At 66.0% G+C, this 54,251-nt stretch carries 56 protein-coding genes and 2 tRNA genes (2 of these 58 only partly in view); 33 read left to right on the forward strand and 25 right to left on the reverse strand.

Features of this window, described 5'->3' with window-relative positions:
* Positions 1 to 2,188 carry the 5' portion of a type I DNA topoisomerase gene (topA, locus tag ACTTAI_RS04335; protein WP_444454585.1) on the reverse strand. It extends 443 nt beyond the left edge of the window, so 2,188 of the gene's 2,631 nt are visible here — the first part of the coding sequence; it begins with the start codon at positions 2,186 to 2,188; its stop codon lies off the left edge, out of view.
* Between the two features lie 113 nt (positions 2,189 to 2,301).
* On the opposite strand from topA, the gene ACTTAI_RS04340 reads away from it, so the two are divergent.
* Positions 2,302 to 2,745, forward strand: a complete 444-nt coding sequence (locus tag ACTTAI_RS04340) for a hypothetical protein (protein WP_444454586.1) — start codon at positions 2,302 to 2,304, stop codon at positions 2,743 to 2,745.
* Here ACTTAI_RS04340 and dprA read toward each other — a convergent pair whose 3' ends face one another.
* Positions 2,746 to 3,879 (reverse strand): DNA-processing protein DprA, encoded by a 1,134-nt coding sequence (gene dprA / locus ACTTAI_RS04345; protein WP_444454587.1) that lies wholly within the window; start codon positions 3,877 to 3,879, stop codon positions 2,746 to 2,748.
* Positions 3,880 to 4,061: 182 nt separating this feature from the next.
* Positions 4,062 to 5,483, reverse strand: a complete 1,422-nt coding sequence (tldD, locus tag ACTTAI_RS04350; RefSeq protein WP_444454588.1) for a metalloprotease TldD — start codon at positions 5,481 to 5,483, stop codon at positions 4,062 to 4,064.
* Positions 5,484 to 5,645: 162 nt separating this feature from the next.
* Here tldD and thrC point away from each other — a divergent pair, with 162 nt between their 5' ends.
* From thrC to ACTTAI_RS04370, 4 genes are all read left to right on the forward strand, one after another.
* Positions 5,646 to 7,052, forward strand: coding sequence for a threonine synthase (gene thrC / locus ACTTAI_RS04355; protein WP_444455694.1), 1,407 nt, complete (start codon positions 5,646 to 5,648; stop codon positions 7,050 to 7,052).
* On the forward strand, positions 7,049 to 8,308 hold the full coding sequence (locus ACTTAI_RS04360; protein ID WP_444454589.1) for a M16 family metallopeptidase: 1,260 nt from the start codon (positions 7,049 to 7,051) through the stop codon (positions 8,306 to 8,308). Before thrC ends, ACTTAI_RS04360 begins: the two co-directional genes overlap by 4 nt.
* Positions 8,308 to 8,892 (forward strand): GNAT family N-acetyltransferase, encoded by a 585-nt coding sequence (locus tag ACTTAI_RS04365; RefSeq protein WP_444454590.1) that lies wholly within the window; start codon positions 8,308 to 8,310, stop codon positions 8,890 to 8,892. The genes ACTTAI_RS04360 and ACTTAI_RS04365 overlap by 1 nt, the downstream gene beginning before the upstream one ends.
* Positions 8,893 to 8,993: 101 nt before the next feature.
* A complete protein-coding gene (locus ACTTAI_RS04370; RefSeq protein WP_444454591.1) occupies positions 8,994 to 10,403 on the forward strand; it encodes an FAD-binding oxidoreductase in 1,410 nt (469 codons plus the stop codon).
* 153 nt (positions 10,404 to 10,556) lie between these two features.
* On the opposite strand, the gene ACTTAI_RS04375 is transcribed toward ACTTAI_RS04370, so the two are convergent.
* From ACTTAI_RS04375 to ACTTAI_RS04385, 3 genes are all read right to left on the reverse strand, one after another.
* Complete coding sequence (locus tag ACTTAI_RS04375; protein ID WP_444454592.1) at positions 10,557 to 10,718, reverse strand: hypothetical protein; 162 nt, start codon at positions 10,716 to 10,718, stop codon at positions 10,557 to 10,559.
* Positions 10,719 to 10,902: 184 nt separating this feature from the next.
* Positions 10,903 to 11,433 (reverse strand): adenine phosphoribosyltransferase, encoded by a 531-nt coding sequence (locus tag ACTTAI_RS04380; protein WP_444454593.1) that lies wholly within the window; start codon positions 11,431 to 11,433, stop codon positions 10,903 to 10,905.
* Between the two features lie 3 nt (positions 11,434 to 11,436).
* On the reverse strand, positions 11,437 to 12,315 hold the full coding sequence (locus ACTTAI_RS04385; protein ID WP_444454594.1) for an S-methyl-5'-thioadenosine phosphorylase: 879 nt from the start codon (positions 12,313 to 12,315) through the stop codon (positions 11,437 to 11,439).
* 122 nt (positions 12,316 to 12,437) lie between these two features.
* On the opposite strand from ACTTAI_RS04385, the gene ACTTAI_RS04390 reads away from it, so the two are divergent.
* Complete coding sequence (locus ACTTAI_RS04390) at positions 12,438 to 13,325, forward strand: DMT family transporter (protein WP_444454595.1); 888 nt, start codon at positions 12,438 to 12,440, stop codon at positions 13,323 to 13,325.
* A 60-nt stretch (positions 13,326 to 13,385) separates the two neighbouring features.
* Here ACTTAI_RS04390 and ACTTAI_RS04395 read toward each other — a convergent pair whose 3' ends face one another.
* Positions 13,386 to 13,976, reverse strand: a complete 591-nt coding sequence (locus ACTTAI_RS04395; protein WP_444454596.1) for a flavin reductase family protein — start codon at positions 13,974 to 13,976, stop codon at positions 13,386 to 13,388.
* Between the two features lie 77 nt (positions 13,977 to 14,053).
* Here ACTTAI_RS04395 and ACTTAI_RS04400 point away from each other — a divergent pair, with 77 nt between their 5' ends.
* The 5 genes from ACTTAI_RS04400 (at position 14,054) to cydX (ending at position 18,438) form a co-directional block, all read left to right on the forward strand.
* Positions 14,054 to 14,539, forward strand: a complete 486-nt coding sequence (locus tag ACTTAI_RS04400) for a GNAT family N-acetyltransferase (protein ID WP_110806712.1) — start codon at positions 14,054 to 14,056, stop codon at positions 14,537 to 14,539.
* Positions 14,540 to 14,590: 51 nt separating this feature from the next.
* Positions 14,591 to 15,349, forward strand: coding sequence for an EcsC family protein (locus tag ACTTAI_RS04405; RefSeq protein WP_444454597.1), 759 nt, complete (start codon positions 14,591 to 14,593; stop codon positions 15,347 to 15,349).
* Positions 15,350 to 15,572: 223 nt separating this feature from the next.
* Positions 15,573 to 17,153 carry a cytochrome ubiquinol oxidase subunit I gene (locus ACTTAI_RS04410; RefSeq protein WP_444454598.1) on the forward strand — a complete coding sequence of 527 codons (1,581 nt, stop codon included), beginning with the start codon at positions 15,573 to 15,575 and terminating at the stop codon, positions 17,151 to 17,153.
* 4 nt (positions 17,154 to 17,157) lie between these two features.
* On the forward strand, positions 17,158 to 18,315 hold the full coding sequence (gene cydB, locus ACTTAI_RS04415) for a cytochrome d ubiquinol oxidase subunit II (protein WP_444454599.1): 1,158 nt from the start codon (positions 17,158 to 17,160) through the stop codon (positions 18,313 to 18,315).
* A gap of 12 nt (positions 18,316 to 18,327) precedes the next feature.
* Entirely contained in the window at positions 18,328 to 18,438 is a 111-nt protein-coding gene (gene cydX, locus ACTTAI_RS04420; RefSeq protein ID WP_444454600.1) for a cytochrome bd-I oxidase subunit CydX, read from the forward strand.
* Positions 18,439 to 18,610: 172 nt separating this feature from the next.
* Here the strand turns inward: cydX and ACTTAI_RS04425 are convergent, their stop codons facing one another.
* Genes ACTTAI_RS04425 through ACTTAI_RS04435 form a run of 3 tightly spaced genes read right to left on the reverse strand, consistent with a single transcriptional unit; the run spans position 18,611 to position 20,434 of the window.
* Positions 18,611 to 19,183 carry a response regulator transcription factor gene (locus ACTTAI_RS04425; protein ID WP_444454601.1) on the reverse strand — a complete coding sequence of 191 codons (573 nt, stop codon included), beginning with the start codon at positions 19,181 to 19,183 and terminating at the stop codon, positions 18,611 to 18,613.
* On the reverse strand, positions 19,170 to 20,039 hold the full coding sequence (locus tag ACTTAI_RS04430; RefSeq protein WP_444454602.1) for a sensor histidine kinase: 870 nt from the start codon (positions 20,037 to 20,039) through the stop codon (positions 19,170 to 19,172). Before ACTTAI_RS04430 ends, ACTTAI_RS04425 begins: the two co-directional genes overlap by 14 nt.
* Positions 19,949 to 20,434: a hypothetical protein gene (locus ACTTAI_RS04435; RefSeq protein ID WP_444454603.1), complete on the reverse strand. Its 486-nt coding sequence runs from the start codon at positions 20,432 to 20,434 to the stop codon at positions 19,949 to 19,951. Before ACTTAI_RS04435 ends, ACTTAI_RS04430 begins: the two co-directional genes overlap by 91 nt.
* Before the next feature lie 130 nt (positions 20,435 to 20,564).
* Between ACTTAI_RS04435 and ACTTAI_RS04440 the strand changes: the two genes are divergently transcribed.
* The 3 genes from ACTTAI_RS04440 to ribD all read left to right on the forward strand — a co-directional run bounded on the left by ACTTAI_RS04440 (position 20,565) and on the right by ribD (position 22,660).
* Positions 20,565 to 20,936, forward strand: coding sequence for a hypothetical protein (locus tag ACTTAI_RS04440; RefSeq protein ID WP_444454604.1), 372 nt, complete (start codon positions 20,565 to 20,567; stop codon positions 20,934 to 20,936).
* Positions 20,937 to 21,104: 168 nt separating this feature from the next.
* Positions 21,105 to 21,572: a transcriptional regulator NrdR gene (gene nrdR / locus ACTTAI_RS04445; RefSeq protein ID WP_110806704.1), complete on the forward strand. Its 468-nt coding sequence runs from the start codon at positions 21,105 to 21,107 to the stop codon at positions 21,570 to 21,572.
* The gene (gene ribD, locus ACTTAI_RS04450) at positions 21,569 to 22,660 is read left to right on the forward strand and encodes a bifunctional diaminohydroxyphosphoribosylaminopyrimidine deaminase/5-amino-6-(5-phosphoribosylamino)uracil reductase RibD (RefSeq protein WP_444454605.1); all 1,092 of its coding nucleotides are present in this window, start codon (positions 21,569 to 21,571) and stop codon (positions 22,658 to 22,660) included. Before nrdR ends, ribD begins: the two co-directional genes overlap by 4 nt.
* On the opposite strand, the gene ACTTAI_RS04455 is transcribed toward ribD, so the two are convergent.
* The 3 genes from ACTTAI_RS04455 to ACTTAI_RS04465 all read right to left on the reverse strand — a co-directional run bounded on the left by ACTTAI_RS04455 (position 22,657) and on the right by ACTTAI_RS04465 (position 27,195).
* On the reverse strand, positions 22,657 to 24,696 hold the full coding sequence (locus ACTTAI_RS04455; RefSeq protein WP_444454606.1) for a capsular polysaccharide biosynthesis protein: 2,040 nt from the start codon (positions 24,694 to 24,696) through the stop codon (positions 22,657 to 22,659). The genes ribD and ACTTAI_RS04455 overlap by 4 nt on opposite strands.
* Positions 24,696 to 25,832, reverse strand: a complete 1,137-nt coding sequence (locus ACTTAI_RS04460; RefSeq protein WP_444454607.1) for a polysaccharide biosynthesis/export family protein — start codon at positions 25,830 to 25,832, stop codon at positions 24,696 to 24,698. The genes ACTTAI_RS04455 and ACTTAI_RS04460 overlap by 1 nt, the downstream gene beginning before the upstream one ends.
* 76 nt (positions 25,833 to 25,908) lie before the next feature.
* Positions 25,909 to 27,195 carry a capsule biosynthesis protein gene (locus ACTTAI_RS04465; protein ID WP_444454608.1) on the reverse strand — a complete coding sequence of 429 codons (1,287 nt, stop codon included), beginning with the start codon at positions 27,193 to 27,195 and terminating at the stop codon, positions 25,909 to 25,911.
* Positions 27,196 to 27,407: 212 nt separating this feature from the next.
* Between ACTTAI_RS04465 and ACTTAI_RS04470 the strand changes: the two genes are divergently transcribed.
* The 5 genes from ACTTAI_RS04470 (at position 27,408) to ACTTAI_RS04490 (ending at position 30,651) form a co-directional block, all read left to right on the forward strand.
* On the forward strand, positions 27,408 to 27,998 hold the full coding sequence (locus tag ACTTAI_RS04470; protein ID WP_444454609.1) for a riboflavin synthase: 591 nt from the start codon (positions 27,408 to 27,410) through the stop codon (positions 27,996 to 27,998).
* On the forward strand, positions 27,995 to 29,128 hold the full coding sequence (gene ribB / locus ACTTAI_RS04475) for a 3,4-dihydroxy-2-butanone-4-phosphate synthase (protein WP_444454610.1): 1,134 nt from the start codon (positions 27,995 to 27,997) through the stop codon (positions 29,126 to 29,128). Before ACTTAI_RS04470 ends, ribB begins: the two co-directional genes overlap by 4 nt.
* A 1-nt stretch (position 29,129) precedes the next feature.
* The gene (locus ACTTAI_RS04480; protein ID WP_444454611.1) at positions 29,130 to 29,645 is read left to right on the forward strand and encodes a 6,7-dimethyl-8-ribityllumazine synthase; all 516 of its coding nucleotides are present in this window, start codon (positions 29,130 to 29,132) and stop codon (positions 29,643 to 29,645) included.
* Between the two features lie 26 nt (positions 29,646 to 29,671).
* Positions 29,672 to 30,169: a transcription antitermination factor NusB gene (nusB, locus tag ACTTAI_RS04485; protein WP_110806697.1), complete on the forward strand. Its 498-nt coding sequence runs from the start codon at positions 29,672 to 29,674 to the stop codon at positions 30,167 to 30,169.
* 128 nt (positions 30,170 to 30,297) lie between these two features.
* Positions 30,298 to 30,651 (forward strand): hypothetical protein, encoded by a 354-nt coding sequence (locus ACTTAI_RS04490; protein WP_444454612.1) that lies wholly within the window; start codon positions 30,298 to 30,300, stop codon positions 30,649 to 30,651.
* A 280-nt stretch (positions 30,652 to 30,931) separates the two neighbouring features.
* Here the strand turns inward: ACTTAI_RS04490 and ACTTAI_RS04495 are convergent, their stop codons facing one another.
* Positions 30,932 to 31,279 (reverse strand): DUF6404 family protein, encoded by a 348-nt coding sequence (locus ACTTAI_RS04495; protein WP_444454613.1) that lies wholly within the window; start codon positions 31,277 to 31,279, stop codon positions 30,932 to 30,934.
* Between the two features lie 97 nt (positions 31,280 to 31,376).
* Here ACTTAI_RS04495 and ACTTAI_RS04500 point away from each other — a divergent pair, with 97 nt between their 5' ends.
* On the forward strand, positions 31,377 to 31,820 hold the full coding sequence (locus ACTTAI_RS04500; RefSeq protein WP_444454614.1) for an MmcB family DNA repair protein: 444 nt from the start codon (positions 31,377 to 31,379) through the stop codon (positions 31,818 to 31,820).
* On the opposite strand, the gene ACTTAI_RS04505 is transcribed toward ACTTAI_RS04500, so the two are convergent.
* Positions 31,817 to 32,041: a DUF6324 family protein gene (locus ACTTAI_RS04505; protein ID WP_444454615.1), complete on the reverse strand. Its 225-nt coding sequence runs from the start codon at positions 32,039 to 32,041 to the stop codon at positions 31,817 to 31,819. The genes ACTTAI_RS04500 and ACTTAI_RS04505 overlap by 4 nt on opposite strands.
* A gap of 120 nt (positions 32,042 to 32,161) precedes the next feature.
* On the opposite strand from ACTTAI_RS04505, the gene ACTTAI_RS04510 reads away from it, so the two are divergent.
* Positions 32,162 to 32,238, forward strand: a tRNA-His gene (locus tag ACTTAI_RS04510).
* Positions 32,239 to 32,273: 35 nt separating this feature from the next.
* On the opposite strand, the gene ACTTAI_RS04515 is transcribed toward ACTTAI_RS04510, so the two are convergent.
* The gene (locus tag ACTTAI_RS04515) at positions 32,274 to 33,494 is read right to left on the reverse strand and encodes an NnrS family protein (RefSeq protein ID WP_444454616.1); all 1,221 of its coding nucleotides are present in this window, start codon (positions 33,492 to 33,494) and stop codon (positions 32,274 to 32,276) included.
* 193 nt (positions 33,495 to 33,687) lie between these two features.
* On the opposite strand from ACTTAI_RS04515, the gene ACTTAI_RS04520 reads away from it, so the two are divergent.
* A complete protein-coding gene (locus tag ACTTAI_RS04520) occupies positions 33,688 to 36,066 on the forward strand; it encodes a methyl-accepting chemotaxis protein (RefSeq protein ID WP_444454617.1) in 2,379 nt (792 codons plus the stop codon).
* Positions 36,067 to 36,173: 107 nt separating this feature from the next.
* Here the strand turns inward: ACTTAI_RS04520 and ACTTAI_RS04525 are convergent, their stop codons facing one another.
* Positions 36,174 to 36,872, reverse strand: a complete 699-nt coding sequence (locus ACTTAI_RS04525; RefSeq protein ID WP_444454618.1) for a Crp/Fnr family transcriptional regulator — start codon at positions 36,870 to 36,872, stop codon at positions 36,174 to 36,176.
* A 147-nt stretch (positions 36,873 to 37,019) separates the two neighbouring features.
* Between ACTTAI_RS04525 and napF the strand changes: the two genes are divergently transcribed.
* Genes napF through moaA form a run of 9 tightly spaced genes read left to right on the forward strand, consistent with a single transcriptional unit; the run spans position 37,020 to position 44,741 of the window.
* A complete protein-coding gene (gene napF, locus ACTTAI_RS04530; protein ID WP_444455695.1) occupies positions 37,020 to 37,571 on the forward strand; it encodes a ferredoxin-type protein NapF in 552 nt (183 codons plus the stop codon).
* Positions 37,547 to 37,810, forward strand: a complete 264-nt coding sequence (locus ACTTAI_RS04535) for a chaperone NapD (protein WP_444454619.1) — start codon at positions 37,547 to 37,549, stop codon at positions 37,808 to 37,810. The genes napF and ACTTAI_RS04535 overlap by 25 nt, the downstream gene beginning before the upstream one ends.
* 15 nt (positions 37,811 to 37,825) lie before the next feature.
* Positions 37,826 to 40,309: a nitrate reductase catalytic subunit NapA gene (gene napA / locus ACTTAI_RS04540; RefSeq protein ID WP_444454620.1), complete on the forward strand. Its 2,484-nt coding sequence runs from the start codon at positions 37,826 to 37,828 to the stop codon at positions 40,307 to 40,309.
* Between the two features lie 30 nt (positions 40,310 to 40,339).
* Positions 40,340 to 41,179, forward strand: a complete 840-nt coding sequence (napG, locus tag ACTTAI_RS04545) for a ferredoxin-type protein NapG (RefSeq protein WP_444454621.1) — start codon at positions 40,340 to 40,342, stop codon at positions 41,177 to 41,179.
* Entirely contained in the window at positions 41,176 to 42,051 is an 876-nt protein-coding gene (napH, locus tag ACTTAI_RS04550; protein ID WP_444454622.1) for a quinol dehydrogenase ferredoxin subunit NapH, read from the forward strand. Before napG ends, napH begins: the two co-directional genes overlap by 4 nt.
* A complete protein-coding gene (locus tag ACTTAI_RS04555) occupies positions 42,048 to 42,506 on the forward strand; it encodes a nitrate reductase cytochrome c-type subunit (protein WP_444454623.1) in 459 nt (152 codons plus the stop codon). Before napH ends, ACTTAI_RS04555 begins: the two co-directional genes overlap by 4 nt.
* A 20-nt stretch (positions 42,507 to 42,526) precedes the next feature.
* Positions 42,527 to 43,228, forward strand: coding sequence for a NapC/NirT family cytochrome c (locus ACTTAI_RS04560; protein ID WP_444454624.1), 702 nt, complete (start codon positions 42,527 to 42,529; stop codon positions 43,226 to 43,228).
* A gap of 9 nt (positions 43,229 to 43,237) precedes the next feature.
* Positions 43,238 to 43,756 carry a DUF2478 domain-containing protein gene (locus ACTTAI_RS04565; protein WP_444454625.1) on the forward strand — a complete coding sequence of 173 codons (519 nt, stop codon included), beginning with the start codon at positions 43,238 to 43,240 and terminating at the stop codon, positions 43,754 to 43,756.
* The gene (gene moaA, locus ACTTAI_RS04570) at positions 43,737 to 44,741 is read left to right on the forward strand and encodes a GTP 3',8-cyclase MoaA (RefSeq protein WP_444454626.1); all 1,005 of its coding nucleotides are present in this window, start codon (positions 43,737 to 43,739) and stop codon (positions 44,739 to 44,741) included. The genes ACTTAI_RS04565 and moaA overlap by 20 nt, the downstream gene beginning before the upstream one ends.
* Before the next feature lie 16 nt (positions 44,742 to 44,757).
* Here moaA and ACTTAI_RS04575 read toward each other — a convergent pair whose 3' ends face one another.
* From ACTTAI_RS04575 to efeU, 5 genes are all read right to left on the reverse strand, one after another.
* Positions 44,758 to 46,860: a sensor histidine kinase gene (locus tag ACTTAI_RS04575; RefSeq protein ID WP_444454627.1), complete on the reverse strand. Its 2,103-nt coding sequence runs from the start codon at positions 46,858 to 46,860 to the stop codon at positions 44,758 to 44,760.
* 146 nt (positions 46,861 to 47,006) lie between these two features.
* Complete coding sequence (gene efeO, locus ACTTAI_RS04580; RefSeq protein ID WP_444454628.1) at positions 47,007 to 47,810, reverse strand: iron uptake system protein EfeO; 804 nt, start codon at positions 47,808 to 47,810, stop codon at positions 47,007 to 47,009.
* Between the two features lie 15 nt (positions 47,811 to 47,825).
* The gene (efeB, locus tag ACTTAI_RS04585) at positions 47,826 to 49,124 is read right to left on the reverse strand and encodes an iron uptake transporter deferrochelatase/peroxidase subunit (protein WP_444454629.1); all 1,299 of its coding nucleotides are present in this window, start codon (positions 49,122 to 49,124) and stop codon (positions 47,826 to 47,828) included.
* 1 nt (position 49,125) lies between these two features.
* Positions 49,126 to 50,262, reverse strand: a complete 1,137-nt coding sequence (locus tag ACTTAI_RS04590) for a cupredoxin domain-containing protein (RefSeq protein WP_444454630.1) — start codon at positions 50,260 to 50,262, stop codon at positions 49,126 to 49,128.
* 4 nt (positions 50,263 to 50,266) lie between these two features.
* The gene (gene efeU, locus ACTTAI_RS04595; protein ID WP_444454631.1) at positions 50,267 to 51,097 is read right to left on the reverse strand and encodes an iron uptake transporter permease EfeU; all 831 of its coding nucleotides are present in this window, start codon (positions 51,095 to 51,097) and stop codon (positions 50,267 to 50,269) included.
* A 158-nt stretch (positions 51,098 to 51,255) separates the two neighbouring features.
* On the opposite strand from efeU, the gene ACTTAI_RS04600 reads away from it, so the two are divergent.
* A complete protein-coding gene (locus ACTTAI_RS04600; RefSeq protein ID WP_444454632.1) occupies positions 51,256 to 51,609 on the forward strand; it encodes a hypothetical protein in 354 nt (117 codons plus the stop codon).
* Between the two features lie 111 nt (positions 51,610 to 51,720).
* Here the strand turns inward: ACTTAI_RS04600 and ACTTAI_RS04605 are convergent, their stop codons facing one another.
* On the reverse strand, positions 51,721 to 52,083 hold the full coding sequence (locus ACTTAI_RS04605; protein ID WP_444454633.1) for a hypothetical protein: 363 nt from the start codon (positions 52,081 to 52,083) through the stop codon (positions 51,721 to 51,723).
* A 77-nt stretch (positions 52,084 to 52,160) separates the two neighbouring features.
* Here ACTTAI_RS04605 and ACTTAI_RS04610 point away from each other — a divergent pair, with 77 nt between their 5' ends.
* On the forward strand, positions 52,161 to 52,280 hold the full coding sequence (locus tag ACTTAI_RS04610) for a CBS domain-containing protein (RefSeq protein WP_444454634.1): 120 nt from the start codon (positions 52,161 to 52,163) through the stop codon (positions 52,278 to 52,280).
* A 67-nt stretch (positions 52,281 to 52,347) separates the two neighbouring features.
* Here ACTTAI_RS04610 and ACTTAI_RS04615 read toward each other — a convergent pair.
* Positions 52,348 to 52,422 (reverse strand) — tRNA-Glu (locus tag ACTTAI_RS04615).
* Positions 52,423 to 52,580: 158 nt separating this feature from the next.
* On the reverse strand, positions 52,581 to 54,251 hold the 3' portion of the coding sequence (recJ, locus tag ACTTAI_RS04620) for a single-stranded-DNA-specific exonuclease RecJ (protein ID WP_444454635.1). Its footprint extends 72 nt past the window's final position; only the last 1,671 of its 1,743 coding nucleotides appear in the window; its start codon lies off the right edge, out of view — the gene reads right to left on this strand; its stop codon occupies positions 52,581 to 52,583.

A 54,251-nucleotide genomic window follows, 5' to 3' on the forward strand; every position in this document is an offset into this window, starting at 1 on the left:
GGTTCGCATAGGTGCTGTTGTGCTTCACATAGGGGCCAAAGCGGCCGATGCCTGCCTCGACCAGCGCGCCATCCTCGGGGTGGTTGCCCACTGGCCGCGGCAGGTTCAGCAGCTGCAGCGCGCGCTCCAGATCGATGCTTTCGGGCGACCAGCCCTTGGGCAGGCTGGCGCGCGGCGGTTTCGGAACCTCCTCGCTCGCCTCGCCCTTCTGGATGTAGGGGCCGAAGCGACCGACGCGCAGCGTGATCTGCTGGCCTTCGTCCTCGCCCAGCACCTTGCCGTCGAGCACGCCCACCTCGCCATCGGCGGGGGCGGAAAGCGGCCGGGTGTAGCGGCATTCCGGGTAATTGCCGCAGCCGATGAAAGCCCCGCCCGAGCGCGCGGTCTTCAGATGCAGCCGACCGGCCGAGCAGACCGGGCAGGAGCGCGGGTCCGAGCCATCGGCACGGGCCGGGTAAAGATGCGGGCCCAGAACCTCGTCGATCTTGTCGAGCACTTCGCCGATGCGCAGATCCGAGGTTTCCCCCAAAGCGGCCGAGAAATCGCGCCAGAACCGGGCCAGAACGTCCTTGTAGGGACGGTCGCCCGCGGAAATGTCGTCGAGTTCCGTTTCCAGATCGGCAGTGAAATCATATTCCACATAGCGGCGGAAGTAGTTCGACAGGAACGCGGTGACGAGCCGCCCGGTGTCCTCGGGGATCAGCCGGTTCTTGTCTTTCCGCACATAGCCGCGGTCGACGATCGTCGTCAGGATCGAGGCATAGGTGGACGGCCGCCCGATGCCGAGTTCCTCCATCCGCTTCACCAGGGTCGCCTCGGTGTAGCGCGGCGGCGGCTGGGTGAAATGCTGCTCGGGGGTGATCGCGCCCTTTTTCGCGGGCTCGCCCTGCATGATCTGCGGCAGACGGGCGCCATCGTCGCCCTCGTCATCGTCGCGGCCCTGATCGTAGATCTTCAGGAAGCCGTCAAAGGTCACCACCTGCCCGGTGGCGCGCAGCTCGACCTCGTTGTCCTTCGAGCCGACATCGACCGTCGTGCGCTCCATCACCGCGGCCGACATCTGGCTGGCGAGCGTGCGCTTCCAGATCAGGTCGTAAAGCTTCCACTGGTCATCGGCGAGCTTCAGCTTCTCGGGCGAGGCCGCCATGTCGGTGGGGCGAATGCATTCATGCGCTTCCTGCGCGTTCTTCGCCTTGTTCTTGTACATCCGCGGCGAGGAGGGAACGTAATTGTCGCCAAACCGGCGCTTGATCTCGTCGCGCGCGGCCATCACCGCCTCGGGCGCCATGTCGATGCCGTCGGTCCGCATGTAGGTGATGTGACCGGCTTCATAAAGCCGCTGCGCCGCCGACATGCAGGCCTTCGCCCCCATGCCGAACTTGCGGCTGGCTTCCTGCTGCAAGGTCGAGGTCATGAAGGGCGGATAGGGGTTGCGCGAGGCTGGCTTCGCCTCGACCGATTTCACGGTGAGATCGCGGCTGGTGACAGCTTGCACCGCCAGTTCGGCATCGGTCGCGGTGGTCAGATCGAACTTGTCGAGCTTCTTGCCGCCCAGCACCGTCAGCCGCGCGGTGAAGGTCTGGCCGCGCGGGGTGGTCAGCTCCGCCGTCACCGTCCAGTATTCGCGGGCGCGGAAGGCCTCGATCTCCATCTCGCGCTCGACGATGAGGCGCAGGCAGACCGACTGCACCCGACCGGCCGATTTCGCGCCCGGCAGCTTGCGCCACAGAACGGGGGACAGGTTGAACCCCACGAGGTAATCGAGCGCGCGACGGGCCAGGTAGGCATCGACCAAGGCTTGGTCGACCTCGCGCGGGGCTTTCATTGCCTCGGTGATCGCGGATTTGGTGATCGCGTTGAAGGTGACGCGGCTGACCTTCTTCTTCTTCAGCTTCGGCGCGAGCGCCTGCTGCAGGTGCCACGAAATCGCCTCGCCCTCGCGATCAGGGTCGGTTGCAAGGATCAGTTCGTCATCATTGGCCAAGGCCTCGGTGATGGCGCGGATATGCTTCTTGCTGTCCGCGGCCACTTCCCATTTCATCTCGAAATCGGCGTCGGGATCGACCGAACCATCCTTCGGCGGCAGATCGCGGACGTGACCGAAAGAGGCCAAAACGGTATAGTCGGAGCCGAGATACTTGTTGATCGTCTTGGCCTTGGCAGGGGATTCGACAACGACGACGGCCATGACTTCCTCTCGATCACTCTCGCAAACCGGTTCAGCGGCGGACCATGCGGGGCGTTTGGGGCAAATGTCAATCCGGCTTCCGTCGCAACCTGCGCGGGTCGAAAGAGGGAAAGATGCGGGCAATTGCGGTTTTGGGATTGGTTCTGGCGGCTGGCACCGCCGGGGCGGGTGACTGGCAGGAGCCCGCGCGGGGCTCGCAACTGCGGGCTGATCTGCTCGATGCGCTGCGCCCGATGGTGGAGTGGGAGCTGGGCGCGCCGGTCGAATTCGTGGTGCAGGAGATGCGGGTGAAGGGCGATCACGCCTTCGCCATGCTGGTGCCGCAGCGCCCGGGCGGCGGGAAGATCGACATGCGGCACACGCCGATGGTCGCACGCGAGGAATTCGACCCGGAGCTGGCCGAGGGCGGCGATCACGTCGAGGCGCTCTGGGTGAAATCCGGGCGGCAGTGGGTGGCGGTGCATCATGCCGTGGGCGCCACAGACGTCTGGTATTCCTGGGAGCCGATCTGCGCCGAGTTTCGCGACGTCATTCCCGAGGCTTGTGGCGGCCTGTGATCAGCCGCGGCTGAGAAATCCGCCCGGGTGGCGGGTCACCTCGCCCTCGATCTCGAGGCCGACGAGTTCACGCGACAGCGTCGCGGCGTCGATGCCGAGATCGCGGATTACCGTTTCCTCGGGCGTCGGCGCAGGCCCCAGCAGCGACAGCAGTTTCGCGCGCAGACCGGCAAGGGCGGGCTTGGGCGGTGGCGCGGGTGTCTGGGTTGGGGCCGCTGTCCGCTCTGCGCGTGGCATCGGTGCCATGCCCATCGCTTCCAGCACATCCTCGGCGCCGCGAATGAGCGTCGCGCCGTCGCGGATCAGCATGTTGCAGCCCGAGGCGCGGGCATCCATCGGGTGGCCGGGCACCGCCATCACCTCGCGCCCGTAATCAAGCGCCATCCGCGCCGTCAGCAGACTGCCCGAGCCCGCCGCGGCCTCGACCACCAGCGTCGCCCGGCTCAGCGCCGCGATGATGCGGTTGCGCTGGGGAAAATGTCGCGCCTGCGGCTCGGTGCCGGGGGGCAGTTCCGCGAGCCGCAGCCCCTCGGCCGCGATGCGCCGGGCCAGTTCGGTGTTTTCGGTCGGATAGATCACGTCGATGCCGCCCGCCATCACCGCGATCGTGCCGGTGGGAAGCGCCGCCCGATGCGCCGCGGCATCGATGCCGCGGGCCAGACCCGAGACGACGGCGAATCCCGCCCGTCCCATCTCTTCGGCCAGTTTTTGCGCCATGCGTTGCCCCAGCGACGAGGCATTGCGCGCCCCCACCACCGCGACGCGCGGGCGGGCGAGCAGATCGACCTTGCCCATCGCCCACAGAATCGGCGGCGCGTCGGCAAAGGCGAGCAGATCGGCGGGATAGCCCGGCCCGCCCGGCAAGAGCAGTTGCGCCCCGGCGCGGCGACCGGCGGCGAGTTCCGCCTGTGCCTGCGCGATCGGGCAGGGGAGGTAATCGGAAGATCCGGCTGATCGGGCAATTGCAGGCAAGGCCGCAAGCGCAGCGGCAGCGCTGCCATGGTCTTTCAGCAATCGGTGGAACGTCGTGGCCCCGACACGACGGGAGCGAGCGAGACGGAGAGACGAGAGCTCGTCTTCTTCCGTGGTGGGTGGGGTGAAGGGGGTGGGGTAAGAAAACAAACCTGTTTCCATCCGTCCCTCCGCCTCGTCGCAAGATCAAATTGCCGCATTAATGTTAACAAAGAGTTACCAAAAGTGTGATTCTACTCAAAGTTGAAGAAATTTTTATAAGAAATACTATAAATTGCGCAGCTCTGGTGGCAAGATTTCCGCTAATTGTGCACCAATGCGCAACCTTCGCTAAATGTTGCGAATCAGGCGGCCGATCCGCCCACGGTCAGACCGCCGATCAGCAGCGTCGGCTGACCTACGCCCACTGGCACCCATTGCCCCGCCTTGCCGCAGTTCCCGATGCCCGGATCAAGCGCCAGATCAGTGCCGATGGCGCGGATCTGCTTCATCGCGCTCGGCCCGTCGCCGATCAGCGTTGCCCCGCGCAAAGCCGCGCCGATCACACCATTCTTCACCCGGTACGCCTCGGTGCAGTTGAAGACGAACTTGCCGTTGGTGATGTCGACCTGACCGCCGCCGAAGCCCACCGCATAGATCCCGTCCTTCAGATCGGCGACGATGGCGGCCGGGTCGGCCGTGCCCGCCAGCATGTAGGTATTCGTCATCCGCGGCATCGGCGGATGCGCATGGCCTTCGCGGCGGCCGTTGCCCGTGGGCGCCACCCCCATCAGCCGGGCATTCTGCCGGTCCTGCATGTAGCCGACCAGAATCCCGTCCTCGATCAGCACGGTGCGGTTCGAGGGGGTGCCTTCGTCATCGATGGTGATCGAGCCGCGCCGGTCGGGAATCGTGCCGTCATCGAGCACGGTGACCCCCTTGGCCGCGACCTGCTGGCCAATGCGGCCCGAAAAGGCCGAGGATTTCTTGCGGTTGAAATCGCCTTCAAGCCCGTGGCCCACGGCTTCGTGCAGCATCACGCCGGGCCAGCCTGGGCCAAGCACCACCTCGAACGCCCCCGCGGGGGCCGGTTCGGCCGACAGGTTCACCAGCGCGATCCGCAGCGCCTCGCGCGCGATCGGCTGCCAATGGCCGGGCTCGATCAGCCCCGCCAGACCAAAGCGCCCGCCGCCGCCATTGGTGCCGCTTTCGCGCCGGCCGTTTTCCTCGACGATGACCGAGACATTGACCCGCGCCATCGGCCGGATGTCGGAAGTGATCCCGCCTTCGGGGCGCAGGATGAACACCTCCTGCAGGCTGGCCGCGACGGTCGCCGTCACCTGCACCACGCGGGGGTCGAGGTCGCGGGTCCAGGCGTCGATCTCGCGCAGGATGTCGATCTTTGCGGCAAAGGGCGCATCGGCCATCGGATCGGCGGCGCCGTAAAGATGCCGGTTGGTGCGCGCGGGCGGGGGCGCCAGCACGCCGCCGCCATCGCCCACGGCGAGCCGCGCGGTTTCTGCCGCCCGCTTCAGCGCGGCTTCCGAAATCTCGGTCGCATGGGCGTAGCCCGTGACCTCGCCACGCACGGCGCGCAGCCCGAACCCTTCGGAGGCGTCATAAGAGGCCGTCTTCACCCGGCCGTCGTCGAAGACCAGACTTTCCGAGCGCATCCGTTCGAGGAACAGCTCGCCATCATCCGCGCCCGCCGTCGCCGCGCGCAGGATCGCCAGCGCCTGACCCTCGTCGATCTGAGTCTCGAAAGGGGCGAAATTCGCGTCGGTCATCTGCGGCTCCTCTGGGTGATCCGTTTCAGATATAGTCGCACCGGGGGAAAGGAAAGGTAATCGCGCAAAAGCGAGGGCGGCACGGCCCCGGCCTTGCATCCATGGGGCTGACAAGGTTTCCTTTCTCGCGTATCAGGCGGTACCGAAATCGAAGGGCGAATGATGCGTTATATCTCCACCCGGGGGCAGGCCCCGGTCCTGAGCTTTGCCGAGGCCATGCTGACCGGGCTCGCCCGCGACGGCGGACTGTATGTCCCCGAGACGGTGCCGACCCTGAGCAAGGCCGAGATCGCCGCGATGGCGGGGCAAAGCTACGAGGAGGTGGCCTACCGCGTGATGGCGCCCTTCGTCGGCGACACCTTCACCGAGGAAGAGCTGAAAGGCGCCATTGCGAAAGCCTATGCGGGCTTCGGCCATGTCGCCCGCGCGCCGCTGGTGCAGCTGGCGCCGGGGCATTTCCTGCTCGAACTGTTCCACGGTCCGACGCTGGCGTTCAAGGATTTCGCCATGCAGATCATCGGGCAGCTGTTCCAGATCGCGCTGGCGAAAGCGGGCAAGCGCATCACCATCGTCGGCGCCACCTCGGGCGACACTGGTTCGGCCGCGATCGAGGCGTTCAAGGGCCTTGAGAACGTCGATGTCTTCATTCTGTTCCCGCATGGCCGCGTGTCCGATGTGCAGCGCCGTCAGATGACGACGCCGCCGGAAAGCAACGTGCATGCGCTGGCGCTGTCGGGGACGTTTGACGACTGCCAGAACCGGCTCAAGGACATGTTCAACGACTTCGCCTTCCGCGACGAGGTGGGGCTGGCCGGTGTGAACTCGATCAACTGGGCGCGGGTGCTGGCGCAGGTCGTTTACTATTTCACCGCCGCGGTCAGCCTTGGGGCGCCCGCGCGAAAAATCAGCTTCACCGTGCCGACGGGGAACTTCGGCGATATTTTCGCGGGCTTCATCGCCAAGCAAATGGGCCTGCCGATCGACCAGCTGGTGATTGCGACGAACCAGAACGACATTCTGCACCGCTGCCTGACGACGGGGGAATATCGGATGGACGGGGTGAAACCCTCGATCTCGCCCTCGATGGACATTCAGATTTCCTCGAACTTCGAACGCGCGCTGTTCTGGGCCTATGGCAAGGACGGCGCCGCCGTGGCGCAGCTGATGGACGAGCTGAAGACCAAGGGCGGTTTCACCGTCAGCCAAGGCGCGCTGGAAGCCCTGCGCGAGACCTATGCCTCGGGCCGGGTCTCCGAGGCCGAAACCGCGCAGACCATCACCGAGGAGCGCGGGCGTTCCGGCGAGCTTCTGTGCCCGCATTCGGCGGTCGGCGTGCGGGTGGGCCATGCCCATGCGCGCCCGGAAACCCCGATGGTGACGCTCGCCACGGCGCATCCGGCGAAATTCCCCGATGCGGTCGAGGCCGCGACCGGGCTGCGCCCCGGCCTGCCGCCGCGCATGGCCGATCTCTTCGAGCGCTCCGAGCGCGTCACCCGTGTGCCGAACGATCTTGCGGCGCTGGAAGCCTTGATCCGCAAGGCCAAGAATCTCGGGGAGCCCCGCGCATGATCGAACTGACCACGCTCCCGAACGGCCTGCGCATCGTGACCGAGCGCATGCCGGGCCTTGCCTCGGCCTCGGTGGGCGTCTGGGTTCTGGCGGGTGGCCGCCATGAACGGCTGGAACAGAACGGCATCGCGCATTTCCTTGAGCATATGGCGTTCAAGGGCACGAAGACCCGCACCGCGCTCCAGATCGCCGAGGCGATCGAGGATGTGGGCGGCTATATCAACGCCTATACCTCGCGCGAGGCGACGGCCTATTACGCTCGGGTTCTGAAAGCCGATGTCGGCCTGGCGCTCGACGTGATTTCCGACATCGTGCTGAATTCGATCTTCGATCCGCGCGAGATCGAGGTCGAGCGTCATGTGATCTTGCAGGAAATCGGGCAGGCGCTCGATACGCCCGACGACATCATCTTCGACTGGCTGCAGGAGGCCGCCTATCCCGATCAGGCGATGGGGCGGACGATCCTTGGTCCGTCCGGGAATATCGAGCGCTTCGGCCGCGAGGATTTCGAGCGCTTCGTGTCCGAACATTACGGACCGGATCAGATGATCCTTTCGGCCGCAGGCGCCGTGGATCACGCGGCGATCGTGAAGCAGGCCGAGCAGCTCTTTGGCCATCTGCGTCCGGTGGGGGCGCCCGCGGTGCAGCTGGCGCGCTGGTCGGGCAATGAACGGCGCGAGTTGAAGGATCTTGAGCAGGTGCATTTCGCGCTGGCCTTCGAGGGTCCGGCCTATCGTGATGCGGATCTGTACACCGCGCAGGTCTATGCGACGGCGCTGGGTGGGGGCATGTCTTCGCGCCTGTTCCAGAAGATCCGCGAAGAACGCGGCCTGTGCTATTCGATCTTCGCGCAGGCGGGCGCTTATGACGATACCGGCATGATCACGATCTATGCCGGGACCTCGGGCGAGGAAGTGGCCGATCTCTGCGGTCTGACCATCGACGAGCTCAAACGCGCTGCCGACGACATGACCGAGGCCGAAGTGGCCCGGGCACGGGCGCAGATGAAGGCGGGGATGCTGATGGGGCTGGAAAGCCCGTCGAGCCGCGCCGAGCGGATGGCGCGCAATCTGGCGATCTGGGGCCGGGTGCCGGGGCTGGATGAGGTTTCGACGCTGATCGATGGCGTGACGGTCGAGGCGGTGCGGTCCTATGCGGGCCGGATGATCGCGCAGGATCGCACGGCACTTGCGCTTTACGGGCTGGCCGAAGCCGCGCCGGATCTGGCGGGGCTGCGGCGGAGGCTCGCGGCCTGATGTTCCTGCGGCGTCGGAAACCTCAGGTCGAGACCGAGCGGATGCTGCTCCGTCTGCCCCTGCATTCCGACTACCGCGACTGGGCCACGCTGCGCGAGGAAAGCCGTGCGTTCCTGATCCCTTGGGAGCCCGCCTGGTCGGCCGAGCATCTGAGCCGCAAGGCCTTTGCCAACCGGGTCTATTGGGCGGCCCGGGCCGAGGCGGCGGGCACGGCGCTGCCGTTCTTCCTGATCGAGCGGATTTCGGGCCGGGTGCTGGGGGCGATCACGCTTGACAACATCCGCCGCGGTCCGGCGCAGGCGGGGACCCTGGGCTATTGGGTCGGCGCCCGCTACGCCCGGCAGGGCTTCATGCGCGAGGCGATCGCGGCGGTGGTGACCCATGCTTTCGGGCCGATGGATCTGAGCCGGATCGAGGCCGCCTGCCTGCCCGAAAACGCCGCCTCGCGCGGGGTGCTGGAGAAATCCGGCTTCAAATACGAGGGCGTGGCGCAGAGCTATCTGCAGATCAACGGGCGCTGGCGCAACCATGTGCTTTACGCCAACCTGCGCCCGGATCGGCGCGGGCGCACCGATATCGGCTGAGGAAGCCGGGGGGGCAGCCCCGTCGCCGGCCGGGCTTGAACCGGTGGCGCCCGACCGGCGACCCCCCGCGGGATATTTGAGGCAAGATAAAGGGGAAAGCCGTGCTGAACCCGGCGGATGCTGCTTTTGTGAAACGATTGGCCGTGGCGGTGCCGGGGCTGTGGCTGGGCGCGGCCGAGCCGCGCTATCTGGAAGAGCCGCGCGGACGCTGGCGGGGTCAGGCGGGCGTGCTGGCGCGGCCGGAAACAACGGCGCAGGTTTCCGCGCTTCTGGCCTTTTGCCATGCCGAGCGGGTGGGCGTCGTGCCCTTTGGCGGCGGCACCGGGCTGGTCGGCGGGCAGGTGGCGTCCGAGGGGCCGGTGCCGGTGCTGGTGAGCCTCGAGCGGATGACGGCGGTGCGACAGGTCAACCCCCAGGCGTTGGTGATCGAGGCGGGGGCGACGTTGCAGGCGGTGCATGACGCGGCCGCGGCGGCGGGCAAGCGCTTTCCGCTGACGCTGGCCTCGCAGGGCTCGGCGCAGATCGGCGGGTGTCTCGCCACGAATGCGGGCGGCGTGAACGTGCTGCGCTATGGCTCGGCGCGGGCGCTTTGTCTGGGGCTGGAGGTGGTTCTGGCCGATGGCACGATCTGGCAGGGGCTGAAGCGGCTGGCCAAGGACAACACCGGCTATGACCTGCGCGATCTGATCATTGGCGCCGAGGGGACGCTTGGCCTCATCACCGCCGCAAGCTTGCGGCTGCACGAGCCCCCCGCGGTCGAGGGGGTGGCGCTGATGGCCGTGCCGTCCCCCGCGGCGGCGGTACAGCTTCTGGGGTTGGCGCAGGCGCGGTTTGCGGGCTGCGTCTCGGCCTTCGAGCTGATCTCGGGGCAGGGGCTGGCGTTTCTGCGCGCGGTCGGGCCGGAGGTGGCGCTGCCCTTTGCGGCCGATCCCGAGTGGTCGGTGCTGATCGAACTCGGCCTGCCCGCCGGGATGGACAGCGAAGCGGCCTTTGCCGAGCTTTACGAGGCCGCGGGCGATCTGGTGAGCGATGCGGTTGTGGCGCAATCGGGGGCGCAGGCGGCCGCGCTTTGGGCGATGCGCGAATCGATCCCGCTCGCCAACCGTCGCATCGGTGCGATTTCGAGCCATGACATTGCCGTGCCGGTGGCCGACATCCCCGCCTTCATCACCGCCGCGACCGAGCGGCTGGCCGAGATGGGCGATTTCCGCATCAACTGCTTTGGCCATGTCGGCGACGGCAACCTGCATTTCAACGTCTTCCCCGCCGAGGGGCGGCGACGCGACGATTACGAGGCCAGCCGCAGTGCGGTGATGGCGGCGGTGCATCGGCTGGTGGTCGACAGCTTCGACGGCTCGATCTCGGCCGAACATGGAATCGGGCGGCTGAAGGTGGGCGAGCTGGCGCGCACCGCGGCCCCGGCGAAGATGGCGATGATGCGGGCGATCAAATCCGCGCTCGATCCGCGCGGCATCCTTAATCCCGGGGTGATCCTGCCTGCCGCAAGCTGAGCGGACCCCGAAAAGGAACGCGCCCTGCCGGGGGCGGCAGGGCGCTGCACTTTTGGTTCACGTGTTTGCAAGCAGCCGAACCATCAGGCCCGCTCTCAGTAGCGCGATTCGGGTTGTCAAAAGGTTAAGCCCGTTAACGAACCCGATTTTTTCTTATGCGGTCAAAAGCTTGATCGCCGCGACGGCGACGAAGAGCCCGCCCGAGATATAGGCGGCATGACGGAAACCGTCTTCGCGGGTCCAGAATTGCGCCACCGCTTGCAGGGCGCGCGGCAGGACGGGAAGGGCAACGGGGGCGAGGGCGGTGTGGGCCATGGGAAGGGCTCCTTGATGCGGTCAACTGTTGTTACCAATATGCCCGTTTCTGCAGTTGCACGGTAGATGCTGCGGGCGCATAGCCCGATTGCAGGCCGCGCATGACAGTCTTGTTGACCTAATTGTGATCGCTAAAGGAAAAGGCGCCCATTGGGCGCCTTTGAGCTCGGATGAGACGGGCGGTTCAGGCGCCGTCGAATTCGCACAGCACATGCACCTGCATGCCGAGATCGCGCAGAAGCTTGCGCCCGCCGAGTTCCGGCAGATCGACGATGAAGGAGCAGCCGACAATCTCGCCGCCCAGACGTTCGACAAGCTTGATCGCCGCCTCGCAGGTGCCGCCCGTCGCCAAGAGGTCATCGACGATCAGCACCTTCTCGCCAGGCTGGATGGCGTCGTCATGCAGTTCCATGATCGCTTCGCCATATTCGAGCTTGTAGGACTGGCTGATCGTCTGCCCCGGCAGCTTGCCCTTCTTGCGGATCGGTACGAAGCCCTTCGAGAGCTGGTGCGCGATCGCCCCGCCCAGAATGAAGCCGCGCGCTTCAAGACCCACGACCTTGTCGATCTGCTCGCCCGCCCAGGGGTGCAGAAGCTGGTCGATCGCCATGCGGAAGCCGCGCGGATCCGCAAAAAGCGTGGTGACATCGCGGAACATGATCCCCTCGTGCGGGAAATCGGCGATGGTGCGGATGTAATCCTTGACGGTCTTCATCTTTCAGCCTTTCAGGACGCGGCCCATCACGGGCATCAGGCGCGTCATCACTTCGGGGTCGCGCTTGGCGGGGGCGGTCATGATCGCGCCGTCAAGAACATGGGTGCAGCCTTTTTCGCAAGCCTCGGCCGGGCCTTTCAGAAGCGCGGGCAGGGCGGCCACAAGCGACCGCGCCTTGCCGGCATTGGCAATCGCCGTCGCCACCACCTGCGCCACGTCGACCGCATCATGGTCCGGGTGCCAGCAGTCGTAATCGGTGACCATCGCGACGCAGGCATAGCAAAGCTCGGCCTCGCGCGCGAGTTTCGCCTCGGGCATCCCGGTCATGCCGATCACATCGGCGCCCCAGCTGCGGTACAGGCGGCTTTCCGCGAGCGTCGAGAATTGCGGCCCCTCCATCGCGACATAGGTGCCGCCCTCGTGGACCTTGACGCCGGTCGCCCGTGCCGCCTCGGCGCAATGGGCCGAGAGCCGCGCGCAGACCGGATGCGCGACCGAGACGTGACCCACCAGCCCGGTCTCGAAGAAGGTCTTCACCCGCGCGAAGGTGCGGTCGATATATTGATCGACGATGACGAAATCGCCGGGCGCATATTCTTCCTTCAGCGAGCCGACGGCGGAAACCGCGACCAGATCGGTCACGCCCATCATCTTCATCGCCGCGATATTGGCGCGGTAATTCACCGTCGAGGGGGTGAAGCGGTGCCCCCGCCCGTGCCGCGGCAGAAATGCCATCCGCACCCCATGCAGCCGCCCGATCAGGATCTCGTCCGAGGGCGCGCCAAAGGGGGTCTCCACCGGCTGCCATGTCGCATCTTCGAGCCCGTCGATGTCATAGACACCCGAGCCCCCCATCACCCCGATCATCCGGTCTGCAATCATTCCAAAGTCCTCGCCCTGGCCCTTCGCGGCCGCGCGCAGCTTAGGCGGGCGGGGCGGATCGGAAAAGGCCATAGAACTCCGCCGCTCCGCGTCATATTTACACTTCAGGGCAGGGAGAAGACATGGACCACCACCGCGAACTGGGCGCCGAGAATATCCGCGGCGCGGGGCTGATGACGCTTGCCATGGCGCTTTTCGCGCTTGAGGACATGTTCGTGAAACAGGCGGCGAAAGTGCTGCCGGTGGGCGAGGTGCTGATGCTCTTTGGCGCGGGCGGCATGATCTGCTTTGCCGCGCTGGCGCTCGCCTCGGGGCAAAGCCTCTGGCATCCGGCCGTGGCAAGCCGGTTGATGGCGATCAAGGCCGGGTTCGAGATCACCGGGCGGCTGGCCTATACGCTCGGCATCGCGCTGACGCCGCTCTCGAACGCCTCGGCGATCTTGCAGGCGACGCCGCTCGTCGTCGTCGCGGGGGCGGCGCTGATCTTTCGTGAACGGGTGGGGGCGGCGCGCTGGGCGGCGGTGGGCATCGGCTTTCTGGGCGTGCTGGTGATCTTGCGCCCGGGGTTGGACGGCTTTGTCCCGGCGGCGCTCTGGACGGTGCTGGGCCTGCTGGGCTTTGCCGGGCGCGACCTTGCCACCCGGGCAGCGCCGAAGGTGCTGACGAATTTCCAGCTTGGCCTCTACGGCTTTGCCGCGCTCATCCCCGCGGGCGGGATCATCCTGAGCGTCACCGGCGGCGCCATCGCCCCCACGCCGCTCAGCCTGCTGCCGGTTCTTGGCGCGATCCTCTTTGGCGTCACCGCCTATTGGGCGCTGACGAAGGCGATGCGCACCGGCGAGGTCGCCGTCGTCACCCCGTTCCGTTACACCCGGCTTCTGTTTGCGCTGGTGCTTGGCATCCTCGTCTTCCGCGAAAGCCTCGATGCCGCCACGCTCATCGGCGCGGCGCTTGTCGTCGGTTCTGGCGTCTACACGCTGGCTGCCGGGGCAAGAGGTTTGAGACGCTGACCCTTTATTTTGCCTGAAATCCCCCTGGGTGCGGGGCAGAGCCCGCGAGGGGGCGTGGTTTCAAGGCCGCGCCATTTCAAACGTTTCGGTCACCGTCGCGTAATCCATATAGCCCAGACGGCTCAGCCGATCGGGCGGGCTGTAGCGGCCGTCGATCACACAATCTGGGCGGATATGCACCCCCACCACCGCGCCAAGCACCATGAAGTTGCTCTTGCCCAGAAGCGGCACGATCTGCACCAGACGGCATTCGAGCGCCGCAGGCGCCGCCGCCACGCGCGCGCAATCGATCACCTCACAAGCCGCCTTCTCCAGCCCCGCCGCCAGAAATTCATCTTCGCCCGCCGCCAGCATCGCCGAGGTGGCGTTCATCTGCTGGCCCAGCGCCGAGGTGACAAGGTTGACGCAAAACACCCCGCTTTCGCGGATTTGCGTCACCGTATCCTTGGTGTCGCCGCGGTCGGGCTTCGTCGACGTCGAGGAAAAGATCACCTGCGCCGGGTTAGCCGACACGGCGGTGAAGAAGGAATAGGGGGCCAGATTGTCGCCCATCTGCCCGCGCGTCGAGATCCAGCCGATGGGGCGCGGCGCGACGATGGCGTGGAACGGGTCGTGGGGCAGGCCGTGACCCTTGTCGGGGCGGTAGAACATGCGCGGCTCCTTTGATTTGAACCTGACATAACCGCGTGTTAGGCGCGTTTCGAGGGCGAATCGCAAAGGGTCGGGGCATGTATCAGCTCGAAGAAGAGACCGAAGCCGACTGGTGGGAAGTCGAGGCATTGTATGACCTGTGCTTTGCCCCGGGCCGAACCGCGCTTTCGTCTTACCGCCTGCGCGATGGCGTCGAGAAGGTGGCGCCGCTTTGCCTTGTTCTGCGCGAAGATGGCGTTCTGGCCGCGGTGATCCGCTATTGGCCGGTCAAGGTCGGCGGCCAGCGCGTGCTGCTGCTGGGTCCCGTCGCCGTCCACCCGACCCGGCAGGGCGAGGGGCTCGGCGGTCTTCTGATGCACGAAAGTCTGGCAGAGGCGCGGCGTCTGGGCTGGGAACGGGTGCTGCTGGTGGGCGACGCCCCCTATTACAACCGCTTCGGCTTCGAGAAGATCGAGGGGGTGGAGATGCCGCCGCCCACCAACCCCGACCGGGTTCTGGCGCTCGAACTGGTGCCGGGCGCCTGGGACGGCGTGCGCGGGCCGGTGGAAAAGTTCCTGCCCTGATCTTTCGCGCCGCCCCGGGTCTTCCCATATGTCAGCCGACAAGGAGGCCCCATGCAGCCCGAAATCCTCTATCCGGTGACCGACACTCGCCTGACGACCGAGCTTGACGCGCTGGCGCGGCGCCATCGCGCGGCCTCGGGGCCGATGATGCAGGTGATTTCCTTTGTCGGCGCGGGGGCCGAGACGCTTGTGGGCAAGCTCTCCGCGCCGATCCGCGACCGGCTGGAAGGCGCGACCGAGCGCGCGCTCGAAACCGCCTTCACCGTCGCCACCCGCTCGCGCGAGGTGGTCTCGGACCGACCCGACTGGGTGAACACGGCGCTCGCGACGGCGATGGGGGTCGCAGGCGGCGCGGGCGGTCTGCCCGGTGCGCTGGCGGAACTGCCCTTCACCGTGACGATGCTGTTGCGCGCCATTCAGGGCATCGCAGCCGAGCACGGCTTCGATCCCGACAGCGAGGAGGTGCGGCTGGAATGCCTGCGCGTCTTCGCCGCCGCGGGGCCCCTGGCAAGCGATGACGGCGCCGACATGGGCTTTCTGGCGGCGCGGCTGACGATCACCGGGCCGGGGCTTTCAAGCCTGATCGCCAAGGTGGCGCCGCGGCTCGCCGCGGTTCTGGGCCAGAAACTCGCCACGCAGACGGTGCCGGTTCTGGGCGCGGTGGCGGGCGCGGCGGTGAACTATGCCTTCACCAGCTATTATCAGGACATCGCCCGGGTGCATTTCGGCCTCAAGCGTCTCGCCCGCGACAGCGGCGAGGACGAAGGCCTTTTGCGCGAAGAGCTGGTGATGCGGATCACCCGGCGCTGAGATGCAATTCCTGTATTTCCGGTAAACATATTCATTGAATTGAAAGTGTGGAGGTGCCAAGGTGGCGCCGACCGAGACCCCGGTTCGCCACCTTGCCGGAATGCCGCTGTGACAATTTGTCCATCTGCGACAGGCTGCGCAGGGGTGGTCCGCACCGGGTTTGGCCATAGCTGAGCCACATACCCGCAAGGGACGCTGCGGGCGAACCACCTTGGAGAGAACGATGGAGTTCGGATTAGTCGAGCTGTCACGCCTGCAGTTTGCGTCGACGGCGATGTATCACTTCCTGTTCGTGCCGCTGACATTGGGTCTGTCGATCCTCGTCGCCACGATGGAGACGGTCTATGTGATGACCGGCCGCCCGATCTGGCGGCAAATGACCAAGTTCTGGGGCACGCTCTTCGGGATCAACTTCGTCCTTGGTGTCTCGACCGGGCTGACGATGGAATTCCAGTTCGGGATGAACTGGGCCTATTACAGCCATTACGTCGGCGACATCTTCGGCGCCCCCTTGGCGATCGAAGGGCTGATGGCCTTCTTCATGGAGGCGTCCTTCGTGGGCATCTGGTTCTTTGGCTGGGAAAAGATGACGGCGCGGGCGCATATGATCGTCGCCTGGTGCGTCGCCATCGGCACCAACTTCTCGGCGCTCTGGATCCTGATCGCGAACGGCTGGATGCAGAACCCGGTGGGCGCCGAGTTCAACCCGATGACGATGCGGATGGAGCTGGTCGATTTCTTCGCCGTGCTCTTCAACCCGGTGGCGCAGGCGAAATTCGTCCATACCGTCTCGGCGGGCTATGTCACAGCGACGATGTTCGTGATCGGCGTCTCGTCCTGGTATCTGCTGCGCGGCCGCCACATCGAATTGGCGCGGCGCTCGATTGCCGTCGCTTCGGCCTTTGGTCTGGCCTCGTGCCTGTCGGTGCTGCTGCTGGGCGACGAGTCGGGCTATGAAGCCACGCATAACCAGCGCATGAAGCTCGCCGCGATCGAGGGGATGTGGGAGACGGAAGAGGCCCCGGCCTCGTTCAACCTGTTCGGCATCCCCGATCAGGAAGCGCGCGAAACGAAATATGCGATCAAGGTGCCCTATGTGATGGGGCTGATCGGGACACGCTCGCTCAATACCGAAATGCCCGGGATCAAGGATCTGGTGGCCCAGGCCGAGGGGCGGATCCGCTCGGGCGTGATCGCCTATGACGCGCTGCTGCAGATCCGCGCCGCGAAAGGCGCCGTCGCCCCCGAGGTCAAGGCGAGTTTCGAGGCGCATTCGGCCGATCTGGGCTATGCGATGCTGCTGACGACCGTGGTCGAGGACCCGAAACTGGCGACCGATGCGCAGATCACAGAGGCCGCCTGGAAGACGGTGCCGCAGGTGGCGCCGCTGTTCTGGAGCTTCCGGATCATGGTGGGGGCCGGGTTCTTCATGCTGGCCCTGATCGGCTACATGTTCTTCACCTCGAACTTCCGCGGCGGCCGCTTCCCGACCTGGGCCTTGCGGGTGGCGGTCTTTGCGATCCCGGTGCCGTGGATTGCCGCCGAAACCGGCTGGTTCGTGGCCGAATTCGGCCGTCAGCCCTGGACGGTGGATGGCTTGCTGCCGACTGCGCTGTCGGTTTCGAACCTCTCGATCTGGGATGTGGTGCTGACGCTGGCGGGCTTCGTGACGCTTTACACCGTGCTTCTGGTGATCGAGATCCGACTGATGCTGGCGGCGATCCGCAAGGGGCCGACGCATGACATCGAAGTCGTCGATGCCTGGGCCGTCAAACACCGTCCCGTTGCCCAACCTGCGGAGTAAGACCATGATCCTGCATGACCTTCTGAGCTATGAAATCCTGCGCGTGATCTGGTGGGTGCTGCTGGGTGTCCTTCTGATCGGGCTTGCGGCGACGGACGGGTTCGACATGGGGGTGGCGGCGCTGAACCCCTTTGTCGCGCAGACCGATGCCGAGCGGCGGGTTGTGATCAACACCATCGGCCCGGTCTGGGAGGGCAACCAGGTCTGGTTGATCCTGGGCGGCGGGGCGATCTTTGCCGCCTGGCCACCGCTTTATGCGGTCAGCTTCTCGGGCTTCTATCTGGCGATGTTCCTTGTTCTGGCGGCGCTGATCCTGCGCCCCGTGGGGTTCAAGTATCGCAACAAGCGCGAAAGCCACGTCTGGCGCACGCGTTGGGATTGGGCGCTGGTGGTGGGCGGTGCGGTGCCCGCGCTGATCTTTGGCGTGGCGGTGGGCAACGTGCTGCAAGGCGTGCCCTTCACGCTGGATGACACGCTCTTGCCGATCTATCCGGGCAATCCGCTGACGAAGCTGCTGGGGCTGCTGAACCCGTTCGCGCTGTTCGTGGGGGTCGTGTCGCTCTCGATGCACATCGCGCATGGCGCGGCGTGGCTGGTGCTGAAGACCGAGGGTGCGGTGCAGGCGCGGGCGCGGCGGATCGGCAGCTGGGCTGGCGTGCTGACGATCGTCACCTTTGCCCTTGCGGGCGTCTGGCTGGCCTACGGCATCCCGGCCTATCAGTTCGTGACTGAGCCTGATCACGTCGGCCCGTCGAACCCGCTTCTGTCCGAGGTGGTGCGCGGCGGCTCGTGGATCGACGCCTATCAGACCCGGCCGTGGATCGCCGTTGCCCCGGCGCTTGCCGTGCTGGGCCTTGGCAGCGCGGTCGTGCTGATGCGGTTCTGGAGTGGCTGGGCGGTGACGGCCTCGATGATCGGCATCTTCGGCGTGATCTCGACCGTGGGGCTGAGCATGTTCCCGTTCATCCTGCCCTCGTCGCTGAACCCCTCGGCTTCGCTGACGGTCTGGGACAGTTCGTCGTCGCACCTGACGCTCTTCATCATGCTGGTCTCGACGGTGATCTTCCTGCCGATCATCCTGGCCTACACGTCGTGGGTCTACAAGGTGCTCTGGGGCAAGGTGCGCCCCGATGACATCGCCCGCAATCCGAACGCCTACTGAGGGAGACGCAACATGTGGTATTTCGCTTGGCTTCTGGGCCTGCCGGTGGCGGTAATGTTCGGGGTGCTGAACGCGATGTGGTTCGAGATGCAGGAGGATCGCCGCCATCGCGGCGAGCTCTGAGCAGGGGGTTCCCGATCCCGCGTCCCTTCGCGTTTCGGGGTGCACTGGCCGACCGGGATCTTCCCGGTCGGTCTTTTTGTTTCGCCGCGGCCTTGCCGCGGCGACCCGCCGGGGGCTTCGCCCCCGGACCCCCAGCGTATTTGTGCCAAGAAAAAGCAGGGCGTCAGGCAGATCAGTCTTCGAAATCGACGATGCTGCCGATGTCTTCGCCCGCAGCCTTGCGGGCGGCGAGTTTGCGCGCGAGTGTCCGGCGGTGCATCCCCAGACGCCGCGCGGTTTCCGAGATGTTGAAGCCGGTCTCCGCCAGGGTGCGCTGGATCAGCTCCCATTCCTGCGCCTTCACGCCGACCTGCGGGGCCTCGATTTCCGGCATCGCCATGCCGACCTTGTGCGCGAAGGCGGCTTCGATTTCGCGCGCAGTGGCGGGCTTCGCCAGATATTGGGTGGCGCCGAGCTTGATCGCCTCGACCGCCGTCGCAACCGCGGCAAAGCCGGTCAGCACGACGATGGCGGGCGGGGCCTCGACAGCCGCAAGCGCCTTGACGACGCCAAGGCCCGAGCCCTCGGCCAGCTTCAGATCGACCAGCGCATGGGTGGGCCGGATCCGCGCGGCGAGCGCGATCGCGCTGTCTTCGCGAAGCGCGGTGTGAACGGCATAGCCGCGCCGCGTGAAGGCGCTGGCGAGTGTTTCGGCCAGATGCGGGTCGTCCTCGACGATCAGCAGGCAGCGGTCAGGCGCGGGCATCGGTGGCCTCTTCGGTCTGGGGACGGTCGAGCAGCGGAAAGGCGATCTCGACCTCGGCCCCGGTGGCGGAATTGCGCAGGGTCATCCGGCCGCCAAGGCGGTCGATCGCATTGCGGGCGAGAAAAAGGCCCAGCCCCCGCCCCGGCGCGCCCGTGCCCGAGACGAAGGGGGTGCCGGGCTGCGACAGGACGGTTTCGGGAAAGCCCGGGCCGCGGTCGGTGAGGCGCAGGATCAGCCGGTCGCCCGCGCGGCTCAGGCTGGCGGCGACCGTGCCGGGGGCGGCGCTTTCGGCATTGTCGAACAGGTTGATCAGCGCGGCTTCGAGGATCGGCGCCGAGAGCATCTGCGCCCCGCGCAGGCTGGTGTCGGCCGTCACCGGCACGCGCGTGCGGCCGCGCGCCCCCGACCAGAGTGCAAGGATACGGCGGATCTCGGCCTCGGCGGGGACGGCGGCGGCGGCCTCGAGCCGCTCGCGCCCGGCTGCCTGAAGGGTGCGGGTGACGATGGCGCGGCAGCGCTTGAGCTGCGCGACCATCGTCTCCAGATCCTTTTGCCGCGCAGTCCCCTCGGGCAGGCCGATCTCGGCCCAGTCGTCGAGCGTGACGGCGAGCGTCGTCAGCGGTGTGCCCAGTTCATGCGCCATCCCCGAGGCCAGAAGGCCCAGCCCGGCCAGCTGATCCGCCTCGGTCTTGGAGCGGCGCAGCTCGTCGATGGCGCGGTCGCGGGCGGCAACGGTCAGGCGCAGGCGCAGCACGAACCAGGCCATCAGCGTCGAGCTGAGCCCGAAGGCCGGCACCAGCGCCGTGCCGGGCACCGGGCCGAAGGCGACCAGCGCCCCGATGCAGAGGTTCGCCAAGAGATAGATCGGCAGCGCCGCCCCGCGGGGAACAGAGCGACAGCGCCAGCAGAAGCGGCACGAGGAGCAGCATGGCAAAGGGGGCTGGCGGTCGCCCCGGCAAGCGCAATCAGCGCCGCCAGCGTCAGCGTGTCGACGCCCAGTTGCAGCGCCAGCATCGCATCGGGCAGCCTTGCGCCGCGGCGCATCGCGAGCGCGATGATCCCGTTGAAGCCGACAAGCCCCGCGATCACCACCGCCATCCGCTCGAGCGGCAGCGCCAGCCCCAGCACCTGCGCAGCAAAGAACGTCGCCGCGATCTGACCGGCGATCGCCAGCCAGCGGATCTGCACCAGAAGCCGTCCGGTCTCGCGCGCGGCGCGTCGGTCGCTGTCGGTGGGCTCTGGGGTGTGCATGATGCCTTGCGGAAAGGGGCGCGGATCTTCGGAAGATGCCGCATCGCGCGGGCAGGGGCAACCGCACTGCTTTGCCCTTGCCCCTTTCGTGCAGGCTGCTACCGTGAGGCGAGATTTTCACGAGGTTCCCATGCCCATTGCTTCCGCCCGCACCGCATCTTTGCTGCTTCTTGCCCCGCTTGTGCTTGCTGCCTGTGTCGAGGGCATGCCCGCCGATCCGAAGGCCCCCCGGATGTCGCAGATCGGGACCTGCTTTGCCTATGTCACCGCCGAGCCTGGGGGCCAGTTCGCGCTGGTGACCGGCAAGGGTGATGGCTCGCTGGCGCCGCTCGGGCAAAAGTCGAAGCCGATGTCGGCCGAGGCGGTCGATGCCGCCTATGCGAAAGAAGTGCAGGTGATGGGCATCATGCCCGAGTGCCTTGCGATCTATGCCAAGGACCGCTCGGCCGCGCAGCCCGCCGCCTTGACGACCGCCCCTGCTCCGGCCGCGCCGAAAGCCTGAGCCAGGTGACCTGGCGCGGGCGCCTGAGTCCGCGCCGCCACAGTTGCCGCCCCGTATCTGGTAGGTGCCGATTTGCGCTACCCGATCCCTCGCCCTCCCCCTATAGTCCTGTGTATAACCGGGGCGACAGACCCCAATCTGAGGCAGGAACATTAGAGGGGGGACGCCATGCGCTGCCCGTTTTGCGGTAATGTCGATACTCAAGTGAAGGACAGCCGACCGGCCGAGGATCATGTGGCGATCCGGCGGCGTCGGTTCTGCCCGGCCTGTGGCGGTCGCTTCACCACCTATGAGCGCGTGCAACTGCGCGATCTGGTGGTGATCAAGACCTCGGGGCGGCGCGAGGATTTCGACCGTGACAAGCTGGAACGCTCGATCCGGATCGCGATGCAGAAACGCCCGATCGAGCCGGAGCGGATCGATCAGATGATCTCGGGGATCGTGCGGCGGCTGGAATCGCTTGGCGAGACCGACATTCCCTCGCGCGCGATCGGCGAGATCGTGATGGAGACGCTGGCGCGGATCGACACCGTGGCCTACGTGCGCTTTGCCAGCGTTTACAAGAACTTCCAGGCGGCGGACGATTTCGACAAGTTCGTGTCGGAGCTGCGCCCGCAGTCGGGGGATGCCGAGTGACCGAGGCCGACAGCCGCTTCATGCGGCTGGCGCTGGGGCTGGCCGGTCGCGGATTGGGCAATGTCTGGCCCAATCCCGCCGTCGGCTGCGTCATCGTGACCGAAGATCGCATCGTCGGGCGGGGCTGGACCCAACCCGGCGGTCGTCCGCATGCCGAGCGCCGGGCGCTGGATCAGGCCGGGGCCGCCGCGCGCGGGGCCACGGCCTATGTCACGCTCGAACCCTGCGCCCATCATGGCAAGACCCCGCCCTGTGCCGAGGCGCTGATCGCCGCCGGGGTGGTGCGGGTCGTTTCGGCGATGGAAGATCCCGATCCGCGGGTCTCGGGTCGGGGCCATGCGATGCTGCGCGCGGCGGGGATTTCGGTTGAAACCGGGGTGCTTGAGGCCGAGGCGCGGGCGGCGCAGGCGGGATTTCTGAGCCGGATCGAAAAGGGCCGTCCGTGGCTGGCGCTGAAGCTGGGCGCGAGTTTCGACGGTCGGATTGCGCTGTCTAATGGCGAAAGCCAGTGGATTACCGGGCTGCAAGCGCGCGCCCATGTGCAGGCGCTGCGGGCGCGGTTCGATGCGGTTCTGGTCGGCGGCGGCACGGCGCGGGCGGATGATCCGCTGCTGACCGTGCGCAGTTTCACGCCCTTGCGCGCGCCGGTGCGGGTGGTGGCGTCGCGGCGGCTGGATCTGCCGCGCGGGCGTCTGGCGGGCTCGGTCGGGCAGGCGCCTTTGTGGCTGGTCCACGGGGCCGAGGCGCCCGAAGCGGCGCGTGATTTCTGGACCGGGGTCGGGGCCGAGTTGATCGACGTGCCTGCGGGGGGCGAGGGTCTGGACCCGGCGGCGCTGATGGCCGCCTTGGCCGCGCGCGGTCTGACGCGGGTCTTTTGCGAAGGCGGCGGGCAATTTGCGGCAAGCCTGATGGCGGCCGGGTTGGTCGACGAGTTGATCGGCTTCACCGCGGGTGTTGTGCTGGGCGGCGATGCCAAGCCCGGGATCGGTGATCTGGCCCTGACCCGCCTGACGGACGCTCCGCGCTATCGGCTTTCGTCCGTGCAGACGATGGGCGAAGACGTGCTGGCGCGCTGGCTGCGCGCCTAACGCCAGAGATAAGCGACCCCGGCAAACAGTCCCTGCAGCTTTGCCAAGCTTCGGTTCAGTGGACTGGGGCGGGGCAGGGGGCCGTGCGCCAGCCGGTCCAGCACCACTTCGGGCGGGCAGGGGCGGCGGGTCACCGGATCGACATAACGCGGATAGGCGATCAACGCGGCATGGACGAGCTGTTCCAAGCTCGGCCGGGCCTTGCGACGGTCGGGCACCGCGCCAAGATCGCGGGTCAGCCCCCAACCGGCGTAAAAGGGCGCCCCGGTGACGGTGACGTTCTTGCCCCGAAGCAGCGCCTCGAAGCCCAGAAGTGAGGTCATCGTCCAGACCTCGTCCACCGCCGCGATCAGCGCCATCGGGTTCGATTTGTGCAAGATCTGGTTTGCGAAACGCAAGGCCTCGGCCTCGGGAATGGTGCCCGGGCGCAGACCCGCCTCGACATCCGGGTGCGGTTTGAAAAGGACAATCGCCTTGGGGTTTTCTGCCCGAACCCGCATCAGCAAGGCCAGATTCGTGCAGATTTCCCTCGCGCCGAGGCGGATCGAGGCGTCATCTTCGACCTGCCCCGGAACGAGGATGCGGTGCCCCGCGGGCAGATCGGGGATATTTCCGTCAAGGTTGTATTTTGATACTCCGCTCTTGCGAAGCGCGGCGATCAGACGCGCGGCCCGGGCGATGCCGCCGGGCGGCGGCGGGCGGGAAATCAGGTCTTCAAGATCCGACGGGCGGGTCGGATCGAAATAGATCCCCTGCGCATCGGTGACCAGCGACAGCGGCGGCACCAGATCGGCGCCAAGACCCTTCGAGCGCAGAAAGCCATCCTCGACCCGCAGCGCGGGAGGGCCAAAACCGGGCGGTTCCTTGCCCGCCCAGATCAGCAGGCTGCGCCCCGAGGCCTGCGCCACCTCTGCGGCCCGCTCCGGCGGATCGACGAAACGCAGCGGCTTTTCACGGCCGAAGAACTGTTGCAGCGGGCGGCGTTTCCACAACCGCATGCCGGTGGCGACATGGCCCGCACGGTCGGCGCGAAAGGCGCGAACCTCGGCTTCAAGCTGATCGACCGCCTCCTCGAAACGGCACAGACGGCCGCGACAGGGATCGAACCATGTTGGCGCCAGAATATGGCTGACGGCAAAGATCTGCGCCCGCGTGAGCCGCCGCCGTCGCCGCGCGACCGGGTTTTCATCCTGCGTCAGGCCCCAGCCCGCGTAGAAGGGCTGGCCGAAGACGCGCGGCTTGTGCCCGGCCAGGATCGCCTCGTAGCCCAGAAGCGAGGAGACGGTATAGACGGCGATGGCGCCCTCGAGCAGAGCCCAGGGCGAGACCGGATCGGTCAGCAGAACCGTGCGGGCGTTTTCATGCTCTGCCCCGTAGTGGCCCGGGCGCAGGCCAGCCCGGGTCTCGGGATGGGTCTTGATCACGATCCGCGCGCCCGGATTTTCGATCTGCGCCACGGCGAGCATCTCGCGGAAGGTTGCAGCACTCGCCCGGCCATGCAGGATCGAGGCATCACCCTTCGTCTGGTCGATCACCAGCACATAGCCCGGCGCGGGCGGCGTCCGCCTGTCGTCGAAGTCATTGTATTTCGAAAGGTTGAGCGCCTTCAGCCGGGCGATGCCGTCGCGGGCGCGATCGAGAAGCGCGGTATCGTCCAGCGGCTCGTGCGCCAGCAGGCGCTCCAGCAACGAAGGCTGTGCAGCATCAAAATGCACGCCGAAAGGGTCAATGAAAAGGCCAAGCGGCCCGCCCGCGCCGCGCGCCCGCCCCGGATGGACCGAGCGCAGGAAGGCATCTTCGAGCCGGACGAGACCGACATTCCGCCGGGCAGCCACCGCTTCGCCGCGGGTGGAATAGGGCGAGCGGCCCCAGACGACGACGCGATCTTGTGGCTCTGGCAAGCCCAGGTGCAGGCTGTAGCCCGCCGCGCGCAGCATCGCGCGCAGCTGCGGTTGCCACAGAAACCCGGCCGCATAGGGAAAGAGCCGCCGGGAGTGTTCCTCTCCGGCGACCCGATCTGGCGCGGTCCCGGCCATCAATTGCCGGTTGCGAGACTGTCGATCGAGTTCGCGGCCGTGGCCGAGCCGGTCAGCGCAGAAAGCGACTTTTGCCACTGCACATACGGCGCTTCGGTGACATAGACCGTATCGCCGTCGCGGATCACGAAGTCCCGGGCGAGGAACATGCCGTTCGGCTCGGTCAGGTTGAGCACATAAACCATGCGCTGATCGCCGACGAGATCAGTCCGGCCCAGCACCACATTGGCGATTTCCGCCGGCTCGTTGCGGAAGACGAAGACGCCCTTCGGGTCGGCCGTGTTCGAGGCAAGGCCTCCGACGGTCGCGATCGCTTCCAGCGCGGACAGGGTCTGCGTCTCGAAGGGCACGCGGGCCTGCGCCCCGGTCGCGCCGAGCGAGGTGAAGGCGCGGGTGTCTTCCTCGACGAGGATCACGTCGCCCGCACGCAGCGCGATGTCCATCTTCGGGTTCTTGTAGAGGTCGGTCAGCCAGACCGTGCCCTGTTTGCCACCGCGCTTGACGGTGATCTTGGTGATCTCGGGCTTGATCGTCACACCACCGGCGCGGGCGATCATCGCCGAAAGCTTGCGGGTCGGCCGTTCGATCGCATAGACGCCCTGACCGCCGACCGAGCCCATGACGGAGACGGTGGCGCCATCGCCCGCCGCGCGGGCAATCAGCACCTGCGGATCGGGGGTCTGGGCGTCGAGCTTTTCGGTGATGATCTTGCGCAAAGCGTCGGGGGAATTGCCCGCCGCTTTGATCTTGCCCGCATAGGGCACGAAAATGTAGCCCGCGCCATCGACTTGCACTTCGGTCAGCTGCGTTGCGGTCGTGCCCTTTTGCGCCAGAAGGCCGTCGTCGACGTTTTCCCAGATCGTCAACTGCAGCGTATCCCCGGGGTTGATCGTGTCCGAGCCGACGACGCCCGCATTCTGGAAGCTCGACGAAAAGCCGAGCGCCGGTTGCACCGCGGTTGCCCGCGCCACATGGTCATCGACGGTGACGACAAAGGCATCGCCTTGCCGCATCACCGATCCGGCAAAGATTTCGCGTTTGTTGGGGCCGGGCCGGGGCAGGCCACAGGAGGCAGTGCCAAGAAGCACCGCCGAAAGACCCAGCAAAAGGGTCCTGCGGGGAAGGGTCACGCTCACTGCTCGGGCTCCTCTTGGGGATTGCCGTTTTGTTTCCGGCCATCCTAGCGGCGAGAGGGAAAAATTTCCAGCGCGATCAATTCACAACGCGCAACTGTTGCCGCGGCGCCGCTTTGCCCGCGCTCAGCGCCTCATAGGGATCTTCGGGCGAGAGCATCATGTCGACCACCTGCCGCAGCAGGATCCGCCGCCCCCGGGCCGAGTAGAACCCGCCCGGAATCTGCGACGTCTCCAACAAGTAGTGGCGATAGTCGCGATAGCCCCGCGTATCTGGTCTTTGCGGGGCGGCGAAGAACTCGGGCAGGGGCTGGGTCGAGACGAATTCCGGCTTGTCGAACACCGCCCGGCCAAAGGCCTTGAGCGGCAACCCGCGCCAGAGCACCTGTTGCGCGGCGGTCGAATTGACCGTCACCGCCGAGCGCGCCTGTGCGAGCAATTCCGCCAGCTTGCCGCCGCGGATGAAATGCACCCGGCCCGCGAGCCCATGCCGGGCGGTGGCGGCCTTGATTGTTTGCGGGATCGGCGCACGGCCGTCTTCGAGCGGATGCGCCTTGAAGACGAGGTGATGATGGCGGGGGGCCCCCGCCGCGAACCCGGCCATCACCAGATCGATGAACTCGGTCTGACTGGCGAAAGGCGAATGCATCCGGAACGAGGCGTCATGTTCGAGTTGCAACAGCACCAGATGGATCGGATGACCCGAAAGACGCACCCGCATCGTGGCCAGCATCCGCTCCAGCGCCTGCACCGGCATCAGCACCAGACGGCGCAGGTACAGCCGGAACTCGTCGAAGACGGATATCCCCCGGTGCGGCGTGAAATTGCGATACCGACCGTTCTGGACCATGACGAGGAAATGATAGAGCGCGCCATAGAACACATGCTGGCGCATGTCGCCCCACCGCGGTGGGGCCTCGGGAAAGTCGATCTGACTTTGCGCCAGCGCGCGGCGCATCTCGGGCACGGACAGCGTCATCAGCCGCGAATGGCCATTGGCGCCGCCGCGTTCATAGGTGACCCAATAGGGGCGCAGATAGCCTTCCTCGAAGACATGCACGGTGACGCCCGCGGCCTTGGCGGCGGCGATCGCCTGCGCATGCACCGGGCGGGTATCGCCGTAAAGCACCAGATCGGTGATGGATTTCTCGCGGATCAGCGTTGCGATGCGAGCGGGCCAAGCCTCGGGCGGCTCGGCAAAGCGCAGGAGGCTTGCCGGATCATCCCAGAACGCCTCGTCGCCGCGGTTGAAACCGACACGCCAGACCGAGGCCCCGGCCGCGCGTAGCATCGCCCCCAACTGGCGAAAGAACGGCCCGTGCGGGCCTTGCAGCAGAAGGAAGGTGCGCGGGGCAAGGCTGGTCATCGGTCTCACGGTGAAAACGCCCCCTTTTGGCCCCTTGCTTGCAAGCTGTCACGACAAATTGCACGCGAGCTTTACCTTTTGGCGGCAAAACCGGGGCACCGCGACGGCGGGACGCATTTTTGCGCCGCGGCTGTGCGCCCAAGCGTCGGGGGCAAGCCTTGCGTGCGGGGCCTGTGCAAGCTAGGCAGGAAGAAACCACGGTAGGGAAAGACATGTTCACCGGAATCGTCACCGATCTGGGCGAGATCGTCGCTCTTGAAAACACTGGCGATCTGCGCGCGCGGATCCGTTGCGGCTATGACATGACCACAGTCGAAATCGGCGCCTCGATCGCGCATGCAGGCGTGTGCCTGACCGTCATCGCCACCGGCGCCGATTGGTATGACGTGCAGATCTCGGCCGAGACCGTTTCGAAAACCAACCTCGGCGGCTGGACGGTCGGCAAGCGCATCAACCTCGAACGCGCGCTGAAGGTGGGCGACGAGCTCGGTGGCCATATCGTGTCGGGCCATGTCGATGGCGTCGCGGAAATCGTGGCGCTGCGCGACGAGGGCGAAAGCACCCGCTTCAGCTTCCGCGCCCCCGAGGCGCTGGCGAAATACATCGCCCCCAAGGGCTCGGTCGCGCTCGACGGGGCTTCGCTGACCGTGAACGAGGTGGACGGCTGCAGCTTTGGCATCAATATCATCCCGCACACCAAGGCCGTGACCACGTTCGGCGCGGCCAAGGTGGGCGACAAGGTCAATCTGGAAATAGACACGCTGGCCCGTTACGTGGCCCGGCTGACGGAGTGGAAGGCATGACGAACCCGGTGGACAAAGCTGGCAATCACGAAACCCCGGGCCCTGTGGAGCAAAGCTACCGCGATGCGATGTCCTCGATCGAGGAGATCATCGAGGATGCTCGCAACGGCAAGATGTTCATCCTCGTCGATCACGAGGATCGCGAGAACGAGGGCGATCTGATCATTCCGGCGCAGATGGCGACGCCGAATGCGATCAACTTCATGGCGATGCATGGCCGGGGCTTGGTTTGCCTTGCGCTGACCGCCGACCGGATCGAGGCGCTGGGGCTGCCGCTGATGGCGTCTTCGAACTCCAGCCGTCACGAGACCGCCTTCACCGTCTCGATCGAGGCGCGCGAGGGGATTTCGACCGGGATTTCGGCGCATGACCGCGCCCGCACCGTGGCCGTGGCGATCGACCCGACCAAGGGCCGTCAGGACATCGCGACGCCGGGCCACCTGTTCCCGCTGCGCGCCCGCGATGGCGGCGTGCTGGTCCGCGCCGGGCATACCGAAGCCGCGGTCGATATTTCGCGTCTGGCCGGGCTGAACCCCTCGGGCGTGATCTGCGAAGTGATGAACGAAGACGGCACGATGGCGCGTCTGCCCGATCTGATCGCTTTTGCGCAAAAGCATGGGCTCAAGATCGGCACGATTTCCGACCTGATCGCCTATCGCCGCCGCTATGACCATCTGGTGCGCGAAACCGCGCAACGCGCCGTGCAGTCGGAATTCGGCGGCGACTGGTCGATGCGGATCTTCGCCGACCAGACCGAAGGCGCCGAGCATATCGTGCTGACCAAGGGCGATATTTCCGGCCCCGAGCCGGTGCTGGTGCGGATGCATGCGCTCGATCCGCTGTCGGATGTGCTGGGGCTGCGTCCGGGCAAGCTGAACGATCTGGGCCGCGCGATGGAGGCGATTGCCGCCGAGGGCCGCGGCGTCGTCGTGCTCTTGCGCGAGACCTCGGCCAAGATGCCGATGCCGGGCGAGGCCTCGCCGCAGACGCTGCGCCAATACGGGCTCGGCGCGCAGATCCTTCTGGCGCTGGGCATCAGCCATCTGAAACTCTTGACGAATTCGCCGAAGCCCAAGGTGATCGGCATCGAGGGCTACGGGCTTTCGATCGACGAAACCCGGGGGTATTGAGATGGCGGCGAACGAAAACCATTATACGCTGCCGCTGCCCGTCTTCGACAAGCCGGTGAAGCTTCTGATCGTTGTCGCGCCCTATTATCGCGACATCGCCGATTGGATGATCGCCGGGGCGAAGGCCGTGGCCGCCAAGGCCGGGGCCGAGGTCGAGATCGCCGAAGTGCCCGGCGCGCTCGAGGTGCCGACGGCCATCGGCATGGCCGAGCGGCTCTCGGATTACGATGGCTATGTCGCGCTGGGCTGCGTGATCCGTGGCGAAACCACGCATTACGACACCGTCTGCAATGACAGTTCGCGCGGTCTGATGATGCTGGGCCTGCAGGGGCTTTGCATCGGCAACGGCATCCTGACGGTGGAAAATCGCGCTCAGGCCGAGGCCCGCGCGAAGCCCGAAGATCAGGACAAGGGCGGCGGTGCGGCGGCTGCGGCCTTGCATCTGATCGCGCTCTCGCGCAAATGGGCCACCCGGACGCAGGGAATCGGCTTTCGCCCCAAGGGCGAGACCGTCTGACCGGGCCACCTGAGGATCGCACAATCATGACCGACACCACCCCCGAGACGCCCCGCAAGCCGACGCCGGAAGAAAAACGCCGGATGCGCTCGGCCGCCCGGCTTTATGCCGTGCAGGCGCTCTTCCAGATGGAAGCGGCGGGGCAGGGGGTGGATCGCGTCGCCCGCGAATTCGAAAGCTTCCGCTTTGGCATGACCACCGACGAGGGCGAAGAACTGGCCGAGGGCGATTACGACCTGTTCCGCCGTCTGCTCGATGATGCGGTGATGTGGCAGGCGAAGATCGACCAGACCACCGACCGCGCACTGGTCGCCACCTGGCCGATCGAGCGCATCGACCCGGTCCTGCGCGCGCTTTTCCGCGCCGCGGGGGCGGAAATGGTCAATCCGGCGACGCCGATCAAGGTCGTGATCAACGAATTCGTCGAGGTCGCCCGCGCCTTCTTTCCCGAAGGAAAAGAGACGAAATTCGTCAATGCGGTGCTCGATCACATGGCCCGCGAAGTGCGCCCCGAGGCATTCTGAGCGAGTCGTGTCGCGGCTCCGAGGCGGTTTCGCCAATATTTTGTGACGGAACTGCGGCAAAACGGCAAGTTTGCGGTTTGAATTCACGCAGACTGCGCTAGAGTGATTCCAAAGACGGAGGAATCGTCATGCCGGAACTCGTGCGTCTCTACATTCGCAACGTGATCTTCGGGGCGGGGCTCTCGGCCCTGTTCGTCGGCCTGCTGCTGGGCTTTGATGTCGCGCATCTGCGGCATCTGATCCTTGGCTCCGACATCGGCTATATCGCCGTGACCCTGCTGTTCGTCTTCAACACCGTGGTCTTCGCGGGCGTGCAATTCGCCATCGCCGTGATGAACATGGCCGAAGATCAGACGCCCCCCGGTGGCGGCAAGCGCGATGCGATCCCGAGCCATCACATGGCGGCCGAGCTGATCGCCATCCCGGTGCCTGTGCGCAGTGAAAGCCGTGCCCGCCGCCAGCTCGGCCGCACCCTGCGCTAAGTTTTCTCGAAGGCCTCCGGAAGACGAAAGCCCCTCGCCGAAAGGCGGGGGTTTTTCATCTCTGTCTGTCGTGAGGTGGCGGAAACCGCAGCGACCGTGGGGGCGAAATTTCCCGAGAGCCTGACAAGTCAGGTGGGTGCCAGATACAGAGGCCAGGGCCAAAGCAGAGCCAGCTCCCTCAGGAATGGTTATCGGCCACTGGAAAAAGGCCCCGTTCACGCGAAGAGCAGTAACCGCCAAGGCGCAAGATAGGGGCAGGGGAGCGCCGCGGCAAGGGCGGTCAGAGATCTTCCCAGCGGCTCAGCTTTACCGACTGCCAACGCCGCAGCTCGTAGCCGAGCATCAGCATCGAAAACAGTGCCACCGTCATCACCGTCGAGACGACGGCCTCGCCCGGCGCCACCGGTCGATCCTTCCAGCGCAGGAAGAAATTCGCCGTGGTCCAGATGAAAGCATAGGGAATCGCATAAGCGCTCATCCGCACGCCAAGCGGCAGATAGGGCCAAGGCCGCGCCTCGCCACCGAAGAGCCGCATCACCCTGTCCTGGATCGGATGCGGCAATCCCCGCAATCCGAGAGCTTCCAGTTCAGCCCGGGCGGCGGCGAGTCGGCGTTGGTAGTCTTCCATGGTGCGACCTTTTATGGTTTTAGAAAGCATGTTTGCAATCGAGGACTTTCGCGTCAACCCTCTCGACGGATGTTCATGCTTCGTTCATATTTCGCGCATGGCGAATGATCTTTCCCCCGGTCAACTTCTGGCGCGCGGTGTGAGCCGGTGCCTGATGGATCACGGCTTTGCCTGTCTGACCGAGGTCGTGCCCCGTCCGGGTCTGCGGGTAGACGTGATGGCGCTGGGTCGCAAGGGGGAAATCTGGATTGTCGAATGCAAGTCTTCGCGCGCCGATTTCACCTCGGACCGGAAATGGCAGGGCTATCTAGACTATGGCGACCGCTTCTTCTGGGCTGTGGACACCGATTTTCCGGTCGAGATCTTGCCCGAGGAGACCGGCTTGATCCTGGCCGACCGCTTCGGCGCCGAGATCCTGCGCACTGGTCCCGAGGCCAAGCTTGCCCCCGCGCGGCGCAAGCTTGTCACGCAGGGAATCGCCCGCACCGCGGCCTTGCGGCTGGCGGGGCGGGGCGATCCGGGCGCTGCCTTTCTGGCCTAGCGCTTGCCCTTCGGCTTGCCGCCCTTCGCGCCGCCGTTGGCGATGGCGCGGGCGACCTCGGCGGCGTCCATCAGTTCGCGGGCGATTTCCTCGGCTTCTTCGGGGTCGAAATCGAAGGGCAGTTCGAAGCCCTCTCCCGACACGAAGATTCGGACCATGCCCTGATCGGTGGGGCCGATCTGCAGATCGCCGGCCATGTCGTTTTCGTCGTTGATGCCCATCGGAGCCTCCATTTTGCCCGTGCCTAGCCAAACTGCGGCGATGGGGCAAGCATCGGCTGTGCCGGACCCGATTTTCCCCTCTTGCATTCCCCGGCCCCGCCCGCTAAATGCCCCCTCAGTGCCGCCTTAGCTCAGTTGGTTAGAGCGCTGGATTGTGGATCCAGAGGTCCCCCGTTCGAGCCGGGGAGGCGGTACCACCTCGCCCACATCGATGTGATGCTGCAATAGCCGCTCAGGGTCTTGCGCGTGGTCCGATCAACGCCGGGGCCAAGGCGAGCAGGAACAATACGAAGGCAAAGGCCCAGAGCGTCGCGGCCAGGATTGTGCCCGGGTAGTAAAGCGCCAGCGGCCCGGTTGCCGCGATCCAGCGCAGCAGCGCCGCCACCGGGATCAACACATAGGCCAGCGCGACAGGGAAGGGCGCGACGAGCGGCCGTCCGGTGTGCCCAAGGCTGGCCCGACTCATCACCCCCATCACCATCGTGCCGATCCCGCCCACGGCCGAGACATGCATCGCGCCGATCTCCGAGCCGATGCCGAAGGCGGCGAGGCCTTGCAGCAGGGCGCCAACACCGACCAGAGCCATCGCCCCGTGCAGCACGACGAGGATCGGCTCCGACCGCACTGACCAGCCGCGCCAGCGCGCGATGCGCAGCAGTTGCGCGGCGCCGAGGATCAGTTCCGCCGCGCCGATCAGTGTGTCCGGCAGGCCGAGCGTGATCGCCACGGCGGCGGTGATGGCAGCCCCGATCGCCACGCGATCGGCCTGCGGGAAGCTGACCGGCAGGCCGGGGGCTCCGGCCTTGCCCAGATCGGGGGCCGACCCCGCCAGCATGGCCTTGCGCGCCAGCGCATTGCGGGTGAAGGCCGGGGTGATGCGCCCGCCGACGATGACGATCAGCGCGATCAGCGCCGCCAGCGCCCCGTGCAGCCCCGCGATCGCATCGCCAAGCGGCCAGCCAAGCGCATCCAGCATCACCCGCGCCTCGGCCAGCCAGATCAGCCCGACGAGCGCCAGCACGATGAAATTGGCCGGTTTTGGCGACTGCCGCAGCATGGCCCAGATCCGCGCCGCAAGCAGCGGCAGGAAGGCAAGCGCCAGAACCGCGGCCAGCGGTCCGGGCACGATCCCCCAAAGCCACAGCCCGATCCGTCCGGCAAGCCAAAGCGCCGCCGCCGCGATCAGGAACCGCGGCCCGGCCGAGGTGGCGCCAGTCCAGTTTGGCACGGCGGTCAGCAGAAACCCCGCCGCGGCGGCAGAGCCGAAGCCGAAGATCATCTCATGCCCGTGCCACCATTGCGGCGGCAGATCGGCGGGCAGGTCCATCATGCCGCCGAGGGCATGCACGGTAAGCCAGAGCCCCCAGATCAGCATCGCAAGCGTGCCCCAAAGCCCGGCAAGCAGGAAAAAGATACGAAACCCTTCAGAGAAGAGACGGGTGAGGGCAGTCATGACAGATCCTTTCGCGACAGTGCCCCGATCCTTGAGGCAAAGCGCCCGCGCCCCCTTGATGAAAGTCAAGATCGCCGCGAAGACGGATGCAGGGTTAGCAGGACATCTTCACGAAGGGCCTGCATATCTTGGGGTTCTCTTAATTTTGCGCGCGTAAGATGGCGTTCTGTCGTTCTGTTCCGAAAGCCGTCGCATGTTTGCAAGGATGAATGCGCTGGACCTGTCCCGGCGTCTGCCACTCGTAATGATGATCGTTGCGCTGGCTGCGGGGATGTTTCTGGCCGTGCCAGCTTACGTCACCACACGCCAGACGCTGATCGACAGTGCGAAGGACATTCTCGATACTCTGGCCCGCGGGCCAGAGCAGGCGCTGACGATGCTGCTGGATGGAACGAAGGCGGATCTGATCTCGATGTCGCGGGATCGGTCGATTCAGCGCGCTCTGGTCGCGATGACAGAGGCCTATCAGGCCGTGCCGGAGGCCCGTGCGACCCTTCAGAACACCTATATCGACAAGAACCCGAATCCGGTGGGCGAAAAGAACCGCCTGGTTTCCGCGGGCGATGGCAGCGTTTATGACGCCCTGCATGCCGATCTGCATCCGGGTCTGGCCAAGCGCTTGTCCGAGCGGGGTTTTTACGACATCTTCCTGATCGATCCTGCGGGCAACGTGGTCTACACGGTCTTCAAGGAGCGTGATTTTGCCTCGAATCTGGTGACCGGAGACTGGAAGGACACCGGGCTTGCCGAAGTGTTTCACGATGCGATGGCCTTGCCCGCGGATGGCGCGGCCTTTCGTGATTTCGCCCCCTATGCCCCCAGCGCTGATGCCCCGGCCGCGTTCATTGCGGCGCCGGTGATCGCCGATGATGGCAGGCGCTTGGGCGTGATCGCCATCCAGCTGCCGATCGCGGCGATGAATGCTGCGGTGCAAAGCGTGACCGACGGCAGCGATGGAAAATCTGCCTATCTGGTGGGCGCAGATGGGCTGTTGCGTTCTGACCTGCTGTCGACCAAGGAAGATGACATTCTGAAAACGCGCGAGGACAATGTGGCCGTGCGTGCGGCGCTTGCGGGTGAGACGGGGGTGATGCGACTCACCGATGCCTCAGGCGACCGCTATATCGATTATCGACCCATGACCTTCCTTGGCACCCGATGGGCGCTGCTGACCAGTCAGACCTCCTCCGAAATGCTGGCGGCGCTGACAAAGATGTCGATCGCCTTCGGCGTGATCGCGGTGCTGGTGATCGCGATTGCCGCGGCGCTGGCGGTGCCGTTTTCGCGCTCGATCAGCCAGCCCTTGACCCGGCTCACGCTGGCAATGGATGAAGTCGGTCAGGGGCATCTCGATCATGACGTTCCGCACCGCGATCGACGCGATGAAGTCGGGCGGATGGCCCGGGCGCTGGAGCGGTTCCGGCAGGCACTGATTGCGGCACGTGAAACCGATGCACGCCTTTCACAGGAGCGGATCGCCAACGAGCAGCGTGAACGTGAGCGGCTGGTGGAGGAAGCCGCGCGCGAGCGTCTTGAGCAGGAGCGCGCCCGGGAGGCCGAAGAGGCCCTGCATCTTGCCGAAGATGCACGACGTGCCGAGATCGATGCCGAGCGGGCCCGCGCCGATCAGGCCTTGACCGAGGTGGTGCAGGCGCTCAGCAAGTCGCTGCGGGCTCTGGCCGACGGTCGGCTTGACGTCTCGATCGACGGATTTTTCGGCGAGACTTACAAGGGGCTGCGGATGGACTTCAATGCCGCTGCGACGAGCCTGCGGCAGATCGTGACGGAAATTTCGACGGCGGCGCAGTCGATTCGCACCGACAGCGATGAAATCGCCAATGCTGCTGTGAACCTGTCCCGTCGGACCGAATCCTCGGCCGCGGCGCTTGATGAAACCTCCTCTGCCATGCACGAGATGCTGGCGGCAGTCGGGCAGACCAACTCCGGCATCAACAGCGTGCGTTCGCTGGCGCATGACGCCTGTGACCGCGCGGAACGCTCGCAACAGACGATGCGCGCGGCAGTCGAAGCGATGCAGCGCATCGAAGCCTCGTCCGAGGCGATCAGCCGCATCATCACCGTGATCGACGACATCGCCTTCCAGACCAACCTTCTGGCGCTGAACGCAGGTGTCGAAGCCGCCCGGGCGGGCGAGGCGGGGCGCGGCTTTGCCGTCGTCGCTTCCGAAGTGCGGGCGTTGGCGCAGCGTGCTGCCGACTCGGCTGCACAGATCGGCGACCTGATTGCCGACAGCGGTGCACAGGTGCGCGAGGGGGTCTCTCTCGTGCGCGATTGCGGGACTGCTTTGGAAAACATTTCCGGCGCTGTTTCCGATATTTCCGGACGGGTGAGCGAGATTGCCGTCAGTGCCAGCGAACAGGAACAGGGTATTTCCGAAGTGACCCGGGCCCTGGGGCAACTCGACGCCGCGACACAGGAAAATGCCGCGATGTTCGAAGAGACGACGGCGGCCACGACGTCGCTTGCAGCGGCGGTTGCCGATCTTGGCAAGCTCATCTCGCAGTTCAGCGGTTGGGAAGAGGCTGCGGAGGCGGAACGCAAGCGCGCCTGAGCGGTTGCAGATCCCGTCTGCCGCAGCGAGGGCCGGAGTGTTTTCGACACGTGGGAACTCCAATGGGCGCGGGGTTCCCTGCTCAGGCCGTCCGTTCGAAGCCATGCCTAACAGGACCAGGACAGGCCCGGATCTTCCTCGACATAGTCGCGCAGAACTGCGATCTCCTCGATTTCGGCCACCGACTGGCGCACCTGCACACCCTTTTCGCGCAGCCGGGCAAAGGCGCGGCTGAGGCTTTCCGGCTTCATACCCAGACGCCCGGCAATCAACACCTTGTCATAGGGGAGCGTGACGGCACAGGGGCCGCGCTCCTCGCTCACATGTTCCAGCAGGAACTCTGCCACGCGCTGGGCGCCCGATCGCGCTTTCAACTGCTCGATCTGGCCCACAAGCCGATGCAGATGCGCGAAAGTTGCGGCCAGAAGCGACACGGCAAGGCTTGGTTGCCGCTCGATCTGCCGCAGGATCTCGGCGGTTTCGATCCGCACCAGAACGACATCGGTCGCGGCCTCGGCAGAGACCGGATAGCTGCCTCCGGTAAAAGCCACGGCCTCGCCGAAACTGTTGCCACGGGTGAAGACGCTCACCACCGCTTCGGAGCCGTTCGGTGCGATGCGGTAGAGCTTCACCCACCCCTCGATCACCACATAGACGGCACTCGCCTCTTCATCCTGCAGGAAGATCGTCGTTCCGCGGTCGAAGGCGCGTTCGCGCGCGCTGGTCAGGATCAGATCCTGTGCCGGTTTCGGCACATTGCCTAAAAGAAGGGATTTTCGGGCGATCCGGTCGGCATCGGGGGTCATCGGCAGAAGTCTCCTTGAGCGGTTATCGCATGACCCTGTGGCAAACGAAAGCCGGAGGTGGCGGGAAACGCGGTCCGCCTAACCAAAGTCAAGGCGTCAGATCACCGGGGCGTGATGATGCGGTGCAAGAGCGAAAAGGCCGCAATGATGCCGGGTTTGACTCCATCCCCTTCGATACAGGACCCGCAGGTTGGGGCGTTCAGCCGTCGTGCCCTGCTGCGGGGCCGGATCCGGGCCGATGATCTGCCGCGTCCGCCCGGTGCCGGGGCTGCTTTCGCGCGTGACTGCAATCAATGCGGTGACTGTGCCCGCGCCTGCCCGGAGGGGATCATTCTGCGCGATAGCGCGGGGTTTCCGGTGCTTGACCTGCGCGCAGGAGCCTGCACGTTCTGCGGCGCCTGCACGGACTCCTGCCCCACCGGGGCACTGCGACCGGGGTTTCCCTTCCCCTGGCGCGTCGCGGTGGGCGCGGGGTGTCTGTCAAGCGCGGGCACCGGCTGCCGGATCTGTGAAGATCAATGCGACGCGCAGGCGATCCGGTTTCGCCCCGCCCTTGGCGGGCGCGCCACTCCGACCATCGATCCCGCCGCCTGCACCGGCTGCGGCGCCTGCATCGCGCCCTGTCCCGTGGGCGCGATGACGCTTTCCCCCATCCCCACAGCGGAGCCTGCATCATGCACAACATCTGTGGCTGTCTGATCCAGACCGCCCCCGCCCTTGCCCCCGCCGCCTGGGTCGCGATTGCCGCCACTGCGGGTTGCGAGGTCCATGCCGAAGATCGCGGCCGCCTTGTCGTGACCGTCGAAGACACCGCAGAGCACCGCGCCGCCGACATCATCATGGAGTTGCACCAGATCCCCGGCGTTCTGGGCGTGACCCTGACCTACCACCATTTCGAGGCGCTCGACGACGACGCGCCGCGCGCAACCGCCGCCTGACCCCGGAGACCCGCCATGACGCTGACCCCCTCTCGCCGCAGCCTGCTCAAGGCCACCGCCGCCGCCGCAACCGCCGCCGCCGCGGGCATTCCGTTGCCCGCCCTTGCCCAGACGGGCGATGCGGACATTCGCTGGGACAAGGCCGCCTGCCGCTTTTGCGGCACCGGCTGCTCGGTGCTGGTGGGCACCAAGGATGGCCGCGTCGTCGCCACGCAGGGCGACCCGGAAGCCGCGGTGAACCGGGGCCTGAACTGCATCAAGGGCTATTTCCTCTCCAAGATCATGTATGGCAAGGACCGCTTGACGCAACCGATGCTGCGCAAGACCAATGGCGTCTACGACAAGGAAGGCGAATTCACCCCCATCAGCTGGGATGAAGCCTTCGATATCATGGCCGAGAAATGGAAGGCGACGCTGAAAGCCAAGGGGCCGGATGGCATCGGCATGTTCGGCTCGGGCCAATGGACGGTCTGGGAGGGCTACGCGGCGGTCAAGCTGATGAAGGCCGGGTTCCGCTCGAACAACCTTGACCCGAATGCGCGCCATTGCATGGCCTCGGCCGTGGCGGGCTTCATGCGCACCTTCGGCATCGACGAGCCGATGGGCTGCTATGACGATTTCGAACAGGCCGATACGTTCGTGCTTTGGGGCTCGAACATGGCCGAGATGCACCCGATCCTGTGGTCGCGTCTGACCGACACGCGGCTGACGAAACCGGGGGCCGAGGTGCATGTGCTCTCGACCTATGAGCACCGCAGTTTCGAACTCGCCGACAACGGGATGGTGTTCAAACCGCAGACCGACCTTGCGATCCTGAACTTCATCGCGAACCACATCATCACCACGAACCGGGTGAACTGGGAGTTCGTCAACGCCCATACGGTGTTCTCGAAGACCCAGACCGACATCGGTTACGGCCTGCGCCCGACCCATGCGCTGGAAGAAGGCGTCGACCCGAAGACCACCGGCAAGATGGATCCGATCGATTTCGAGACCTACAAGGCCTCGGTCGCACCCTATACCGTGGACTATGTCTCGGAACTGTCGGGCGTGCCTGCCGACAGCCTGATCAAGCTGGCCGAGCAATATGCTGATCCGACCCGCAAGGTGATGAGCCTGTGGACGATGGGCTTCAACCAGCACACCCGCGGCTCGTGGGCGAATTCGCTGTGCTACAACATCCACCTGCTGGTCGGCAAAATCTCGGAACCGGGGAACTCGCCCTTCTCGCTGACCGGTCAGCCCTCGGCCTGCGGCACCGCGCGCGAGGTCGGCACCTTTGCGCATCGTCTGCCCGCCGACATGGTGGTGAACAACGAAGATCACCGCAAACATGCCGAGGAGCTCTGGGGCCTGCCCGCCGGCACGATCAACGAAAAGATCGGCGCCCATGCGGTGCTGCAGAACCGGCTGCTGAAGGACGGCAAGATCAACGCCTATTGGGTGCAATGCACCAACAACATGCAAGCCGCCGCCAACATGAACGAGGAAACTTGGCCCGGCTATCGCAACCCGGAAAACTTCATCGTCGTCTCGGACCCCTATCCGACGATCACCGCGATGGCCGCCGACCTGATCCTGCCCACCGCGATGTGGGTGGAAAAAGAGGGTGCCTATGGCAACGCCGAGCGGCGCACGCAATTCTGGCGCCAGCAGGTGGTGGCGCCAGGCGAGGCGAAGTCGGATCTGTGGCAGTTGGTCGAGTTTTCCAAGCGCTTCAAGGTCGAGGAGGTTTGGCCCGAAGAGCTGATCGCCCAGAAACCGGAGCTGCGCGGCAAGACGCTTTATGACGTGCTTTATGCCAATGGCGTCGTGAACAAGTTCCCGCTGTCCGAAACCTACAAGGGCTTCGAGAACGTCGAGTCGAACCACTTCGGCTTTTACCTGCAAAAGGGCCTGTTCGAGGAATACGCAAGCTTCGGGCGCGGCCACGGTCATGACCTTGCGCCCTTCGACAGCTACCATCAGGCGCGGGGCCTGCGCTGGCCGGTCGTCGATGGCAAGGAAACGCTCTACCGCTTCCGCGAGGGCTACGACCCCTATGTGAAGGCGGGCGAGGGCGTGAAGTTCTACGGCAACAAGGACGGCAAGGCGAAGATCATCTTTGCCCCCTACGAGGCGCCGCCCGAAAGCCCGGATGCCGAGTTTGACCTCTGGCTCTCGACGGGGCGGGTGCTGGAACACTGGCATTCGGGCTCGATGACGCGCCGCGTGCCGGAACTGCACAAGGCCTTCCCGGCGGCGGTGGTGTTCATGAACCCCGATGATGCGATGGCGCGGGGGCTGAAACGCGGGCAGGAGGTGAAAATCTCCTCGCGGCGCGGCTCCATCGTCAGCCGGATCGAGACGCGCGGCCGCAACAAGCCGCCGAAGGGGCTCGTCTTCGTGCCCTGGTTCGACGAGGGGCAGCTGATCAACCAACTGACTTTGGATGCGACCTGCCCGATCTCGAAGGAGACCGACTACAAGAAATGCGCCGTCAAGGTCGAGCGCGTCTGATCCAATCCCTTGTGAGATAAGGAGAAACCCATGCCCGCCCCCGGCTTTGCCTCGTCGCTTGACCGGCGCCGTTTCCTGACGGAAACGGCCCGGATGGCGGCGGGCTGCGCGGTGGCGGGCACGCTTTTGGCGAGCTTCGTCACCCGTGCGGGGGCGCTGCCCGCAACGGCCTTGCGCCCGCCCGGGGCGCTGAGTGATGCGGATTTTCTGGCCGCGTGCAGTCGCTGCGGGCTTTGCGTGCGCGACTGCCCCTATGACACGCTGAGCCTTGCCGTGCCGGGCGAGGATGTGGCGACCGGCACGCCGTTCTTTACCGCCCGCGATATCCCCTGCGAGATGTGCGAGGACATTCCCTGCGTCGCCGCCTGCCCGACCGGGGCGCTGGACCCGGACCTGACCGATATCGGCAAGGCGAAAATGGGCGTGGCCGTTCTGGTCGACGAGGAACATTGCCTGAATGCGCTCGGGCTGCGCTGCGATGTCTGCTACCGCGTCTGCCCCGTGATCGATCAGGCGATCACCTTGGAAATGCGGCACAATCCGCGCTCGGGCCATCATGCGATCTTCCTGCCCGTGGTGCATGCCGAGTTCTGCACCGGCTGCGGCAAATGCGAGAAAAGCTGCGTCCTGCCCGAGGCGACGATCAAGGTCCTGCCGCTGGATCTGGCCCGCGGGGTGGCATCTGACCACTATCGGCTGGGCTGGGAGGAAATGGAGCAAAAGGGCGGCCCGGTGGTCGAAGGCATCGTCGATCTGCCCGACCGCCTGCCCGGCCCCGGCACCGACAATCTGGCCACGCCGGGCGGCTTTGCCCCCGAAGGCGCGGGGGATTTCGCCCCCGCCTTCAAGCTTCCGGGGGGCAAACCATGAGCGCCCCGAAAGGCCGGTTGGCCGCGCGAAAGTGGCTCATCGCCCGGCGCCTGTCGCAGCTTGGCTTTCTGATGCTGTTCCTCTCGGGGCCGTGGTTCGGCCTCTGGATCGCCAAGGGCAATCTGGCCGGATCGCGGACGCTCGATGTGCTGCCGCTCTCCGATCCCTTCGTGATCCTGCAATCGCTGGTCGCAGGCCATATCCCCGCCGTCCCCGCGCTGATCGGTGCGGCGATCGTCACCGTCACCTATGCGCTGATCGGCGGGCGGGTCTATTGTTCCTGGGTCTGCCCGATCAACCCGGTGACCGATGCCGCGCATTGGGCTCACCGGCGGCTGAACCTGCCGAAAGGCTGGCAGCCTGCGCGCACGACGCGACTCTGGCTGATGGTCACCGTGCTGGCCGTCTCGGCCGCAACCGGCACCGTCGCATGGGAATTCGTCAATCCGATCAGTCTGCTGCACCGTGGCCTCGTGTTCGGGATCGGCTTTGGCTGGACCTTTGTCCTCGCCGTCTTCCTGTTCGATCTTTTCGTCTCGCGGCACGGCTGGTGCGGGCATCTGTGCCCGGTCGGCGCCTTCTATGGCCAGATCGGCCGCAAGCCCGTGCTGCGCGTTTCCGCCCGCGCCCGCGCCGCCTGCGACGATTGCATGGATTGCTTCGCCGTCTGCCCCGAGCCGCAGGTGCTGACCCCCGCGCTGCGCGGCGCGACCGGCAGCAGCCCCCTGATCCTCTCGCGCGACTGCACCAATTGCGGCCGCTGCATCGACGTCTGCGACTTGGACGTCTTCCGCTTCACCCATCGTTTCGACGCCACGCCCGCACCGGGCCGCGTCGCCCCGAAATCAAGCCTCACGGAGCCCCAGCCATGAAAAAAGCCATTCTGATCAGCGCCCTCCTTGCGGCTGCAACGGCCAGCCTCGCGGGGTTTGCCGCCGCGCAATCCGCCCCCACCACGGCCCCCGAGACCGCCACCGTCACCTCCATCCGCGGTGTCGATCCCGAGACGCAAGTGACCGTGAACCCGGTCTATCATCAGGAAGAAGGCCGCAAGAACCGCAACTACCGCGCCCAGCCGCCGATCATTCCGCATACGATCGAGAAATATCAGATCGACCTGCATGCGAATGAATGCCTCGCCTGCCACGACTGGAAGAATGCCGCCGACCGCCGCGCGCCGACGCTGTCGATGACGCATTACACCAGCCGCGACGGCGTGCAGACCGATACCGTCGCGCCGCGGCGCTGGTTCTGCAACCAGTGCCACGTGCCGCAGGTCGATGCGCCCGCGTTGGTCGACAACATCTTCAAGGGCTCGGAAGAGTAACCGGGGCAAGGGAGCACATCATGTCCGACACCAACACGCCGCGCCCCGGCCTGATCCGCCGCTTCTGGACCGTGCTCTGGAGTCCGCCCGCCGCCGTCTCGCTGGGCGTGCTGCTGATCCTTGGCTTCGCCACCGGTATCCTGTTCTGGGGCGGCTTTCACGCCGCGCTTGAAATGACCAACACCGAGACCTTCTGCACCTCGTGCCACGAAATGCGCGAGAATGTTTACGCGGAATATCAGGGCTCGGTGCACCAGAACAACGCCTCGGGCGTGCGGGCGACCTGCCCGGATTGTCACGTGCCGAAGGAATGGGGGCCGAAGATGATCCGCAAGATCCAGGCCTCGAAAGAGCTTTACGGCCATTTCGTCTCGGGCTCGATCTGGACCCGTGACAAGTTCGTCGACCGCCGCATCGAGTTGGCGAAACACGAATGGGAGCGGATGAAGCGCAATGACAGCCAAGCCTGCCGCAACTGCCACAGCCTTGTTTACATGGACTTCACGCTGCAGGAAAACCGCGCCGCCGAGAACCATCAGAAAGCGCTCGACAAGGGCATGACCTGCATCGACTGCCATCAGGGGATCGCGCATGATCTGCCCGACGATTACCTGACCGCCTATCGCGGCGTGGTCGAGCGGTTGCAGGCCGAGGGGGCGATCCAGGCGCCGAAGCCGGTCGATGCGGCCGCGCTCGACGGCTATCTGAAGACGACGAACTGAGGGGACAAGATGCGACTGGCATATCTGCAGGCCGAAGGCGGCGCGACGAATCGGCTTCTGGCGGGCCTCGCCGAAACTGCGACGGCGCGCGGCCTGCGGGTGATCGGCACGGTGCAGGTGAACACCGACAATCCGCGCACCGGGCGGTGCGACATGGATGTGACGGTGCTGCCGGGCGGTCCGGTGCTGCGGATCTCGCAAGATCTCGGCACGGGCTCGCACGGCTGCAGGCTCGATCCCGCCGCGCTCGAAGAGGCCGTGGCGCGGACCGAGACCGCGCTGGCCGCGGGGGCCGATCTGCTGATCGTGAACAAGTTCGGCAAGCATGAGGCCGAGGGGCGCGGGTTTCGCGCGCTGATCGGCGAGGCTTTGGCGCAGGGTGTGCCGGTCGTGGTGGGGCTGAACGGGTTGAATGCGGCCGCTTTCGCAGAGTTCGGGGCGGGGTTCGCGCAGCGGCTCGACGCATCGCCCGAGGCGCTGCTGGGCTGGCTCGAGGAAAGCAAGGACGATGGGCTCGCCGCTTTGTGACGGCTTCGGCCGCGATGTGCGCTATCTGCGGGTCTCGGTCACCGACCGCTGCGATCTGCGCTGTTCCTATTGCATGAAGGAAGACGTGACCTTCCTGCCGCGCAATCAGGTGCTGAGCCTTGAGGAACTCGACCGGCTGTGCTCGGCCTTCGTCTCGCTTGGGGTGCGCAAGCTGCGCGTGACGGGCGGGGAACCGCTGGTGCGCCGCAACATCCTGGGTTTCTTCGCCGCGATGGGGGCGCATCTGCGCGCCGGGCGGCTCGATGAACTCACCCTGACGACGAACGGCACCCAGCTTGCCCGTCACGCGCAGGCGCTGGCCGAGTGCGGGGTGAAGCGGGTGAATGTCTCGCTCGATACCTTGCAGGCGGAGAAATACACCCGCCTGACCCGGTTCGGCCGGATTAGTCAGGTGTTCGACGGCATCGCCGCCGCGCAGGCGGCCGGGTTGCGGGTGAAGCTGAACGCGATGGCGCTGAAGGGCGTCAATGACGACGAGATTTTCGCGCTGACCGACTGGGCGGCGGCGCAGGGCTGCGATCTGACCTTCATCGAGCTGATGCCGATGGGGGATATTCCGGCAGGCACGCGGCTCGATCAGTTCTGGCCGCTCGATGATGTCTGCGCGCATCTCGAAACCCGGTTCCGGCTGATCGACACGGGGCTGAATACCGGTGGCCCCGCGCGCTATGTGACGGTGGCTCAAACCGGGCAGCGGATCGGCTTCATCTCGCCGCTCAGCCACAATTTCTGCAACAGCTGCAACCGCGTGCGCCTGACCTGCAAGGGCGAGCTTTACACCTGCCTTGGTCAGGAAGGCTCCACCGACCTGCGCCCGGTCCTGCGGGCGGGCGTCGAGGGCGAAGCGCTTGCGCGCGAAATCCGCGCCGCGATTGCACGCAAACCTGCGGGCCATGCCTTCGGTTACGGCCCCTGCGCCGTCGCCGGGCAAATGGCGCGCGGCATGAACCACACCGGAGGCTGAGCGCGGGCAGCCCGGCTCAGGCGCAGGGCCGACAGGGGATGCGCAGGATGAAGGTGCAGCCCTGACCCTCGACGCTGTCGAATTCAAGCCCGCAGCCCGACACCTCGGCAAAGCGCTTCGCGATCGCAAGGCCGATCCCCGCGCCGCTGATCGTGCTGTTTTCATGACCCAGACGGTGGAAGGCTTTGAACACGCCGTCGCGATGCTCAGCCCCGATGCCGACGCCGGTATCGATGATCCGCACCGGCACGCAGCCGTCATCCTCGGGATCGATCCGCACCGTCACCGTGCCGCCGGGCAGGTTGTATTTCACCGCATTCGAGATCAGCTCGTCAAAGATCCGCCGCAAGATCTTGGCGTCCCCCAGCAGGTCCGGCAGCGGCTGCGCGGGCGGCGGCAGATCGAGGGTAATCGCGCGTTTGGCCGCTTCGGGGCGATGCCCCTCCAGCGCCTCGGCAAGCAGGGCCGGAAGGTCCAGCGGTTCGGCCGCAAGCCGCAGATCCTGCTGTTCGATCCGGCTCAGATCGAGCACGACATCGACCAGCCGCACCAGATCCCAGCCCGCCGTCGCAATCCTGCGCACCTGCGCCAGACGCTCGCCGTCAAGCCGCATCCCCTCTGATCCCTCAAGCAGATCGGCGTAACCGATGATCGCATTCAGGGGGGTGCGCAACTCATGGCTCATCGCGGCAAGGAAATTGGCCTTGGTTCGGTTCGCCGCGTCGATCTTGTCGCCCATCCGCACCAGATGCTCGCCCACCTTCTGCAATTCCTCGATCGCATAGGGCGGGGCGGGGGGCAGGGTGCCGCCATCCGAAATCACCGCCATCCGATTTTCGAGCTCGCCCAAGGGCTGCGCCACCCGGTCGCTCATCGTCGCGGCGCGGCGCCACAGGAAGGCGAAGAACCCGGCGTAAAAGACCAGAAGGATGCCGACCATCCCCTTGGAGACAAAGGCCAGCTGGCTGCGCAGATCGCTGGAGGCGGCCAGAACGCTGTCTTCGCTGGCCAGAACCAGCAGCGACCAGTCCGGCCCCGCCACTTGCGCCCAGGAGGCGATCATCGGCCGTCCAAGGTTGATCCGTCGCACCCCCTCGGGCGCGGACTGCATTGCCCCGGCCAGCCCGGTCAGGATCGGCTTCTGAAAGATGTTGAATTCCGCGGGTTTGAACGTGTCCTTGAGGATCGCCTCGGCATAGCTGTGCCCCACGAGTTCGCTCAACCCCAGATCGGCCTCGCCTTTCGGGGGTAGGGCCAGAATAGTGCCGTCGCGGCCGATGAGCACGGCATAACCGTCACCCGGAATGTGGATGTCGAGCACGCGTTTCACGATGGTGCCGATGGTGACATCGATGCCGACAACGCCTTCAAGCCGGTCGGGGCCATAGACCGGCGCGATCGAGGAGACCATCCAGCCGCTGCCTGCCGGATCGACATAGGCATCGGTCCAGACCGGCTTGCGGTCCGGATCATGGGCGGCATCGGCTTCATAATAGAAATTGTAGCTCGGGATATCCATCTTCGGCGGATAGATCTTGAGCACATCGAACCACGGATAGATGCGGTTCAGGCTGTCCCAGGTGTTCAGATAAAGCTGCGCGATCAAGGGGTCGCTGTCCTTGATCGCGCGCATCAGCGGATCAAGCCGGGCCGTGCGCCAGACCTTTTCCGTTTCCGCCGCGCCCACCGGGACGATGCCGGAATAGAAGACGGCCGAACCGCCCGTATCGCGCAGCGTGTGAAACGCGCCCCCGGGGCTGAGCCCAAGATTTTCCTGCTCGGCCTCGGAGACAAGGGCCGGGGTCTGCAGGGCGCGGTCGGCCTCTTCGGCATAGATCCGGGTCATCGCCGAGATGGCGTTCAGCCGATGCGCGATGATATTCGCCTCGCGCTCAGCGGCGTCGCGGACGCCGTCGGTCGAAATCCGGGTGATCGCGGCGGCAGAGCGGTCATAGACCACCTGACTTGTGCCCCAGTAAATCGCGACGAAACCGAATTCGATCAGCAAAAGCGGGATCAGCGCAGCCTTGACATAAGACCGCCAAAGCCAGGCCTTGAGCGGCACGGGGTTGTCGCCGGGGCGTTTCCTGCCTGCTTGTGCCGTTGCTGTCTTGACCATCAGGGCGTCTCGCTTGGTGGAGTCGCCCTGTTATAGTCCGGTCTGTTTCGAAATCCCTGAACAGGCTTGCCCTGCGTCGGAATGAAGCTCCCCGGACGGTAAACGCCCCCCGCACGGGGCGGAGGGCGCATCTGCACCGTGTGGCCTCAGCTCAGGCCAAGCCGGGCGCGCAGGGTGGAGAGGTCTTCGGCCAGCGTGTTGACCAGCGCCGAGAGCCGCTTGCGGTCCTCGTCGGTCAGTTTCTCGTAGCTCACGAAGCCGTCGCCCTCGCGGTATTTGTCCAACGTTTCGTAGACCTTGGCGAAATTGCCCTCGACCGAGGCGACGAAAGCGCGGTCCTCGACCATCGGGCCGAACAGATCGACGATTTTCTTCGCGCCGTCGAAATTGCCCTGAAAATCCCACAGGTCGGTGCGGGAATAGCGGTCTTCCTCGCCCGAGATCTTCGTCGCCGCGACCTCGTCCATCAGCACCGAGGCGCCGCCCACCACCACCGCGGGCGGGAAGGTCAGCCCGTCGATGCGCTTGGCCAGTTCCGTCACATCGGCCTGCAGCTTGTCGGCGACGGCGGTGACGTGATCGGTCTTGCCCTCGACCCAAAGCGCATATTCGAGCCGGTGAAAGCCGGTAAAGCCCGGATCGGCCTCGGCCTTTTCGTAATCATCGGCGCGGGCGTCGATCGGCGCGTCAAGATCGGCGAAAAGCTCGGCCACCGGTTCGATCTTTTCATAGGACAGCCGGGTCGGCGCGAACAGCGCCTTGGCCTTGTCGATCTCGCCCGCTTTCACCGCGGCGACAAAGGCGGTGGTGTCGGTCACAAGCTGCTCGGTGTTTTCCGACACGTAAAGCTTGTAATCGGCAATCGGCGCCACAAGGTCGAGCGTCGCATCGGCGGCGGCAAGGGGGGAGGCCAGCACCGCCAGCGTGGCGGCAAGGGACAGCATCTTCATCGGGGTCGTCCTTTCTCAGGTCTTCTGCGGGGCGTGGCCGATGGCGTCGATCAGCTGACGGCCGAGGTAATCTTCGGGTCCGGGGCCAAAGCCCGGAAGGGCGAAGAAATAGCCTCCGCCCACGGGTTTGATATATTCTTCAAGGGGTTCGCCGTTCAGCCGCGTCTGCGCGGCGATGAAGCCGTCGTTCAGGCTGGCCTGCCAGGCGATGAACAGGAGCCCCTGATCGAGCTGGCCCGATTTCGTCACCCCGTTCGAATAGTTGAAGGGACGGCGCAGCATCAGATGCCGCTCGCCCGCATCGCGCGGGTTGGCAAGCCGGATATGGCTGTCGAGCGGCGTGGCCGCGCCCTCGGCATCGGCGGCGTAATCGGGCACGTCGGCCTCGGTGCCGTGGCGCTTGTCGAGGGGGGCGCCGGTGATCCGGGTGCGCCCGAAGATGCGTTCCTGTTCCGCAAGCGGCGTGCGGTCCCAGCGTTCGACGAAATTGCGGATGAGCCGCACCGCCATGTAGCTGCCATCCTTCGCCCAACCGGGTTCAGTCGTGTCATGCACCCAGAGCACGCGGTCCATCAGCGCCGCATCGGCGCTGTCGGGGTTCGCCGAGCCATCGCGGAAGCCAAGGAAATTGCGCGCACTTTCGACCACGCCGGGGGCTTGCGGCGGAATCACCGGCACGTTGCCTTCCTGCTTCCAGCGCAGCACCAGCTGATCGGGCAGGTTCTTGATCAGATCGCGCAGCGCATGGATGATCGTTTCCTGCGTGTTCGCACAGATCTGGATCGCGATGTCGCCATGGCACAGATCGGGGTTGAGCGCATCGTTCGGAAAGCCGGTCATCCGGGTGAGTTGCGCCGGGCGCTGCGCGGCCAGCCAGGGATGCGCGTCAAAGAGCGAAGCCCCAATTGCCACAGTCACTGTCAGCGCATCGGGGCGCAGCTCGGGGCCAAGGATCCCGCTGTCGGCAGGCGGCAGGGCGGGGTCAAGCTCGGGCACCTTGCCGCCGCTCGTCAGGAAGGCGATCCGCTCGGTCAGGCGGCGAAACAGCCGCTCCAGATCGGCGGGGGTGTCCACGATCACGTCGAAGGCGGCAACCAGACCCCAGGCGGGGCGGGGTGTGACGATGCCCGCCTGAAAGCGACCATGCGGCGAGATGCGGTCGCTTGCAGAGGTCGCGCCTGCCTGCGGCGCGGCGGTCAGCGCCGAGGCCTGCGGCGCGGTGTCGGCGCGCGCCTGTCCAATGCTGAAGGGGCAGGCGGCAAGGCCGAGGCCAAGACCACCCAGCACGGCACGTCGAGAAGGAGAATGGGTCATTTCAGGGGTCCAATCCAAGCTTGGCATTGATCTCGGCAAGGGCGTCGGCCGTGGCATTCAGGGCTTCGGCCGCGGCTTTGCGATCCAGCGGAACGGCACTGAGCGCGGCATGGGCCGTGTCGAGGCGGGCGGTGACCTTGTCCGCCTGTGCCGGATCGGCTGCGCTCAGCAGCGGGGCGAGCACGGCATGGGCGCGATCAAGCGTGTTCAACGCTGCGCTCAGCAGCTGATGGTCGTCGTCCGAATACGGGGTCAGGGTGTCGGCGGCCGTCGCATCGGCCAGGCTGCGGGCATAGCGGGCGGCATCGGCCGCGATGCCCGCGGGCGTGCCATCGACGCTCTTGATGCGGTTTTGGAACGCCGTCGCATCCGTGGTCAGCGCGGCGGCGACCGGGGCAAGATCCGCCAGCGAGGACTGGGCAAAGAGCCCGTATTCGATCCGGTGCAGGCCGGTGAAGGCCGGGTCTTGTTCGCGCCCGGCCAGCCAGGCGGCCTGTGGCGCGATGCGGTTCTGCAGATCGGCGGCCTGCGGGGCCACGGTGCCAAGGCTGGCCCAGTCTGCCGCCGCATGGGTCCAGGCGGTTCGGGCCGCCGCCAGATCGCCCGCGTCGATCGCCTTTTGCAACGCCTGGCTCGCACGGGCGAATTTCCCGGCCGCCTTCATAAGCTGCACCTTGCGTTCGGAAAGCGGCCCGATCAGATCGCGCAGCGGCGGCGCGGCGGTCTCCGCGGCACTTTGGGCCGTGGCATGGACAGTCAGCTTGCCGCGCGGGTTCGACAACAGCCCGCAGGTGATGTCATAGACGCCCGGTTTCAGCCGCTCGCTCAGCACCGAGGAAAAGCCGGGGGCGATGTTTTCGCGCTCGGCCACCACCATGACGCCGTTCAGGATTTCCCATTCCACCGGCCGGTCGGAGGCATTGCGGATCAGGAACCGGGCCGGACCGGCGGGCACGTCGAGCGCCATCGGCTCGCAGGCGGTGGCGGTGACGGTCACTTCAATGGCGTCCTCGGTCTGCGGCTGGTTCTGCGCCGAAGCGAGCCAGAACAGCGCGCTACCGCCCAGCACCAGAAGGCCGCCCATACCCAGAAGCAGCGGAATGAGGCGCCCGGACGGCGCTTGTGCAGAGGGGGTCATCAGATCAGGCCTTTTGCGGAAGATGAGCAGGGGCAGGACGCAGGAAGAGCGGCAGGGTCACGGCTAGGAAGGCGGCCCAGAGGCCGACCTCGCCCACGGTCGGGCTGTCGTGATAACCGAGCAGCGCCGAGAGCACGGTGCCAAGGATCGAGGCATTGGGCAGAACCGCGCTCAGATCCCAGGCGGGGGTCTGCAAGGCGTTCCAGAGCCCGGCCTCATGCAGGCTGCGCAACGCGCCTGACAGAAGCCCGGCCGCGACGAACAGGATGAACAGCCCCGAGACGCGGAAGAACCGGCGCAGATCCAGCCGCATGCCGCCGGAATAGATCCCGAAGCCCAGCACGACCGAGATCGCGATGCCCGCCAAAGCAGAGAGTGGCGCCGCCGGGCCAGGGCTTTGCTGGAAGATCGCCAGCAGGAAAAAGACCGATTCGAGCCCCTCGCGGGCGACGGCAAAAAAGGACATGGCGATCAGCGCCCAGACCGTTCCCTGACCCGGGCTGGTGTCAAAGGCGGCGTCGATGCCCCGTTCGAGCGTCGCCCGGATCGAGCGCGCGGCGGCGCGCATCCAGAACACCATCCAGACCAGCACGCCGACCGCGATCAGGGCGACGGCGGCCTCGAACCCTTCCTGGGCCTTTTGCGGGAAACCCGCCTGCAGGAATTGCAACGCCGCCCCCACGAAAAGCGACAGTGCGATGGCGAAGAGCACGCCGACCCAGATCGCCCCGATCCAGGCGCCACGGCCGGTACGGCGCAGATAGGCGGCAATGATGACGACGACGAGGGCGGCTTCAAGCCCTTCGCGCAACATGATCAGAAGCGGGGCAAGCATGGCATGTCATATCCTTATTTATTTTGTCGGATATTCAGGTGTATTAAAATAGTCAAGATATATCTTTTGCAGCGCGCAGCTTTGCCCCGATCACAGTCCGTTGGGGGGCTTGATCCCCGTCCCCCGACAGGGAATGTTGGCGCAAACGGGAGGGGCCAATGCGCATCCTGCGATCACTGGGGCTGGCGGTGCCGCGTGCCGGTCTGCGCGAGGCCTTGCGGGCCGGTCTTGGCGTTCTGGCCGCGCTGGCGGGGCTGAGCCTCGTTCCGCTGCTGGCGCCGCAGGATCTGCGGCAGGTCTCCTGGCTGCTGCCGCCCTTCGCCAGCCTGCGGGTTGATGCCGCCGCCGCCTATGCGCCCGAAGCTTCGATGCGGGTCAAGGTGGCGCGGGACGTGGACGGGCTGGATGCCAAGCTTGCCAGCGTCGCCGCCGAACTGCCGGGCAGCTTCTATGACCTGAAAATCGCGGCAGGAATGGCAACCCGCGTGAACACCGACAGCTTGGCGGAATGAGGATCGGACAGGGGCTTAGTTCCTTTCGCCCTGTCCGCTAGCCGGAGTGACGACCCGGCGACAGGCCCCGGCGCAGCGCATAGGGCCGCGTTGTGCCGGGGTCTTTTTCGTTCAGAAGGTGCCGCGCCAGAAGTCTGATTTTGGCTTGGCTGCCGTCGAAGCGTTCACATATTCCGTAAGTTCATCCAATTCGGATTGGGCTTCTTCGGCGGTGAACCTTCCGTCTCGCCATTCAGTCCAAAGCCGAACTAGCAAGTTGAGCATGATCGCAGGCGGATAGATCGAATCGTTGGCGAAAGTCCCCATGAGGGGTTCGCCCTGCCAAGTTGGATCGGAATTCTCATGCCAAATGACAGCACATTTCCTTGCCATGTGGCTTACGTCCATGCGGTCCATCGAAAGCACAAAAGTATATCTGTCGGTATGACCCCAGCGGGGCGAGTAGAAATCGGCGTAAAGTTCAATCGGGTCCATCAACGGTCCTTTCTTGGTGGCGCGCAGTGTCGATATGGGCAGTGCGGCGATGCAAAGCAAGTTCCGATGTGTTGCCGATGATGGCCGATGGCCGGGTCGATGCGGTTCCGGTGCTGCAGGGGCAGGAGATCACTGGCATCGTCACCCGCACCGATCTGATCGCGGCTCTGGCCCGACGCGCGGCGCGTGACAGTTAAGGGGGCGGCGTGAGAAACGCCAAAAGCCGCTTGGAGCGGCGCTCTCATCACATCTTGTGGGGAGTTTTGGCAGTCCGTAGGGGAGTCGAACCCCTCTTCCCAGGTTGAAAACCTGGTGTCCTAACCGATAGACGAACGGACCACCTTTTCGCTTTGTCAGCTGTGCTGCGCGGCGTGAGGGGTGTTTAGGCCAGGCGCAGGTGACTCGCAAGAGGGTTTTTGCAGTTTTTCCAAACTTTCTTCGCGATCCCTGAGAAAACCTTAAAAATAACAGGAAAACAGGGCCTTGGGTCAGGCGGGTCAGGCGCGGGCGGCATCATCAAGGCGCAATTGCACCTTGGATCGGCCGCCCCAGCTGTCGAGTTCGAGCTTGCCCGCCAGATGGAACCGCCCCGCTCCGCCCGTCGAAAGCGCGGGGCCAAGCGGGCCGTCGAAGGCGCCAAAGGCAATGGCGTCGAGCTTGGCGCCAAGCCCGTCGCCGAAGCTCAGACGCAGGTGGTTTTCGCCGATCCTGCGATAGTTCAGAATCGCCATCGAGGCAAAGGCGAAGCGCGGCGAGGGGGCCGCTTGGCCATAGGGACCGGCGCGGTCGAGATCCTCCATCAGCGCGGGCGTCGCCGCGCCGGGCATCAGAAGACCGTCGAGCCGCAGATCGGCCGGGCCGCCCGCGCCTGCGCCCTGCCGGGCGAGCAGCTCGGCCAGCCGGGCCATCGCGGGGTCTAGCTGATCCTCGGCCACGGTCAGACCCGCCGCCATCCGGTGCCCGCCGCCCTTGATCAGCAATCCCTCGGCCGCCACCCGTTGCACGGCCGCGCCCAGATCGACGCCCGCAACCGAGCGGGCCGAACCCTTGCCGATGCCGCCCTCGAGCCCGATCACCACGGCGGGCCGGTTCGTCGCTTCCTTGAGCCGCGCGGCGACGATGCCGACGACGCCCGGATGCCAGCCCTCGCCCGCGGCCCAGACGAGCGGGCCATCAAGCCCCCGGGCCTCGGCCTGCGCCAGCGCGGCGTCGCGGACACGGTTCTCGATCTCGCGGCGTTCGGTGTTGAGCCGGTCGAGCCGCTCGGCCAGAGCCGCGGCCTCGGTCGGGTTGTCGGTGGCGAGGAGCCGCGCCCCCAGATCGGCGGCGCCGATCCGGCCCCCGGCATTGACCCGCGGCCCCAGAAGAAAGCCCAGATGATAGGCGGTCGGCGCCTTGTCGAGCCGCGCGACGTCGGAAAGCGCCACCAGCCCCGGCCGCTCGCGCCGGGCCATGACCTTCAGACCCTGCCGCACCAGCGCCCGGTTGACGCCCAGAAGCGGCGCCACATCGGCCACGGTGGCGAGCGCAACAAGGTCCAGCATCGCCATCAGATCGGGGCCCTTGACGCCCTCGGCCCGCAGCTGCCGGTTCGCCTCCACCAGCATCAGGAAGACCACCGAGGCGGCGCAGAGATGGCCCAGATCGCCCGGCTCGTCCTGCCGGTTCGGGTTCACGCAGGCGAGCGCGGGGGGCAGGGTCTCGCCGCCCAGATGGTGGTCGAGAATGACCACATCGGCAGGCGCGGCGGCCGCGACGGGCTCGTGACTGAGTGTGCCGCAATCGACGCAGACGATCAGCCCGTGGTCGCGCCCAAGCGCCTGCATGGCGGGGACGTTCGGGCCATAGCCCTCGTCGATGCGGTCGGGAATATAAAGCGTGGGCACATGGTTGAAGGTGCGCAGCCAGCAGATCAGCAGCGCCGCGGAAGAGCCGCCATCGACGTCATAATCGGCAAAAATCGCGATCTTTTCGCGGCTCTTCACCGCCCGCAGAAACCGCGCCGCCGCCTTTTCCATGTCCTTCAACCGATGCGGATCGGGCAGCAGATCGCGCAGGGTCGGTTCCAGAAACCCCGCCGCCTCCTCGGGGGTCACGCCACGCGCCACCAGAACGCGGGCCAAAGGCAAGGGCAGGCGGGTCGCTTGTGCCATCGCCTCGGCCAGACG

Origin of the sequence: Rhodobacter capsulatus (assembly GCF_052363175.1) — a bacterium.
GTDB lineage: Bacteria > Pseudomonadota > Alphaproteobacteria > Rhodobacterales > Rhodobacteraceae > Rhodobacter > Rhodobacter capsulatus_D.

Coding starts and splice junctions, on each gene's coding strand:
- ACTTAI_RS04340 (WP_444454586.1), top strand. CDS start 2,302: ATGCGGGCAATTGCGGTTTTGGGATTGGTTCTGGCGGCTGGCACCGCC.
- dprA (WP_444454587.1), bottom strand. CDS start 3,879: ATGGAAACAGGTTTGTTTTCTTACCCCACCCCCTTCACCCCACCCACC.
- tldD (WP_444454588.1), bottom strand. CDS start 5,483: ATGACCGACGCGAATTTCGCCCCTTTCGAGACTCAGATCGACGAGGGT.
- thrC (WP_444455694.1), top strand. CDS start 5,646: ATGCGTTATATCTCCACCCGGGGGCAGGCCCCGGTCCTGAGCTTTGCC.
- ACTTAI_RS04360 (WP_444454589.1), top strand. CDS start 7,049: ATGATCGAACTGACCACGCTCCCGAACGGCCTGCGCATCGTGACCGAG.
- ACTTAI_RS04365 (WP_444454590.1), top strand. CDS start 8,308: ATGTTCCTGCGGCGTCGGAAACCTCAGGTCGAGACCGAGCGGATGCTG.
- ACTTAI_RS04375 (WP_444454592.1), bottom strand. CDS start 10,718: ATGGCCCACACCGCCCTCGCCCCCGTTGCCCTTCCCGTCCTGCCGCGC.
- ACTTAI_RS04380 (WP_444454593.1), bottom strand. CDS start 11,433: ATGAAGACCGTCAAGGATTACATCCGCACCATCGCCGATTTCCCGCAC.
- ACTTAI_RS04385 (WP_444454594.1), bottom strand. CDS start 12,315: ATGATTGCAGACCGGATGATCGGGGTGATGGGGGGCTCGGGTGTCTAT.
- ACTTAI_RS04390 (WP_444454595.1), top strand. CDS start 12,438: ATGGACCACCACCGCGAACTGGGCGCCGAGAATATCCGCGGCGCGGGG.
- ACTTAI_RS04395 (WP_444454596.1), bottom strand. CDS start 13,976: ATGTTCTACCGCCCCGACAAGGGTCACGGCCTGCCCCACGACCCGTTC.
- ACTTAI_RS04400 (WP_110806712.1), top strand. CDS start 14,054: ATGTATCAGCTCGAAGAAGAGACCGAAGCCGACTGGTGGGAAGTCGAG.
- ACTTAI_RS04405 (WP_444454597.1), top strand. CDS start 14,591: ATGCAGCCCGAAATCCTCTATCCGGTGACCGACACTCGCCTGACGACC.
- ACTTAI_RS04410 (WP_444454598.1), top strand. CDS start 15,573: ATGGAGTTCGGATTAGTCGAGCTGTCACGCCTGCAGTTTGCGTCGACG.
- cydB (WP_444454599.1), top strand. CDS start 17,158: ATGATCCTGCATGACCTTCTGAGCTATGAAATCCTGCGCGTGATCTGG.
- cydX (WP_444454600.1), top strand. CDS start 18,328: ATGTGGTATTTCGCTTGGCTTCTGGGCCTGCCGGTGGCGGTAATGTTC.
- ACTTAI_RS04425 (WP_444454601.1), bottom strand. CDS start 19,183: ATGCCCGCGCCTGACCGCTGCCTGCTGATCGTCGAGGACGACCCGCAT.
- ACTTAI_RS04435 (WP_444454603.1), bottom strand. CDS start 20,434: ATGCACACCCCAGAGCCCACCGACAGCGACCGACGCGCCGCGCGCGAG.
- ACTTAI_RS04440 (WP_444454604.1), top strand. CDS start 20,565: ATGCCCATTGCTTCCGCCCGCACCGCATCTTTGCTGCTTCTTGCCCCG.
- nrdR (WP_110806704.1), top strand. CDS start 21,105: ATGCGCTGCCCGTTTTGCGGTAATGTCGATACTCAAGTGAAGGACAGC.
- ACTTAI_RS04455 (WP_444454606.1), bottom strand. CDS start 24,696: ATGGCCGGGACCGCGCCAGATCGGGTCGCCGGAGAGGAACACTCCCGG.
- ACTTAI_RS04465 (WP_444454608.1), bottom strand. CDS start 27,195: ATGACCAGCCTTGCCCCGCGCACCTTCCTTCTGCTGCAAGGCCCGCAC.
- ACTTAI_RS04470 (WP_444454609.1), top strand. CDS start 27,408: ATGTTCACCGGAATCGTCACCGATCTGGGCGAGATCGTCGCTCTTGAA.
- ribB (WP_444454610.1), top strand. CDS start 27,995: ATGACGAACCCGGTGGACAAAGCTGGCAATCACGAAACCCCGGGCCCT.
- ACTTAI_RS04480 (WP_444454611.1), top strand. CDS start 29,130: ATGGCGGCGAACGAAAACCATTATACGCTGCCGCTGCCCGTCTTCGAC.
- nusB (WP_110806697.1), top strand. CDS start 29,672: ATGACCGACACCACCCCCGAGACGCCCCGCAAGCCGACGCCGGAAGAA.
- ACTTAI_RS04490 (WP_444454612.1), top strand. CDS start 30,298: ATGCCGGAACTCGTGCGTCTCTACATTCGCAACGTGATCTTCGGGGCG.
- ACTTAI_RS04495 (WP_444454613.1), bottom strand. CDS start 31,279: ATGGAAGACTACCAACGCCGACTCGCCGCCGCCCGGGCTGAACTGGAA.
- ACTTAI_RS04500 (WP_444454614.1), top strand. CDS start 31,377: ATGGCGAATGATCTTTCCCCCGGTCAACTTCTGGCGCGCGGTGTGAGC.
- ACTTAI_RS04505 (WP_444454615.1), bottom strand. CDS start 32,041: ATGGGCATCAACGACGAAAACGACATGGCCGGCGATCTGCAGATCGGC.
- ACTTAI_RS04515 (WP_444454616.1), bottom strand. CDS start 33,494: ATGACTGCCCTCACCCGTCTCTTCTCTGAAGGGTTTCGTATCTTTTTC.
- ACTTAI_RS04520 (WP_444454617.1), top strand. CDS start 33,688: ATGTTTGCAAGGATGAATGCGCTGGACCTGTCCCGGCGTCTGCCACTC.
- ACTTAI_RS04525 (WP_444454618.1), bottom strand. CDS start 36,872: ATGACCCCCGATGCCGACCGGATCGCCCGAAAATCCCTTCTTTTAGGC.
- napF (WP_444455695.1), top strand. CDS start 37,020: ATGCCGGGTTTGACTCCATCCCCTTCGATACAGGACCCGCAGGTTGGG.
- ACTTAI_RS04535 (WP_444454619.1), top strand. CDS start 37,547: ATGCACAACATCTGTGGCTGTCTGATCCAGACCGCCCCCGCCCTTGCC.
- napA (WP_444454620.1), top strand. CDS start 37,826: ATGACGCTGACCCCCTCTCGCCGCAGCCTGCTCAAGGCCACCGCCGCC.
- napG (WP_444454621.1), top strand. CDS start 40,340: ATGCCCGCCCCCGGCTTTGCCTCGTCGCTTGACCGGCGCCGTTTCCTG.
- napH (WP_444454622.1), top strand. CDS start 41,176: ATGAGCGCCCCGAAAGGCCGGTTGGCCGCGCGAAAGTGGCTCATCGCC.
- ACTTAI_RS04555 (WP_444454623.1), top strand. CDS start 42,048: ATGAAAAAAGCCATTCTGATCAGCGCCCTCCTTGCGGCTGCAACGGCC.
- ACTTAI_RS04560 (WP_444454624.1), top strand. CDS start 42,527: ATGTCCGACACCAACACGCCGCGCCCCGGCCTGATCCGCCGCTTCTGG.
- ACTTAI_RS04565 (WP_444454625.1), top strand. CDS start 43,238: ATGCGACTGGCATATCTGCAGGCCGAAGGCGGCGCGACGAATCGGCTT.
- moaA (WP_444454626.1), top strand. CDS start 43,737: ATGGGCTCGCCGCTTTGTGACGGCTTCGGCCGCGATGTGCGCTATCTG.
- ACTTAI_RS04575 (WP_444454627.1), bottom strand. CDS start 46,860: ATGGTCAAGACAGCAACGGCACAAGCAGGCAGGAAACGCCCCGGCGAC.
- efeO (WP_444454628.1), bottom strand. CDS start 47,810: ATGAAGATGCTGTCCCTTGCCGCCACGCTGGCGGTGCTGGCCTCCCCC.
- efeB (WP_444454629.1), bottom strand. CDS start 49,124: ATGACCCATTCTCCTTCTCGACGTGCCGTGCTGGGTGGTCTTGGCCTC.
- ACTTAI_RS04590 (WP_444454630.1), bottom strand. CDS start 50,262: ATGACCCCCTCTGCACAAGCGCCGTCCGGGCGCCTCATTCCGCTGCTT.
- efeU (WP_444454631.1), bottom strand. CDS start 51,097: ATGCTTGCCCCGCTTCTGATCATGTTGCGCGAAGGGCTTGAAGCCGCC.
- ACTTAI_RS04600 (WP_444454632.1), top strand. CDS start 51,256: ATGCGCATCCTGCGATCACTGGGGCTGGCGGTGCCGCGTGCCGGTCTG.
- ACTTAI_RS04605 (WP_444454633.1), bottom strand. CDS start 52,083: ATGGACCCGATTGAACTTTACGCCGATTTCTACTCGCCCCGCTGGGGT.
- ACTTAI_RS04610 (WP_444454634.1), top strand. CDS start 52,161: ATGATGGCCGATGGCCGGGTCGATGCGGTTCCGGTGCTGCAGGGGCAG.